This is a genomic window from Planococcus sp. A6 (genome assembly GCF_028823615.1).
Classification (GTDB): Bacteria; Bacillota; Bacilli; order Bacillales_A; family Planococcaceae; genus Planococcus.
In genome coordinates this window covers 1-44,246 of sequence record NZ_JAPEHT010000010.1, presented here as the reverse complement: position 1 = coordinate 44,246, position 44,246 = coordinate 1, and the positions used below count along the sequence as shown (strand labels likewise).

Sequence of the window (44,246 nt, the reverse complement as noted above, 5' to 3'; positions counted from 1 at the left end):
CGCGCAATTCTTCCGCATCGCGGATGACGGTCTTTCCTTGCGCCTGGGTCGCCACAAGTGCAATCAACGGGATTTCGTCGATCAATCGTGGAATGACATCGCCGCCGATGTCCGTGCCCGTCAAGAGAGTGCTGCGGACCGTCAAATCTGCAGCTTCTTCCCCTTCGGATTTATGGCCGCTTGCTTGGATGTCCGCGCCCATGGCTTTGAACACATCAAGCAAGCCTGTACGCGTTGGGTTGACGCCAACGTTTTTCAATTGGATTTCGCTGCCTTCAGCAATGAGCGCCGCACCGATAATAAAAGCAGCGGAGGAGATATCGCCTGGCACTTGGACATGCGCAGCATGCAGCTCCTGTCCGCCAGTCAATGAAATGATGTCGCCGTTGCGGGAGATGTCCGCTCCGAAATGCTTCAGCATAATTTCCGTATGGTCGCGCGACGGAACCGGTTCGTGGATGGTCGTGGTCCCTTGCGCCGACAGACCTGCAAGCAGCACTGCCGATTTCACCTGTGCGCTTGCAACAGGCATCGTATAGTCGATTGCCTGAAGAGCTGTCCCTTGAACGGCGAGCGGCGTGAAATGCCCATTGGCGCGCCCGCGGATATCCGCACCCATCAAACGCAGCGGTTCAACGATGCGTTTCATTGGGCGGCGTGCGATGGATTCGTCCCCTGCCATGACCGAATGGAAATCAGTACCTGCGAGCAAACCGAGCATCAAGCGCGTCGTCGTGCCGGAATTTCCGGTATCCAATACGACATCTGGCTCTTTCCAGGCTTTCCTGCCACCGCTTGTCACTGTCACGTGTTCGCCATCTATTTGGATATCGATTCCCAGAGAACGGAAGCAGCTGATGGTGCTCAGGCAGTCATCTCCCATCAAGAAACCTTCGATGGTCGTCGTTCCCTGTGCCAGTGCGCCGAACATGATGGCCCGGTGTGAGATGGACTTATCGCCGGGCACTTGAACGCTGCCCGTTAGCACAGGTTTTGCGTAACTGATCGTTTTGGACATGATTTTCATTCCTTTCAGGAGATATACGTATCATAAGCGGTTCGTTCGGAAAAGACGCGTTGCGCACTTTCCCGGTCTTCCGCTGTCTGGAAACTAAGGACAAGAATCCCGAAGACATCTTCACGCGTCTCCAAAATCCTCAAATTGACGATGCTGATGCCGGCTTCTGCCAGATAGCCCGTCATTTCTGAGATGATTCCCGGCACATCTGGGATATCGATATACAAATCAAATACCGAATACATGGCACCGTGCCCTGCAACCGGCAGTTCATCACGTGTCTCCTTCGCTTTCGCGAAAAAGCGGTGAATCGGTTCGGGCTCGTTCTTCTGCAAGATCTCGCGCAAATGCGTCATCTGGTCCATCCAGTGGTCCAGCTGTTCGACAATCATCTCATTGTTTTGCGTCGTGATGTCACGCCACATATCCGGGTTCGCCGAAGCGATTCGCGTCGTATCGCGGAATCCACCCGCTGCGAGCTGCCGCGCGAACGGAAATTGCTCTTCACGGTCCAGTTGATGAACCAGAGCAGCAGCGATCAAGTGAGGGAAATGGCTGACGATCGCCGTCATATGATCGTGTTCTTTTGCTTCGAGTACTTTGATCTTCGCTTTGGTGACCGACAATAGCCCCACCAGTTTCTCAACGTCTTTCTCAGCCGTCTCTTTGCCGGGCGTCAAGATATAGAAGGCATTTTCAAAAAGCACTTCTTTGGCGGCTTCGACACCGCTTTTATGGGAACCGGCCATCGGGTGGCCGCCGATAAAGGTATGCTCCAACTTTTCTGCAGCTTCCATAATTTGGACTTTCGTGCTACCAGTGTCTGTCAAAATGACATTTTCTTTTAAATCCCAGTATTTACTTCGTTCCATTAATTTGACAGTTGCTCCGACGGGCGTAGCAAAAACGATGACATCAGCCGCAGCCGCTGCCTGCTCAAGAGAAGGCGGCGAGCTTTGGATGATGCCCATTTTGAAAGCTTTTCTGGCAGTCAATGCGTCCGCATCATAGCCCGATACATGAACATCTTCATTGCGCTGCAATGCTTTTGCTAACGATCCGCCAATCAATCCGAGGCCGATAATGAGGACTTCTGTTTTCACGCTTGGCTCACCTGACTTTTCTGGGATAGATCAGGACGCAGTTTGACAGCATCATTCATGTAGATGTGCTGGATTTTATCCTGTGCAAGTTTTGTATTGACGTGCATCATCACGCGAATGCATAGCGGCATGCTGCCGGGTACATCCATTTCATGCGTACACATGACCGGCACATACGTCCAGCCTTCGATAGTGCGCACGGCTTTTGCAGGAAAAGCTGCAGAAATATCCGTCGTCGTCGATACGATGACCGAAGCCACTTCATCCGGTTCGATGCCGTTTTCTTTGGCCATTTCCAAGACCAGGCGACGCGTTTGCTCCAAAATTTCGGGCGCCTCATCTTTTGTGATGGTGATGGCGCCTCTGACTCCTCGAATCATCAGATCATCTCCTTGATCGTTTTTCTCAGCTTGTCGTAAGCCGCTTGTGCTCGTTGTTCTGGAACCGTTTCAATATATGGCCGGCCCACTGCGCCAAGCAATACGAAGTTCAGTGCAGCAGCGGTCGATTTTTTGTCTTTTTTCATATAAGGCAATAGTTCATCGAATGGCATATTAACCAATAGCTCGAGCGGATAACGGTTCACTTTCGCCCAATTCAAGAAACGCGGCAACTCGGGGCTTTCGGACAATTCAAGTGCATAGGCCATGCCAAGCACTACTGCTTCTCCATGGGTCAGTTTGCCATAACCCAAATGTGCTTCGATGGCATGGGCCAGCGTATGGCCGAAATTGAGGAACTTGCGGACACCGCCTTCAAACTCATCTTCTTCAACAATCGCCGATTTGACGGCGATCCCTTTTTCCAGATGCCCTTCGAGTTCCTTTCCGGACATCATGCTGAAATCTTGATAACCCATCAGTTCATCCAGCCAGCCTTCATTCGAAATGAATGCATGCTTGATTACTTCAGCCATCCCTGAACGAATTTCATTTTCAGGCAATGTCTGGAGAAAGTCGCCGTCGTAGATGACCGCACGCGGCTGATAGAAGGTGCCGATCATGTTCTTGCCGAGCGGATGGTTGATGGCGGTTTTGCCACCCACAGCGCTATCATGGGCCAAGATCGTTGTCGGCACTTGGATAAAAGGCACTCCGCGCATGAAAGTCGATGCGACAAAGCCAGCCAGATCCCCGACTGCGCCTCCCCCAAATGCGAGAATGACCGTATTTCGCGAGCAATTCTCCGAAAGCAAAAAGCTATGGCAATCCATAAAACTTTCGGCTGATTTCGCTCCTTCACCTGCTGGGACGCGGAAAACTTTCGGCTGAAAATCCTCCAGCGCCTCGAGTAGCTGCGGCAAATGCAGTTCAGCCACTTGGCTATCTGCGATTACGACGACTTGGTCAGCTGCAGCGAGCAAATCACGATAGTGCTTTGCCAGCAGCTTGACCGCTCCTTGTCCGATATGCACCGTATATGGATGTTCGGTCTCGACCCGCAACTCCCTCATGGATTAAAACTCCTTTGTATAGGCTTTATAGCTTTCGATGTTCTCTTTCAGCCGCGGCAATTGGTCCGCGTCGAATTGTTCAAGTAATGCATTTGCCGCTTCAAAGGCGACGACGTGTTCTGCCACGATCGACGCTGCCGGAACCGCACAGCTGTCTGAGCGTTCGATGCTTGCCTGGAACGGCTCTTTTGTTTCGATGTCCACGCTCTTCAAAGGTTTATAGAGCGTTGGGATCGGCTTCATGACACCGCGGACGATGATCGGCATGCCCGTCGTCATCCCGCCTTCAAAGCCACCAAGGTTGTTCGTGCTGCGGGTATATCCCGCTTCTTCATCCCAAATGATTTCATCATGGACTTCACTGCCCGGGCGGCGCGCCATTTCGAATCCAAGGCCGAACTCTACGCCCTTGAATGCGTTGATGCTCATGACGGAAGCTGCGATTTTCGCATCCAGTTTACGGTCATAATGCACATAACTGCCAATTCCGGCTGGCATGCCTTCCACGATGACTTCTACAGTACCGCCGATCGAGTCGCCGTTTTCATTTCTTTTGTTTTTGAAGAGTCTGCGCAATAGACGGCATCCTCTTCGACGATCGCCCGGATCTCATCTGCGGATTTTCCTATGTAGCTTGTCGGGTCGACTTTAATGCCGCCAATTTCTGTCACGTGTGACACGATTTTGACGCCGAGTTCTGAGAGTAGCTGCTTGGCTACTGCGCCAACTGCTACGCGCACTGTCGTTTCCCGTGCAGAAGAGCGTTCCAATACATTCCGGAGGTCACGGTGCCCATACTTCATGCCGCCGTTCAGATCAGCATGCCCAGGGCGCGGGCGTGTTAATTGGCGTTTCACTTCATCGGTTTCTTCGATCGGTTCGATCCCCATGACATTCGTCCAATGCTTCCAGTCGTCGTTCTTGACGACAAGTGCGACAGGAGAGCCCAAAGTCTTCCCGTGGCGGACGCCTGAAACGATCTCTACCGTATCTGTCTCGATTTGCATGCGGCGGCCGCGGCCATGGCCTCCCTGACGCCGTTTCAACTCTTTATTGATCATTTCCGCCGTCAAAGGCAATTGCGCTGGCAACCCTTCAATAATGGCGGTCAATTGTGGACCGTGAGATTCTCCTGCTGTTAAGTAACGCATGTACGCTTTCTCCCTTCAACGTGCTAAAGTATTTAAGTAACACTATACCATATGGCATTTGTTCAATTCTATCCTAAATATGAAGAAAACTAAACATTCGAATAGCAATAAACCCCTGCCACCAAAAGTAATCGCTTTCATTTTTCTATTTATTTGTGCACTTTTTGTTTCTCCAATCGCTCCTTAAAATAAAAAAATGCGGCCGATTGCGCGGCCGCATTTTCAATAGTTGGATCAGTTGACCCAGCTGTTCATTGTTTTTTCGTAAGATACCAATTCTTCTTCTTTGAAGAACAAGCCGATTTCGCGCTCAGCGCTTTCAGCTGAATCGGAACCGTGGATCATGTTTTTGCCGACAGTGACTGCGAAGTCGCCGCGGATCGTTCCTGGAGCTGCATCTTTCGGGTTAGTAGCTCCCATCATTTGACGCGCAGTCAAGATGACGTTTTCGCCTTCCCAAACCATTGCGAAGACTGGTCCAGAAGTGATGAAGTCTACAAGTTCGCCGAAGAATGGGCGCTCTTTGTGCTCACCGTAATGCTGTTCAGCAAGCTCAGTCGGGATTTGCATCAATTTAGCGCCTGCCAAATGATAGCCTTTTTTCTCAAAACGGGAAACGATTTCACCGATGACATTGCGTTGGACACCATCAGGTTTTACCATCAAAAATGTTTTTTCCATTATAGAACACTCCTCTGTTAAAAAGCTCGGGCACATTGCCCACCTTAAAAAATACTATCATTGTCCGATCATTTGTCAACTGGAAACTAAAACTTTCGCTTGCCGATGAAGAAGGCGATTTTGCGCATCGTTTTCATCGCGGGGCCTTTCGGCAAATAGTCCAGTTCTTTCAGCGCCTTTTCCAAATAACGTTCACTCATCCGCTTCGCTTCATCGACCGCGCTGCTTGTGCGGATCGTGCGGACGATTTCCAGGCGTTTTTCATCTGAAATGTCCTGGTTCAAATTGTCACGGAGCATCTGATAGATCTGCGGATTCTGGCGCGCATATAAAATCGGCAAAGTAATATTGCCTTGAATAAAATCGCTGCCAGCCGGCTTGCCCAATTCCTGGTCGCTGGCTGTGAAATCGAGGATGTCGTCGATAATTTGGAACGACATGCCGATGAAATAACCAAAACGGCGCAAATGCGCTGCAGTTTTCTCATCGGTTCCTGCCACTAAGGCCCCCAATTCACAGCTGGAAGAAATCAATAATGCGGTTTTGCGTTTAATGCGCCGCAAATAATCCCGCAAGCTTTGGTCAAGCCTATACTTGTCTTCGATCTGAATAATTTCGCCGCGGCACACTTCGATCAATGTCTTCGACAGAATATCATGGATTCTTGGCGATTCGATTTCCGTAATGCGTTCCAGCGCCCTGGCCAAAATGAAATCGCCTGTATACATCGCCACGCTATTATTCCATTCCGACTTAACGGTCGGGCGGCCTCTGCGAATCTCTGAATCATCTATGACATCATCGTGGACCAAAGATGCCATATGTATAAGTTCCAAAGGCACAGCGACCCGCTTCAGCAATTCGATATCATAATCCCCGAATTTTCCGGCAAGCAAAACAAAAACAGGGCGGATCCGTTTTCCTCCGGCCTGCAATAAATGAAGAGAAGCATCATTTAATAGAAGGGATTCGGAATCCACTGCCTGTTCCAGTTCTTTTTCGATTAGTTCTAGCTCCGGTTTCAGGTCGGAATAGAGCAATTTCAACTTCATCTTTTCCACTTAATAACCTTCTCCCGCTTGTTTACTTTTTCAATCCCATGTGGAGGGCAGCAGCCCCTCCTGAGTACGGTTTGTATTTGACTTTGTCGAAGCCGACCTTGCTGAACAGTTTCGCAAGCTCTTTCATGCCTGGGAATGTTTTTGCTGATTCCTGAAGCCACGAATACTCTTTATAGCTTTTCGCAAAAAGCTTGCCGAATACTGGCATGACAAAACGGAAATACATCCGGAAAAACGGCTTGAATACAAAGCTTTCAGGCTGTGAAGTCTCCAAGCAGGCAATCATGCCCCCAGGTTTCAAGACTCTGTGCATTTCTGATAGCACCTGTTCGTAGTCCGGCACATTGCGCAGCCCAAAACCGATGGTCGCAAAATCGAATGAATTGTCTGGGTAAGGCAAAGACATCGCGTTTCCTTGCACCAATTCGACTTGAGGCATATGGGCTGTTTTTTGATGACCGACATTCAGCATGTTCTGGCTGAAGTCCAACCCGACCACACGACCGGTAGGCCCTGCAGCTTCTCCAAGTGCAATCGTCCAGTCTGCCGTGCCGCAGCAAACATCGATGCAAGCCGCGCCTTTCGCTACTTGCATTTTGTGCATCGTGTCGTTGCGCCATTTATTGTGTTGCTGAAAGCTGATGACCGAATTCATCTGGTCATAGTTTTCGGAAATTTTTTCAAACACTTCGTGAACTCGTTGTTCTTTCGTTTTCTGCATCATCGTCATCCTTCTCGCGTCAGCGGTTCAGCGCTATGCCGATGCGGAATAATTTGGTGGAGCAATATATTTTTGAGTTCAAAATCCAGTTCGCAATCATTGATGGACTCCAGTATTTCATTGCCCAAAGCCTCCAGGCGGCCAACGAGCCAGCGCTCGATAAATGTCGAATGAACCAATGATCTGCTGAGCAATTTCAGAAGATAACTGAACTCGCCTTTCTTCAGCGTTTCCAGCTCTTCTGTGTAGCGAATATACAACAAGGATTGTTCCATCAGCTGCTTATAATGGCCAAAGCCATTTTCTTTATAGAACGCATTCAGCAAAGCTGTTTCGATCACTGTCGCCGTTTCTTCCACTTGTTCCGGTTGCTGGATCGCAAGTTCATGGAAAGAGGCTTTCTTTTCGCTCACCTGGATAATTGCCGTAGCAAGCTTTTGAACCATTTCGATATTTTTCCCTTCAGCCAGCAATTGATAGTAGATGCCGCTGTAAAAATCTCCGGCAAGTACTGTCAGCTGCTGTTCTTTGCTAATGGGCATTTCTTCTTTCACCCGGTCGTGTGCGTGCAGCGCAGCGTAGACGATTGCCACTGTCCGGGCGCTTGTCTCCATTTTGTCCGACCATTGCTCTCCGTTAAAAAACGGCAGCAGCAAGAAAAACAGGCGCGCTTCCTTAACAAAAGGCCCTTCCGTCAACTGGTCTAGCGTTCGTTGGCGGACTGCTTTTAGTACGTCGATTTCCATGGAGATGATTTTGGATTGTATTTGTTGTCCGTTCATACTGCCTGCTCCATTCATAGGTTAGCCATAGCTCATATTATAGCATATTGCCCTTATGGCCTTCACCATTAACGCTTATTTTTTCGCGTCGCTCTCAATGATGCCATGTGCGGAATGGATTTCCGCTTTGCCGCGAATTTTCATCGCCGATGTATGTTCGGTGAATTGGGCGATCATCACTTCGCCGCGGTCGAGCTTTTCCGTATGATGGAATTTCGTGTCATTTCCGCGCGTCAGCCCGATGACGTTGACTCCGTCCTCTTGTGCACGGATCACCACATATTCAGTTTGTGCCATTGTCTACACCTGCTTTTCTAGTTTATTAGTCCATATTGATATAAGTAATGACTTCCGAACGTTTGATGTCGTCTGTCTCCAATATCCCTCTTGACACAGCCGTAACGGTCTTCGAACCTGGCTTCTTGATGCCGCGCATCGTCATGCACATATGTTCGGCTTCGACCATGACGTATACGCCGTGGGGGTTCAAGGTTTCCATCATTGAATCGGCAATGGTAGAAGTGATGCGCTCCTGCAACTGAGGGCGTTTTGCGACTGTTTCAACAGCTCTCGCCAATTTACTGAGCCCTGTGACCACTCCGTCACGCGGGATATAGGCGATATGCGCTTTCCCGAAAAATGGCACCAAATGATGCTCACACATCGAATAGAACGGAATATCCTTAACCAATACAAGTTCTTCGTGATTTTCGTGAAACACTGTGCGGAAATATTCTTTCGGGTCTTCCTTTAATCCCGCAAAAACTTCCGCATACATTTTCGCGACGCGCTTCGGGGTATCCTGCAGCCCTTCACGGCCGACATCTTCTCCGACTGCCTCCAAAATCATCCCGACAGCTTGCTCTATTTTATCCAGATCTACGTTATGGCTTTTCATATCTATCACATTGTTTCCTCCTGTAGAAAAATCACTCTATTTGGGGCAGCGGTTGAAAGCAGCCATTGAACATTGCAGTTTCACGCGCCTATTTCTGCTGAGCCGAGAGACAACTCCGCTTTTCTCACCTGAATTGTAGCATTTACGGGGGGTATTGGCAAAAACGTGGCCGAAAAAAAGAATGGCCTTTGCAAGATTAGATCTCGCAAAAGCCATTCTATGTACAGTAGCCGAAGCTTATTTCACTGCGTCTTTAAGTGCTTTACCTGGCTTAAAGGCAGGAACTTTGCTTGCGGCGATCTCGATTTCAGCACCTGTTTGTGGATTGCGTCCTTTACGGGCCGCGCGCTCACGAACTTCAAAGTTACCGAATCCGATCAATTGTACTTTGTCACCTTTAGTTAGAGCATCTTGAATCGCTTCAAATGCAGCGTCAACTGCTTTCGCAGCATCTTTACGAGAAAGTTCAGCCGCTTCTGCAACAGAGTTCACTAATTCTGTTTTGTTCATGCTATTCACCTCCTCTCAAAGGGGATGCTTGCCATCAATCCTGTAAAAAGAGTATCACAACGAAAATCGCATAGCAACAACAAATAGGCCGCATTTCAAAGAAAACCACCAAATACTCCCAATATTTTCAAAAACATGTGGATTTCGGGCAAATCCGTGCTGTATCAGGCTTTTTCATCCGTCAGAAAAATGGGCTCACCATTTTCATCGATGGTATACGGAAGCGAATAAGCTGGCACGACCGGGCTGTTTTCGTAGAGGATAAAACGGATATCCTGCCCTTGCTCGAGTTCGCCCTCATAGTTTTGGATCGCTTCATACAAATCAATGGAATAATCGATATACACATCACCTTGCCCAGTGATGACCATCGGCAGCATCTTGCCGCTATATGGGCTTTGTACCATCGGCTCTTCACTGAAGCCCATTGCTTCGTGATTGAATTTGTAGACATTATCGGCAATGATTTCGGAGATTGGGGCCCTGCCGCCATTCGCGCTCTTTCTGACATTGACAGAACGAATGCCTTCCGCTACCCGCAAGTCGACGAGCTTGACGGTCGGATTTTCCTCAACATCCATCAAGACGTATTGGTAGATTCCGCCGACTTCAAATGCGTTGCTCGGAATCTCCGCTGTAAATTCCGGTACGACTTTCGAAAAGTCGATAGGGTATTTGATGAATTGGTCAACGTCCATATCTCGCGTCTTGATCGGCAATAAGCCACTATTGGCCTCTTGGTAGCGTTCAACCGCTTGTTGCGCAGTGGCTAACTGATCTTCATAGGGAATCTGATTTTCCGCCCGCTCGCTACTGGGATACGCACAAGCCGTTAGCAGGCTTGCCGTCAGCAGGACGAGCAGCAACGCTGTTGTTTTTTTCATTATGTCCATCCCCTCAGGCGCCACCGGTCGGTCCGCTGAATACAGTGAAAACCATAATAAAGAAGCCCAGGATCAGCAGAACGTACGCGATCAGCGCAAATAGAAATTTCAGGATGCCGTTTTGCAATTTGTACCGGCTCAAATAAATCATCCCCATGGAAATGATCAAAAAAGCGATGCCTGCAAACGATACCCACATTTTATCCAAAGAACTCATGAATAAGCCGCCTTTCGTGGAGTTTCAGTCCATAGTATAGCATAAAAAAAGAAGGGGCAGCAGCAAGCAGCCCCTCCGTTTGTGACAATTACAGCAAGTCGATTAAATCTTCCATCTCATTTTTCTTCATACGCCCCATCAGCTCTTCCACGGCATTCTCCGGCTTGACGCCTTCAAACAACACCGCATACAAAGCTTCCGTTATCGGCATGGGCACTTTGTATTCAGCGGCCAATTGATGGGCAGCTTTCGTAGTCCGGATCCCTTCGACGACCATCCCCATTTCAGCCAGCACCTCATCGACGCTCTTGCCTTTGCCGAGCATATTGCCTGCCCGCCAATTGCGTGAATGGACGCTCGTACATGTAACAATCAAGTCACCGACACCTGATAAGCCCGAGAAGGTCAGCGGTGTTGCACCCATCTTGACGCCGAGACGCGCAATTTCAGCAAGGCCGCGCGTCATGATGGCCGCTTTCGCATTATCTCCATAGCCGAGGCCGTCTGTAATCCCGACCGCTAAAGCGATGATATTCTTTAATGCCCCGCCAATTTCCACTCCGATCACATCGGTATTCGTGTAGACGCGGAAATAGGAGTTCATGAACAGATCCTGTACACGGTTTGCCGCTTGCGTATTTTCGCACGCTGCGGTGACCGTTGTCGGATGCTCCTGCACAACTTCTTCTGCATGGCTTGGACCGGACAAAATGACGACTTCCTCGATCAGCTCAGCCGGGATTTCTTCACGGATCATCTCGCTGATCCGTTTGAGTGAATCCGGTTCGATGCCTTTAGAAACATGGACGAACAAGCCTTTTTTCGTCATCCGCCCGCGGATATCCCGCGAAACTTCACGAATGGCTTTTGTGGGTACCGCCAATACGAAAATATCAGCATGTGCCACTGCTTCATCCAGGCTCGCTGTCGCTTTTAAAGACTCCGGTAAAATGGTCTCTTTTAAATAGCGCTTATTTGTATGTTGATTGATCTCATCCGCTTGGTCTTGGCGATGGGTCCATAATAGAAGATCATGGCCATTTTGCGCCAGCACATAACTGAGCGCCGTTCCCCAACTCCCTGCACCAAATACAGTGACTTTTTCCATCTTTATCTCTCCTTTATCCTGCTTTAGCAGAAAACCAAACTCCCACCTCTTCAAGTGGGAGCCATGATATTCCGTAAAGTCCGATTGGATCAATTAACATCAACAGGAAAGTAGAAACACCTGCTGATTGAATTTAGGTACGTGCGCGCGTAATCAACCGCAATGGCGTGCCTTCGAAATCAAAGCTTTCCCGGATGCGGTTCTGCAAGAAGCGTTCGTAGCTAAAGTGCATCAATTCTGGTTCGTTGACGAACACCACGAAAGTCGGCGGCTTGACTGCCACTTGCGTCACATAATAAAGACGCAGACGTCGCCCTTTGTCGGACGGTGCCGGGTTCATCGCTACAGCATCTTCGATCACTTCATTGAGAATGCTCGACTGGATGCGGCGTGAATGATTGTCATTGACGCGGTTGATGATGTCAAGGATGTTGTGCACACGCTGCCCGCTGAGCGCGGAAACGAAAATGATCGGGGCATAATCCAAGAACAAGAAATGCTCACGGATTTGCTGCGTGAATTTGTTCAAAGTCTTGTCGTCTTTTTTCAGGGCATCCCATTTATTGACGACGATGACGATTGCTTTCCCTGCTTCATGGGCATAACCCGCAATTTTCTTGTCTTGTTCCTGGATGCCTTCTTCAGCGTTCAGGACGACCAGGACAACGTCGGAACGTTCAATCGCGCGCAAAGCGCGCAATACGCTGTATTTTTCCGTGCTTTCATATACTTTCCCTTTTTTGCGCATGCCTGCCGTGTCGATGATGACATACGGCTGTTCATCATATTCATACTGCGTATCCACGGCATCACGTGTTGTTCCGGCCACTTCACTGACAATGACACGGTCTTCGCCAAGGAATGCATTGACCAATGAAGATTTCCCGACGTTCGGGCGCCCGATCAATGAAAACTTGATGACATTGTCCGGATATTCTTCTTCGTCCTCTTTCGGGAAGTGCTTCGCTACTTCATCCAACAGATCGCCCAGGCCAAGCCCGTGCGATCCTGAAACCGGGTAAGGTTCGCCGATTCCAAGGGAATAAAAATCATAGATCATGTGGCGCATATCGGGATTGTCAATTTTATTGACAGCCAACACCACAGGTTTTTTCGTGCGGTACAGGATTCTCGCTACTTGTTCGTCCTGTTCCGTCACGCCGTCCCGCCCGTTGACGAGAAAGATGATGACATCCGCTTCATCCATCGCCACTTCTGCCTGGCTGCGGATCTGTTCAAGGAACGGCTCGTCGCTAAGGTCAATCCCTCCTGTATCAATGATATTGAATTCATGCGTCAGCCAATCTGCCGAGCTGTAGATGCGGTCACGCGTAACCCCTGGAATATCTTCCACGATGGAGACGCGTTCTCCTACCACGCGATTAAAAATCGTGGATTTTCCTACATTCGGCCGGCCAACAATTGCTACTACCGGTTTTGACATAATTAATTCATCCTTCCACTTCTGATAAGCCTATTATACACGAAAAAGAGGATGGCATCTGAATAATGTCCATCCCCTTAAATTGTCCAATATTCAGTTTTTCAAAGGAACTGCAAAATGTTCCGTCTCAAAGCCTCTTTGCTGCAAATAGGAAAGCAATTCCCCATTGATAACAGCAGGGGCGGAGCGGATATCTTCAATTGTACGGGCGCCGAGTGCGGTCATCAGCATGCGCAAATCTTCGTGGAGCCCATCGATCTCTTCGATCAAGCCGGATTCCCCGAGACTGACTGCATGCTTCAGGAAACTGCCTGCGATGCCTGCAGCATCTGCACCGAGCCGCAATGCCCGGACGACGTCTCCTGCGTCCTGGAGGCCTCCTGAAGCCAATACCGTGCGGTTGAAGCCTTGTCGGCATTCGACGATTGCGGCAGCCGTCGGGATACCCCAATCTTCGAAATAAGCTAGCTTGCGTTTCCTGCGTTCATTTTCAATGCTCGCAAAATTGGTGCCGCCAAAGCCGCTTGCATCGATGGCCGCCACTTGAGTCTGGTCAAGCGATACAGCAGTTTCTTGTGAAATGCCGAAGCCGGTTTCTTTGACGATGACCGGCACATTCAAAGCTTCAGCAATCATGTCGATGCGCTCGAGCGCCCCGAGGAACTGCCGGTCGCCTTCTGGCATCGTCAATTCCTGGACGACATTCAAGTGAATCTGCAATGCATCCGCTTCAATCATCTCGACCGCTTCGAAAGCCTGCTCAATAGTCGCTTCGCTCCCAAGATTGCCGAAGATGACCCCGTCCGGATTTTCTTTCCGGACGATGCTATAACTTTCGCGCTCTTGCTTGTCTTTCAGCGCGGCCATCTGCGAACCGACCGCCATGGCGATTCCCGTTTCTTTTGCAGCCCGCGCAAGCATCGCGTTCAGCTGCAAAGTCTCGGAACCACCGCCTCCGGTCATGGCATTAATAAAAACAGGTGATTTTAGTTTCAAATCACCTGTTTTGGGTTCCAACGATACATCAGCGACGCCGATGCCCGGCAGCGCCTGATGGACAAAACGGACGCAGTCGAGCCAAGTAGCCCGACATTGCCCGGTGGACAGTGCGTAATTGATATGATCCATCTTTCTTTTTGCCCGTGACATTTATTCGGATTTGAACCCTTTTAATTTATCTCCGATGACATCACTAATCGAGAATCCGGATGCTTCTTCCGGCATATCGTATTGTGAGAAATCCTGTTCTGCTTCTTTTTCCTGAAGTTCTTTGATGCTGAGGGACAAGCGCTTGTCTTCTTTATTGACTTCCAGCACTTTCACTTCAACTTCCTGGCCTTCCTGAAGCACTTCATGAGGCGTCGCGATATGCTTGTGCGCGATTTGCGAGATGTGCACAAGGCCCTCTACTCCCGGAAGCACTTCAACAAACGCTCCGTAGCTGACAAGGCGTTTCACTGTTCCTTGATGGACAGAGCCTTTCGGTGCCTTCTCGTCGATGGCATCCCATGGCCCTGGCAAAGTATCCTTGATCGACAGCGAAATGCGTTCGGAGTCACGGTCAACAGAAAGGACTTTGACTTTCACTTCCTGGCCTTCTGTCACGACGTCCGACACTTTGTCGACATGCTCGTGTGACAATTGGGAAATATGGACAAGACCGTCCACTCCGCCGATATCCACGAAGGCGCCGAATGATGCGATGCGCTGGACTTTGCCATCAAGCACGTCTCCTGCATTGATCGAATCCATCACTTGTTCTTTCTTGGATTCTTTCTCGCCTTCCACGACAGCGCGGTGGGAGAGAATCAAGCGGTTGTTCTCTTTTTCCATTTCGACAATCTTAAAGGTCATGACGCGGCCTTTGTAATCCTCAAAAGATTCGACGAAATAATCTTCCACGAGTGAAGCCGGCACAAAACCGCGCACGCCGAGGTCAATGACCAAGCCGCCTTTAACGACATCCTTCACTTCCGCTTCGATGATTTCACCGGATTCGAATTTCTTCTCGAGATCGTCCCAAGCGGATTCGGCATCGACTTTGCGTTTCGACAACACAAAGTTCTCGTCTTCCACTTTCGTGATGATCAACTCAAGCTCGTCTCCTTCTTGGACCGAGTCTGAAGCTTTTTCGATATGGAGGCTCGATAACTCGCTGATCGGGATGATCCCGTCGAACGGCGCTCCATCAATTGTCACCGTCACCGCTTTTTCCTCGATTTTGGCGACTATTCCTTTTACGCGATCTCCTGTTTGGAAGTCACGGTTTTCCATCAAATTCATATCCTCTGACATAAGTAGCCCTCCTTCACAAACTATCCATCTTCTATTTTATTCGAATTCTCTAATAAAAACAAAAATAATCACTTATTTCCGGTGTTTTCATCCAGAATTTTTTGAATACTGGCCATGATGGCTTCTGTCACTTCTTCTGCGGAAGCTTTTCGTTCGCGATAAGGGTCCATCAAAATCGGGTCGCCGTAAACTACTTTCACTTTGCCGAACGGCTTATACGGCCCGATGATGGCGCATGGCATGACGTCTGCATTGCCGCGAAGGGCAAAGAACCCGGCGCCGCTCAAGCCTTTTTTCAATACGCCGTCAGTCGAACGCGTACCTTCTGGAAACAGCCCGACGACTTCCCCGCCTTTCAGCAATTTCAACGCCGTCCGCAGCGCTTCCCTGTCACTCATCCCGCGTTTCACCGGAAAGGCGTTGACCTTCGGAAGGATCGAGCCGAGCACCGGCGCTTTGAACAATTCTTCTTTCGCCATGAAATGAACGGTTCTCGGAGCGGTCATGCCGACTACCGGCGGGTCGAGTGCATGGATGTGATTACTGCAAAGAAGCACTCCGCCTGTTTTCGGGAACTTTTCAGTTCCGCTGACCTGGAAACGATACATCGGGCTCAGCGCAGTCTTCACGAGCGTTTTTCCTATTGCATACAAATTCACGATGCCATCAGCCTCTCTTCCGCTAATTTCAGGATAGCTTGCGCCGCTTCTGCGATTGTCAAAGGAGTCGTATCTAAGAACACGGCATCATGCGCTTGCTTTAAAGGTGCAACTTCACGCTCGGAATCCATCTTGTCGCGCATGGCGATTTCCTCCTGCAACTCGACAAGCGGCGTCAAGATATCGCGTTTTTTATTTTCCTCGAAGCGGCGTCTTGCGCGTTCTTCGACCGTGGCCGACATAAATACTTTGAGGGCAGCGTTCGGCAAGACATGCGTGCCGATGTCGCGGCCATCCATGACGACGCCGCGATCTTCAGCCAGTTTTTGTTGAAGCTCGACCATACGCTTTCTGACCAATTCGTGGGCAGCCATTTCGGACACAGCCTTCGTCACGTACTGGGAGCGGATCGCTTCCGAGACATCTTCTCCGTCGAGCAGCACTTTCTGTCCCCCTTCTACCGGGATCAAATCGATTTCAGTTGCCTCAAGCAAAGCTCCGGCTTCTTCATTGCTCGCCAGGTTAATGCCTGCGTTCAACGCCTTCAGCGTGATGGCGCGGTACATCGCGCCAGTATCGATATAAATATAGCCCAATTTTTCTGCCACTATTTTAGCGATCGTGCTCTTGCCCGCAGCTGCCGGCCCATCGATCGCGATTTGTATAGCTTTCGTCAAAACAGTCACCTCATCTTATGTAATGATTTCATTTTATCACAATATGCAACAGGTTTTGGGCAAAATCAAAGCGCCCGGCGAATAGTTCAGAAGCCAAAGCAGCACAAAAAGAAAAAGCCCTCCAACGGAAGGCTTTTGATCTAATCAACTAGGGGTGTGCTTATGGTAATGGCTGACCGATAACTGGTGGGCTTGGCGAACTTTGCGCAAACCGAACCACCACAAGAACAGCATGAACGGGACAGCGCCGTACAATAGATTATCGTAGGCGTAAAGAGAAGCATTATAGGCGATGTGCAAAAGTGCCCCCGCAAATAAAGCTGCCACAAGCCACCATTTGCTCTCCCTTTTTTCGGTGAATTTCGCTTTTCCGTAATAAAAGCCCATGACCACACCGAATAAGGCATGGCTCGACACTGGCAGGAATGCCCGCAGGAAAGCTGCGCCTAGCCCGAACTCCAGTAGATATAAAATGTTTTCGACTGTGGCGAATCCGAGCGATAAACTTGCACCGTATAAAATCCCGTCATACGGGTCTTCAAAATCGATATGGCGAAATACTGCTGCAAGCAGGACGATCCACTTGAAGAACTCTTCCAATAAACTCGAAAACAAGACGGATTTCACGAAGGTGTTTTGAAACACATCTTCAGCTTCAAACACATATTGGATAAACAGAATAGGGAATGTCAGAAGAGCGCCGTATAAAAAGCAATGAAAGATCAGTTTCGACGGTTCTCCTGCAAATTGATCACGCAAATAAAAATAACTGAACAATGCGAGCCCGGGCGCAATAGCTACCGTCAACAGCTCTAACATAGACGCCCTCCTCCATTCAGACGGTGCTGTTAAATTTCAAACGCTTCCTTATCGATTTCCTCATTGCCCGACAGCAGGATTGCCAATTTGATACGCGCTTTCTTGCTGTCGTAGTCACTGCCCAAAATGACGCCACGCGTCAGCAAATCGTGAGCGCTTCCGGGATAGCTGTAAGCCGGATAGGCATTGCCTTCTTCGGCGCTCGTCGTCAACACGACGGGAATACCGGATTTCACGGCGCGTTCGACCGCCTCCACCATATGGGGTGATATCTGTCCGCGGCCAGCCGCTTCTAGGACGATGCCTTTCGATCCGCTTTCAGCCAGCATATCGACAATCGATCCTTCTTGGCCTGAATAGCATTTGATGATATCGACGCGCGGCATCCCTCCTGGCACGCGATGCACTTCACGCAGCACCGGCTTCTGGTAGATGCGGACCTTATCGTTATCGATGATGCCCAAATAGCCATGGCCAAATGAATCGAAGCCTTGCAGGTTGCTGGCGTGTACTTTTTTGACATATTTCGCGCTGTAGATCCGCTCATTGAAAACAACGACCGTTCCAACGCCTTTGATTACCGGATCGACAGCCACATAAATCGAGTTGCGCAAATTGGAGTAGACATCCGTTCCGACTGCTTCTGGCGCACGCTGGCTTCCTGTCACTACGACCGTCCGCTCATCGCCGACAGTCAAGTCCAGGAAATAGGCCGTTTCTTCCAAGGTGTCAGTGCCATGCGTGACGACGACACCTTCCACTTCCGGATCTTCCAATTCTTTTAAAATGGCTTCCTTAACGATATTCATTTCATCGAAGCCGATATGCATGCTTGGCAATTGATAGACATCGATCACTTTCACTTCGATTTCAGCCGGCAATTGGCAAAGCTCCGCCAAATCTTTTCCTGAAATGGCACCGGATTTCAGCAAGCCATCGTCTGAAATGGCTTTACTTGCAATGGTTCCTCCTGTCGTAATTAACGATACTTTCTTTTTCATGATGCACCTCTTTTGGATAATCTAGTCTGTTGAATTTTTAAGCGCTTGTTTTTTCGCAATCGCCGCTGCGATTTGCTGGCCATGGAAACGGCCATTCTCAATAAAGATTTCATTGGCGTTGTTACCGGCCGCGATGACGCCAGCGATAAACAAATCCTCGACATTGGTTTCCATCGTTTCTTCATTGAAGGATGGCCTGCCGCTTGCCGCATCGATGTCGATTCCCATCTGACGGAGGAATTGGTGGTCCGGATGATAGCCGATCATGGCGAAGACAAAATCATTCGCAAAGGTTTCTTTCGTATCATTCACGGTCAGTTCCACTTCATCTTCACGAATCTCGTCGACGATGGAATCGAACAGCATGGTAATTTCACCTTGGCGCACGAGCCCGTCGAACTCCGGTAAAATCCACGGCTTGACACTTTTCGAATAGCTCGTGCCGTGATAAGACACCGTCACCCGGCTGCCGGCTTTATGCAGCTCAAGCGCTGCATCTACCGCCGAATTCTTGCCGCCGATCACCAGCACGTCGCGGTCGAAATAAGGATGCCCTTCCTTGAAATAATGCATCACTTTCGGCAAGTCCGCACCTGGCACTGCTAGCTTGTTCGGATGGTCGTAATAGCCTGTTGCCACTACGACATATTTCGCCTTGTAATCATTTTTGGTCGTTTTCACGAGAAAGCCGTCCGATTGTTCAATCGATAAGGCCGTTTCGTACGCCCGCACATCCAACGCGTGCCGCTTCACCACTTCACGGTAATAAACGAGCGCTTGATTGCGCTTCGGCTTGCGGTCTTCGGTAATGAAGGGCACATCCCCGATTGATAATTTTTCGCTGCTGCTGAAAAACGTCTGGTGCGTCGGGTAATGATAGATGGCGTTGACAATATTTCCTTTTTCGAGAATGACGGGGTGCAGGCCCATTCTCTGTATTTCGATGGCGGCCGATAAACCGCACGGCCCGCCTCCTATGATGATGACATCTGCATGTTCCATTTCAACCACTCCTGTAATAATGTCCATATCCATCTTAGCCGATTGAAGAGCTTTGTGCCAAATGCTTCCTGCCTGGTGAAGGGTGAATTTCAAGCACATGGTATTCTGCTTTTGCGCCGAGCCGGAGCGGCAAAGTCGTCGTGCCGAACCCGTTGCTGATGAGTTCGGTAATTCCTCCCGACACAGTCAAAGAGCCCCGGTCGAATATCCCGTATGGTCCCAGCCTAATTTGTCCGCCGTGTGTATGACCGGCAATCAATAGGCTGACTGGATAATGTTGTTTTACGTGCTTAAAAACAAAAGGCGTATGGGAGATGAAAATGACGGAATCGCCTTTCTCGACAGTGCGGAAAGCATCTTCCACACTATGCTCCCGAAAAGCGAAATAATCGATTCCGGTCAATTTAAGCTTAGCATTGCCAAACAATTCAACAGATTCATCATCAAGGATAGTAGCGCCTTGTTCTTCGAGCAAAGCCCTTAATCGCTCTTCGCCGATTTCCCTGTCGTTGTTTCCGAACACATAATATACCGGAGCAAGTTCAGTTAGAATCCGTAAGTTTTCGCGGATGCGTCGTTCCGGAACCCCCCGTTCGACAAAATCCCCACCGATGACAACGAGATCGACTTGATCGTTGAACATATCAGGCCGAAGCTCGCGCCGGTGAACATCGGAAATGAACAGCAGTTTAAAAGGAGAAAACTCAGCGTTTCCCGACAAGCGGATAACCGCGGTCTCTTTATGCTCACTATGGGCGGAGCGGAACATCCATGCCAGTAAAACCAGGCCCGCTAATATAATACGTAAAATCCACTTCATCATGTACATCCTTTCCGAAGCAACAAAAAAACATAAGCTGCGCTTATGTTTTCCTGTTCAAGCCGCTATTCAATCTTCAGTGATATCTAGAATACGGAAGCCGGATTTTTCCAGTTCCTTCGTGAACTTGTCGATATTGTTCTTTTTCTTCACTTTCAAAACGATGCGGCGCACCATTTTGTCGGTTTCATCGAAAGTAACGAGCGAAACGACGGATTCTTTATGTTTTTCAATGATTTCACCTAGCCGGCCAATGCGGCCTTCTGATTCGACCGATGTAACGGTGATGCGAACCCCTGATTGCTTCATGCCGAATGCACTTTGCAATTGGTTAACGACATCAAAGCGGGTGACGATTCCGAGAAACTTCTCTTCGTCGACGACAGCGATGATCGGGAAATCACGTAATTCGACTAAGGCTTTTTCATACACATCGTCGATATTCAAGTACACATCCTGGTTGACCATAATATCTTCCACTTTTGTCGAACGCACAAACTCGTCTTTCTGGGCATCCGAATAGAAGAACGCACGGTATGCATGATACCAGGTAAAGATCCCTTTGAATTGGTCGCCATCGACGACAGGCAATGCATCAATGGAATGCTGCTCCAATAGCTTGAGCCCTTTTTCCATCGTGTCTTCCGGTGTTACCGTAAAACATCTTTCTTTTTTCACTAATGCACTTTTGACAAACATTCGCTCACCTCTTTTTAGATTCTTCCTACCTTTTCCCTAACAGGAGGCATTTAATCCCGCCTTAAGGCAAAATCAATGTTTGTCCGGGGCTGATATCGTTAGATGCCAATCCATTCGCCTGTTTAATCTTCTCAACAGCGGCGGCTGCACCGCTCGCACCGTAATTATTGACGGCAATACGGTAAAGCGTTTCACTCGATTGGACGGTTACCGTCTTGCCGCCGGCAGTCGGTGTTTCTTCCTGCTCTTGTTGCTGCTCTTTTTCTTTTTCTTCAGCTTGCGCACGTTGTTCGGCTTCGGCTTTTGCTTCAGCTTCCTCACGCGCTTTTTGTTCTGCCAGCGCTGCTTCCTGGGCTTTTTTCTCTGCTTGCTGTTCCGCAGCTGCCTGCTCTTTCTCTTTCGCTTTTGCAGCCGCCTTTTCTTCACGTTCACGAGCTTTTTCTTTCAGTTCTTTCTGTTCTTGTGCTTCTTTTGCTTTGGCGTTTTTCTTTTCTTCTTCGTCTTTCTCCTCGTCGTCTGCAGCAGCAAGTACCGTGCTGTCAGAAGGCGGCTGGGAGTTCAGTTCGAAGCTCACTTCATTTTCGTTTGTTTTGGCAGTTAGCGTGTCATCCGGTTCATAGTAAAACGCAACATAGATCAACAAAGTGACCGGAATCAAGATAAAGATAAAAAACAAAGAAGGCAATAATAAGCCCCTGCTTTTCGGCTTGGGCATTTGGCGTGCGCGCCTCGTCAATTCTGCCATGCGTTCCTGTGACAATTCCTGGCGATTCTTTTCCATTGATTCATGATAATTATCGTTTCCCATTTCACGACTACCCCTATCTGTACTAATATATCTATTATGACGAAAAAAGGCTTATTTGTAAATAATAGAAATAGAGATTTTCATATAGGAAGAAGGACCTTCAAACGCTCTTTCCAAGAGCCTTGTGTCGATGCTTTCGGCTCGCTTCGATTACCTTTGAACAAGCTATGGTCAATCCCATGAAAACTACAGCAATTAGCCGGTATGGCGGGGTTTTCTTGATTGAAGCTCATGCTGATGTATTGCCGGATGCAGCCGCTTGAATGAACCAGCCCGCGGACGGAAGCTGCTTGCCGTTGTTTTTCTTTTTTCAATTGCTCGATCTGGTTCAATGTACCTTCAAGGGGTAGACGCTCACGCCAATAGGAAATGATACGATACGCAGTCTCCCTCACCATCCCCTGCTCAATCAATTGCTTCGCTTCTTCCCCGCGCTCATAGATTAGCTCGATTTCATGGCGTTCGGGCAAATCATCCATGATCAAACTCTCCACGAGCCGCTCATCGCCGGCGGCATACAATAACGTCGCAAGTGAAGGCAAAGAATCCCGGCCTGCGCGCCCGACTTCCTGAACATATCCTTCTATTGAAGAAGGCAATTGGAAATGGATGACGTGGCGAATATCGGGAATATGGACCCCCATGCCGAACGCATTGGTCGCACATACCCACTCCAGCTCCTTATTGGCAAATTGCTGCTGCACAAAAATACGGTCCTGCTGTTCCATTCCGCCGTGGTAAAATGCCGCGCGGATGCCGAGTGCGAGAATACACTCCGCCAATTCCTGCGATTTCCGGCGTGTTCCGGCATAGATGATCCCTGGCCCGGCGTATGTTGACACCAAATTCAATAATTCTTCCAATTTGTCGCTGTCATTGTCGAATTTGCGGATATCGTAGCTAATGTTCTTTCGGTCCATTGGATGTGAATAGACGAATGGGTCACTCAATTTTAAGTAACGTTTGATTTCATCTGTAACTTTGTCGGTCGCCGTTGCGGTCAACGCCAAAGTCTGCGGATTGCCAAGCTTTGGTAGAATCTCTGCAATGCGCAAATAATCCGGGCGAAAATCGAAGCCCCATTGAGAAATGCAATGGGCTTCATCCGCGACTAGCAACGAGATGCCGAGTGATTTCAATTTGCCGAGCACATACGGCTGTACAAGCATCTCGGGAGCCACGAAGATGAATTTATAATTACCGAGCGTGTTCCACGCCCTTTCGCGATCTTCCGGTTTCATGAAGGAATTGATGGCAATGACCGATTTTTCCCCCATCTTCTTCAATTGGGTGACTTGGTCTTGCATCAACGATAAAAGCGGCGAAACAATGACAATGGCGCCTGGCAAGACTTTGCCAGGAAGCTGATAACACAGCGATTTCCCCATTCCGGTCGGCAGCAGCGCCAAAACGTCACGCCCCGCCAGCACTTGTTCGATCACTTGTTTTTGACCGGGGCGGAATTCCGTGTAGCCGTAAGCTTCGTATAATAGCTTTTCAAGATTCATGTGACGCCACCTCTCATCGCCAGCGCCAACCGGATCTGAAAATAGCTGGCTTCCGGCAACCGCTCTTTAATATCCCGCAGGCGCATCGTCTTCAACTCCTTGCTGATGTGATGGATCGATTGAAATAACTGCTCGTCCATAAACGGTGCAGAGCTGAACGCTGGGTCGTTCATGGCCATCTCCACGAAATGATCCTCGATCGTACTTGTTTTCAGCTGCCGGAGCTCAGCAATCTGCTTGAGTGAAAATCCACGTTCAGACAGATTTTGCGTCCGCTTCGCCGATTCTGTTAAGGCGGATTGCTGGATGATGCCTTCAAGCATACCCGCTAGCAATGGATATTCCATGCCTTCTAGCACATCCAGCCAAGCATGCATGGCTTCAACAGCCGCAATCTTTACATCTATCGGCAAAACGCCATGCTGCATGGCCAATTGATCCCAGGTGAGCCCGCCGACTCCATAGCCCGACAACCGTTCCACCAGAATATTTTTATGCGTTTCGGTTGTTTTTGCCTTAGCCAAGCTGGTTTCGAGCTGGTTTTTGAAAGCTTCTTGAACAGCGGATGAGCGAAAATCGACGCGTTTCAAATAAGCTTTGGCCCACGCCTGTACCGTTTCATCGGTGACGACTGGATCAAAGCGCTTTTGGCCTTGCATAAAATTGGACATCGTCTGGACCACCAACGATAGGCGCGCAAAGAACCGATTTTCATTGCCTCTGTACTTCCAGCCATTCAAGAGCGTAGGTGGAATTTCCAGATCGAATGCGGAGCGATGGAGCTGGACGCTGTTGTCATCTGGGATCAAATAGCCCTGCGCCTGCAGCCTGTCAATGGACGCTAGATATTCTTGCTTGTCCAGTTTCGGGAGCACTGCAAAATAAGGATGCAACCCGAAATAGCCGATGTCCTGAATCGTTTGCCCTGATTTCTTTCCTTTAATTAAATGATAAGGGGAAGATACGGTCCGTTGACCGTCTACCGCTTTCATAATCGCTAAAACGACTTCATCGAATCGCACTGAATTACCCTCCTGGCGGTTTTGGGTTGAAAAAATCATGAAATATCTATAGAATAAACACGATAGTATAACTGAACTTGTTCGGAGATAAAGGAGAGGAACTGGAATGGCTAAATATACCATTGTTGATAAAGATACGTGTATCGCATGCGGAGCTTGCGGAGCAGCGGCACCAGACATTTACGATTATGATGATGAGGGCATCGCCTTCGTTATTCTTGATGATAACACGGGGACTGAACAAGTGCCAGATGAGCTGATGGAGGATATGGAAGACGCATTTGAAGGATGCCCAACCGATTCCATTAAAGTTGCAGACGAGCCATTTGAAGGGGATCCACTTAAATATGAAGACTGACCAAATTTTGGTCAATAGAAAAAGGGGTTTGAAGGGGATCCACTTAAATATGAAGACTGACCAAATTTTGGTCAATAGAAAAAGCGGCCGGAAGAATCATCTTCCAGCCGCTTCTTTTTATGATAAATAATAGGAACGTTGTTTTTCAATCCAGGTATGCATGCTGCCGAAGATCAATAAGACGACGGTCGTAAGTGCCAAGCCTTTGATCAAGTTGAACGGCAGGATCCCGAGAACAATGGTCGTATACAATGCGTTCCCTGTCTGTTCTGGCATGTTCAGGAAGTACGTGTACATTGGCAAAAAGACGAAATAATTCAGCAAGCTCATGCCGATTGCCATCGAGAATGTTCCGATGACCAAACCGAATGCGATTCCTTTTTTTGTGGAAACTTTACGGTAAATGGCGTAGACCGGCAAAATGAACAATAGGCTCGTCGCGAAATTCGCCATATGCCCTACAGGGACGCCAGTCGGGCTTCCTGAAAAAATCCAGTCCAATACGTTCTTAAAGAATGCTACCAAGACGCCTGCGACAGGCCCCATCGTGATCGCCGCGATTAGTGCAGGCACGTCACTGAAATCCACTTTCAAAAATGCTGGCAATGCCGGCAGCGGAAAATTGAATAGCATCAACACAAATGAGATGCTGCTTAGCATACCGATGACAATCATCGATTGCAATTTCTTGTTCTTCATGTTCCTCTCTCCTTGTCGTGATTCACCAGAAGAAAGGTTCGGATCGCATGCTGCCATAAAAAATCCCTTAAGCAAGTTTCACTTAAGGGAGAGTTAGGCACACTGAAATAAACGGTCCGCCATTAAAAACGGCATGCGTCCGTACCTTCACCTTCTCCCATCCAGACTATACTGTCGGCTTTGGAATCTCACCAAATCCTGCTTTTTACGGCTCGCGGGCTGATGGACCATTATGTCCAATTACCGCCGGTAGGGAATTACACCCTGCCCCGAAGATGAATCGATATTTTTTTATACAAGTCAATCTTATAAAAAAAAGACAGCAATGTAAACCATACTGCTTACATTGCTGTCTTTTTTTATTTTTCTGGCCAGTCGATGCGGTTGGGCGAAACGGGCAGTTCAAGTTCTTTGGAGAAATCGAATCCTGCCCATTCCGCTTGTGCCGTATTGGATACCGTCAACGATGAGCCGTAGGACTGAGCCGTGAGCGCCATGCTTTCAATCATCTGCATCGCTTCCATTCCATCAAGCGCCTCCAAGTCCAAAGGCTCTTCGAATGTCAATATGGCGTTCGCACCGTCCACCTCGATGCGGTAACTGATTCCTTCCAGAATCGGCGATCGGTAATCCTCATTCGGCGATTGCTGAAGTGCCATCAGTGCATCTCCTACATTTTCCGACGACATGCCGTAAGCCGGAGCCAAATGCCACTCACTTGTTGACGAAGCAAGCAAGTAAAAGCTTTGCCCTTGCTCTCCCGGAACGATTGGTTCCACTGTCCCTACATGGGATAATTGCGCTGCCTCCCCGTCTTCATTCAATACACGAATTTCCTGCTGACCCATGAACGTTTCCTCCAAACTGTTCAGATACAGCAAAGTGGAGGCCGAACCTTGATCATAGGAATGGCCGTCCGGCAAGAAATGGCTGATCGTCGAACCGTTTTGCTGGAGCTCGCCTTCATATGGATGATACTCATCAAAACCCAAGCCGGATTCATCGATTTGACCGGCGAATGTTTCATATAGTTCGAGAGCGTTCGGCTCTGCCGTATCGGCTAGCTGTTCAGGAATGACGAAACTTGTGGGCACAACATAGCCATGATAAGCAAGCCCGATGCGCAACACATGAGCACCTTCCAGTTCGCTCTCATAAACTGCGCTCCGCTTCACTTCCGGGCCATCCGTGGCCAAACTCGCTGCCCCTTCGGATTCTTTTGTAGACCCATCCGCTTGTTCTGCTTTTTCTGCTTGTTCCGTCGGTGCCTCATCTGTTGCCATCGTCGACTCCGCTTCACTGCTTTCACTCTCGCTGCTTGAGTCGGTTCCATTCTGCTGCAGCAAAGAGGCGACGAGCACCGAGATGCTCAGGAATGCGACGATGGCAACTAATAGCGGCAGCCAGCGCTTCGGCTGTTTGGGTGCTTGTTCTTTATGGGAAAGCTTTTTATACACTTCGGCTTTGGGCCGCCTGTCTTGTATTTTGGGGAAATCCCGCAACAAATTTTCGATTTCTTCATCGTTCCATTTGTCATTCGGCATATTCTCCTCCCCCTTCTGCTTCTAGTAATTTTTGGCGGAGGGACCGGATCGCCCGGTGCTGTGTCGTCTTGACTTTGCCTTCCGACCACTCCAGGACTTCAGCAGTTTCCGCAATGGAGAGATCTTGGAAATAACGCATGATGATGACAAGCTTCTGGTCGCCAGTACACAAATCGAGCATTTGGTACAAGCGGATCTTGTCTTCATTGAGCAATGAAACTTCTTCAGGTATTCGTTCAGCCGACACCAATTGCTGGGTTTCCCAGTCGAAGAAATCCATCGAATGCTTTTTTCTCACTGCGGTCTTGCGAAAATGATCGATGGCAACATTTTTGGCGATTGAAAAAAGCCAGGTTTTTTCCGAACTCTTTCCTTGGAACCGGTCATAAGCGCGCAGCACCCTCACATAAACTTCATGCATCAGATCTTCTGCCACATGGCGGTCCTTCACTAAATACACCAAAAACTGAAAGACATCCTGATGGTACTGATCGTACAGCCGATGAAACACGGAGTCATTCACGCAACTCCCTCCGTTCCTTGGATTAGTCGTCACGACAACAAAAAAGTTACATCGCCTTCAGCGGCAATGTGAAGATGAACGAAGTGCCTTCGCCGAATTTGCTTTCGGCGCGGATTTCTCCCGAATGCGCTTTGATGATGTTGCTGGCAATCGCGAGACCGAGTCCTGTGCCGCCTTTACCGAGCGTTCTTGCCTTATCGGCTTTATAGAAGCGCTCAAAGACGAACTCCAGATCCTTTTCTGTAATTCCAGCCCCGGTATCGTTGATCGAAACTTTTGCGTGGTCTCCCATGTTTTCGACATGCACGTGCACTTGCCCTCCCTGTGGAGTGTGGCGAAGTGCATTATCGATCAAATTCGTCATGACCTGTTCGATGCGGTCTTCATCAAGTTCGGCTGCTGCCCAGTCGTCAAGTTCTGTCGTGAAGCTCAGTTCGATGCCTTTCTCTTTCGCAGCTTGGCTAAATTTCAAAGTCATCCGCTCGATGGCATTATTGAACTGCACCAACTCTTTGTAGAGGCGCATATGGCCTGATTCCAATCGTGCCAAGTTCAAGAGGTCAGTGACGAGTCGGCCCATGCGCTGGGATTCCTCGTAGATGATTTTGGTCATTTCATTGCGCTCTTCTTCACTTGCACCGACGTCATCGAGCAGGGCTTCACTATAGCCTTGCAGCATGGCGATCGGCGTCCGCAGTTCGTGGGATACATTGGCGATGAAATCTTCGCGCAGCTTCTCAAGCCGGTGTTGTTCTGTCATGTTGTGGAGCACCGCTACCGCGCCGCGCACGCTTTCGCCACTGTAAAGCGGGCTGAAATTGATTGCATAGTACGCACCTTCAATTTCAAGCTCTTCCTCGATTTCCTCCTGGAAGGTCAAGACGTGGTCAAGCATATGCAGCATTTCAGATGGCAACGCATTGGCATCGGTCGTACCGTCTTTGAAGAGCCATTGCTGCAGCAGCTTCTCTGCCGGCGGATTGCTCAACAGGATGGTCTTGTCCTGATTGAACGTGATTACGGCATCCGCCATTGAAGTCAAGATGCTCGATAATTGCTCTTTTTCCTGATTGATCACTTCTAAATGATGCTTTAATTGGCGTCCCATCTGATTAAAGGCAATCGCCAATTGGCCGATTTCGTCTCCAGAAGAGACTTTCACTTTCGTATCGAAATTTCCTTTCGCCAATTCAAATGCCCCTTCGCGCATATTGCGCAGCGGGGAAGTGATGCGGGTCGAGAGGAAAAATGCGAAAAACGTTGTCAATAATAACGCGATAAACGCGGACAGGAAAACGATATTCGTCGTCCTTTCAGCTGTGCGGTCCATAACTTCCAATGACTGGTAAATAAAAACTGTTCCGTGAAGCTCATCGCTTGTTTGAAGAGGCGAAGCCATGACAATATATGATTCCATCCGGTCTGCTTCCGACAAAGATGGCAGCAGCATTTCTTTCGTTACAGTTTCGTCGCTTTCGAATACTTTTTGAAATTCGTTTTCGCTGACGATTTTTTCCCTGATTTCCTCGCCATTCAAGCCGTCATGCAGATAATAGGAGATTTCCCCCGGTTCTTCTGCGATGACCGCATTGGTTTCAGGACCCAACACTTCGTCGACAATAGACAAATTGCCTTCATTGCCATGATCATTGAAAATCCTCGCGATCATATTGGCTTCATTATGAAGTGCTTCTTCCACCGTTTCGCTATGAAAGTTTCCGAGAAACTCCAACAGCAGCACCGTCACGATAAACAGGACAAAGGAAACGAGAAGCAAAATGGTTACCCACAGCTTCCCGACGATGCTATTCCATATTCTATTCATTGCCAACCTCAAATTTGTACCCGACACCCCAAACCGTGACAATCATCTTAGCGGCGGATTCCGATACGCGGTTCAATTTTTCACGCAAGCGTTTGACGTGTGTATCCACGGTACGCAAATCGCCGAAAAAGTCATAATGCCACACTTCTTTGAGCAAATGCTCCCGGTCGAACACTTTATCTGGGGATTTTGCCAAGAAGTATAAAAGTTCATATTCTTTAGGTGTTAAATTCACTTCGACGCCGTCTGCTGTTACACGATGGGCATCGTGGTCGATCGTCAAATGTGGAAAGACGACCAAGTCTTTTGAAACGGTCGAACTCGTAGAAGGCGAATAAGCCGACGACCGGCGTAAAATTGCTTTAACACGCAGCACGACTTCCCGCGGGCTGAACGGCTTGACGATATAATCATCCGCTCCAGATTCAAATCCTTCCACGCGGTTTGCTTCTTCGCCTTTAGCCGTCAGCATGATGATCGGCGTCATTTTCGTCTCCCGAAGTTCGGTAGCCACTTCGATGCCGTCTTTTTCCGGCATCATCAGATCAAGCAAGATGCAATGATAATCCGTCTCCATCGCTTTTTCCAATGCTTCCACGCCATTTTCCGCTTCTTCCACCATATATCCTTCACGCTCGAGATACATTTTCAACAGGCGGCGGATCCTCTCTTCATCATCCACTACAAGAATTGTAATTTCTTCAGACATCCTAATCCCTCCAACTTTCATCTCTATACCTTTCATTGTACCGATAAGGGTTCCAAAAATAAACGAAAAGCCTTTTCCACTGGAAGGAAAAGGCTTTTGTCGTCAAGCGTATGAATGCAGTCCGGCAATAATCAAGTTGACTGCCACCAAGTTGAACATGATGATGACAAAACCGATGACCGCGAGCCAAGCAGACTTTTCGCCTGCCCAGCCTCTACCAAGCCGCAAGTGCAAATACGCTGCGTAAAACAAGAAGGTAACGAGTGCCCACACTTCTTTCGGGTCCCAACCCCAGAAGCGCGACCAGGCGATTTGCGCCCAGATCATGGCGAAGATCAATGCCCCGAGCGAAAAGATCGGGAATCCGATGATAATAGAACGGTAATTGATCTCATCCATCAGCTGCAGATTGACGTTTTTCGTAAACGGCTGCAGCATTTCGGAAATACGTTTGCGGAAAATCAGCCGGATCAATGCGTATAGCACCGTCCCGACTGCGACCGACCAAAGTACAGTCGTCAATTTCCCAGCATGGACAATCGGCGGCATTTCCAATAGCGGCGTAAATGCCCCGTCTGTCATTGGCTCGAATTCATTCATTCCGAAGATTGCCGGCATGTTGTAAGTGATTTCCGACGGCTGGCCGTCTTTATTGACATAAGCAAAATCCGCTTCGTAATTCGTCAAGGTAAAGAATGTGCTCGTCACGACAAAGCCAAGAACCAAGACGAGCGAATACATGATGGCCTCAAGCCAAAAGCGCTGCTTCGACTTTTTCTTTTGGTCGACGACTTTGAGCAAATAAATCAAGCCAGCCGCCGCACTGATCGCAAGAATTCCTTCCGCGATGACGACGGTGATGACGTGGATCGCCAGCCAATTTGTCTGAAGGGCCGGAATCAAGGGGCTCACTTCACTTGGGAACATGCTTGCGTAAGCGATGATCAATAAGGCAATCGGCAAAACGATCATCCCGAGCACCGCTGTTTTATATAACGCATAAAGAATGATGAATCCGCCAACAAGCGTCATTCCGAATGCCGTGGTGAATTCGAACATATTACTGATGGGTGCATGGCCAGTGACCATCCACCGCGTAATGAAATACCCTAATTGCGCAAGGAAGCCGATGACCGTAATGGTGATGGCGACTTTACCCCAGCGCTCTTCAGATCTGTAAGTGCCTTTTTTATTGCCTTTTACAGCGCCCCCGAATACGAATGTCGCAATCAGGTAGGCGATGAAGGCTACGTATAATAAATTGGAACTGATATCGGCTAATGTCATGTCAATTGTTCACCTTCCCTTTTCTCCTGTGCTTCCATGTCTTCCTGTTGGTCGCGATATGCTGGAAGAGAAGCGTGTTCAGTCACCTGGTCCAGATCTTTTTTCAACCCAAACCAGTTTTTATTCGTGTGGCCAGCAAGCAAAATGCTGCCATCCGCCTGCTGCTGAATCCAGAAGCGGCGGTGGTTGAAGTACATCCCTTGCGCCACGCCGATCATGAAGATCAAGCCGCCGAGCCCGAGAATCGGCAAAGTGCGGTCTTTACGCACCGTCAAGCCAGATGCATCCCGTGTCTCGACACCTTGGAAGGCAAGTTTATAGTCGTTATCGCCCAGTGGTTCAACTGTGTTCTGGATAGTGATGAAACTCGTCTCGCCGTCCGGTGTATCGGGAGTCGTCATTTTCACGAGGAAGCCCGGGTTTTTCGGCAGCGGTGTCGCTGTTTGCGGTTCGCCGTTTTCAAAACCGGAGAAGTCAGGATAATAGCCGAGCAACTCGACAACGGATCCGTCTTCAAGCTCGTAATTGGTTTCCGGATTTACCAAATCGATTGTCAAATCTCCGCGGCTTTCACCTGTTTCCTTGTTCTGCAACGCAAAGCTCATCGTTTTTAGCTCATCTTGTTGGAAATCCATCTGATACAAGGCGTAGCCATCGAATTTAAATGGCTGGTTGACGCGGATGGCGTGTTCTTCCACCATTTCCATATCGGCAGTATCGCCTGGCAATGCGCCTTCCGGAATTTTGTAAAGAACGACATCCGTTTGGTAGTTTTTCGCTACTGTTCCGACGCGGTCGATTGCTTCACCGAATTTCTCTTCTTCGCCTTCACCTGTGTAAGTTTCCAACGTAAAGCCTTTACTCTCTAACACATAGCCAGGTGCATCCGGGATCGCACGCGTTTCGCCTTCACGGATCCACAGCGTTTCGTCTACATAGAAACCGGGCATCATGCGCAGCATGACGCCGAACAAGAAAATGATCAATCCAATGTGATTAACATAAGGGCCCCACCGCGAAAAACGGCCTTTTTCAGCAAGCAAGCCATTTTTATCGGTCGACACCTTATATTTCAAATCGGTTAATTTCTCTTCGGCTTTTTTGAGCGTTTCCGCGTCTCCTGGCCCTTCAGCTAAGATACGCTGCTTGTGCATAAAGCTGGAATGGCGCAACACGCGCTGGTTTTTCAATGATTTATAAAGCGGCACAAAACGGTCGAGGCTTGCAATGATCAACGAGATCGCAAGCATCCCGACTAGCCCAATAAACCAGAAGGAATTGTATAAATCATGGAAGCCGAGCGCATGGTACACAGTCCCGACACTTCCATAGATATCGGTGTAATAAGCTTCGATATCCGCTTCTGTTGTTGCCGGAACGTATTGTTTCTGTGGCAAGATTGTGCCAAGAGCGGCAGCGATTAGTAATACGATGATGATACCGACGCCGACTTTAACACTGGAAAAGAAATTCCAAATTTTGTCGATAATCGACTTATTATACGTTTGGGAACGTCTTGCCGTTCCTTCATAGCGCATATCCGCCAATTGTTTGTTTTGTTCCTGTTCGTTAAGCGGCCGGCCGCACGATTCACAAAGAACCGTTCCTGGCGGGTTTTCATGGCCACATTTGCAAATCAATTTGTCCATCCCAAAAATCTCCTTATTCAGGTTTGATTTCTTCCATAAAACCTGCGATATCCTGCTCTGTCATTTCACCGGTCACGATTCGCTGGATTTCACCTTGCGGATTCACCAGCATGGTCGTTGGAAGCGGGCGGATATTATATGCAGTCATGACGCTTTTATCACGGTCGATGACAATCGGAAAATTGAGTCCGTATTGACGGGCGAACGTCTCTACTTCAAAATTCGATTGCGCAATATTCACCGCAAGGATTTGGACGCCTTGATCTTCATATACTTCGTACTGGCTGGCCATTGCAGGCATCTCCTTGATGCACGGTTCACACCACGTGCCCCAGAAATTCAAGAACACGCCCTGCCCTTTATAATCGGACAGCTTATGGGTTTCACCGTCGAGATCCGTCAGCGTAAAATCCGGCGCCGGATCTCCCACTTTCAGTACTTCCACTTCATCTGCTGTCACGCTATTGTAGATCGTGTAACCAATGGCCGCGACCAATAGCAGCAAAATGACGGAGCGCATGATTGTCCGGTTTTTCTTTTTGTTTCGTTTTTTCTCCGTACTCATAAAGATCCTCCTTCGAAGGATTGGATGCACATCAATTATAGCAAAGATTCATAGGGCCCCTGACCACAGTTTTGAAGGGTTTGTGAACGTTAGCGGCGTTTGCCGGTATCCGCAAGCACGCGTAATTGCTTCACTTCATGGGGGCTAAGCTCTCTCGATTCCCCAGCATTCAGACTGTGCAATGTCAAAAAGGCGAATTGTTCGCGGCTTAGCTTCTGTACCGGGAAGCCGATCGCTTCGAACATGCGGCGGACTTGGCGGTTGCGGCCTTCATGGATAGTAATTTGGACAATCGCTTTTGCCGCTTTCGTGTCGGCTGACAATAATTTCACTTTTGCCGGCGCTGTCATGCCGTCTTCCAGCTTGATGCCTCGTTCGAGTTTCTGGAGGTCTTCTTTGGTCGGGATTCCTTTTAAGCGCGCGACGTAGGTCTTATCGATCTCAAATTTCGGATGTGTCAGGCTATTGGCGAATTCGCCGTCGTTCGTCAACAACAACAATCCTGATGTGTCGTAATCGAGACGTCCGACAGGATAGATACGTTCTTCGACATTAGGGAAGAAATCCGTCACGACTTTGCGGTTCTTATCATCGGACACTGCCGAAATGACGCCGCGCGGCTTGTATAGTAAAAAGTAAACTTTTCGTTCTTTTTCCATTTGGACGCCTTCCACTTCGATCTTATCGGACGGTGTCACTTTGACGCCCAGTTCCTTAATAGTTTTCCCATTGACCTTCACTTTGCCATCTAAAATCATTTGTTCTGCTTTGCGCCTTGATGCAATTCCTGCATGCGCCATTACTTTTTGCAATCTTTCCATTTCCAGTTCACCCCATCTAATTAAATATCGGCTGCATAGGCGGCCGATTCACGTTCTTCGCGGTCTTTCTAACCGGAATTATGGCATAATTCCAGCTAAAGAGAAAGCGCATCGCTCAAAAGAAAAGAAGACTGTTAATGCGTCCCAGTCTTCCCAGTAAGCTCCTATGCATTTACTTCTTCTTTGAATGCTTCTTGAAATTTTGTCATGAAGAGATCGGTGTCTTCTTCCGGCTCTTGTGCCATCTCTTCAGGCAGAGGAGGTAATTCCTCCAAGTTTTTCAAGCCGAAATAATTAAGGAATTCGTCAGTCGTGCCGTACAGAATGGCACGGCCTGTCCCTTCAGCACGGCCGCATTCCTGGATCAATCCTTTGGCTGCGAGAGTCGCCAGCGCTTTTTCGCTTTTCACGCCACGCAAATCCTCAAGTTCCACCCGGGTGATTGGCTGTTTGTACGCCACGATCGCGAGAACTTCGAGTGAAGCCTGCGACAGCGATTGAGGAGTCGGGTTCTCAACCAGCTTTTGGATGGTTTCCGCCATTTCCGGCTTGGTCACCAATTGATAAACGCCTGCCAGTTCTTTCAGCGTCACCCCGAAAGCTTCCCCATCGTAACGGCTCTTCAGCTCCGCGAGCGCTTGCTCCACTTGTTCTGCACCCGCTTCTGTCAAAAATTGCAATTGGCTGAAACTCAAGCCATCGTCTCCTGTGACAAAAAGCAATGCTTCAATTTGGCCCAAAAGGTTCTTCTTCATCTTGCCACGTTTCCTTTCTCAGTTCCACCGACAATTCGGTGAAATTCTTTTGCTGTTCGACCGCAATCACTTGCCGCTTCATCAATTCAAGCAAGGACAAAAACGAAACGACGAGCACTGCCTGGTCATCAGACGGGAAAAGTTCGGAAAAATTAGCCCGTCCTTTGAATGACTTCAGCCGCTCGACCATCGAGCCCATCTGTTCTTTAATAGATACTTCCTGGCGTGCGACGCGTGTCGAAAGCGGCGCCCTCAGTTGCTTTCGGCGCAGCATCTTCTGGAATGCCCCGAGCATGTCGTACGCATTGGCATCATAATCCATAGTGTCTGGCTGCTGGAGTTCCGATAAATCAGCAGGCGCTTTTGAATATAGCACCGCCCGGTCATTCTCCAGTTTTTTCAGTTCGCTGGCCGCTTCTTTGTATTTTTTATACTCGATCAGCCGTGACACCAGTTCGTCGCGAGGGTCTTCTTCATCGAATTCATAATCGACTTCATCGATTTCCCCTTCATGCACCGGCAGCAGCGTCTTGCTCTTGATCGCCAGCAAAGTCGCCGCCATCACTAAGTACTCGCTCGCTTCATTAAGCTCGAGCACTTGCATTGCTCGGATATGCTCCATATACTGTGTAGTGATTTGGGAAACGGGTATATCGTAAATATCGATTTCCAAACGATGAATTAAATGCAATAATAAATCAAGCGGGCCTTCAAAGGCGTCCACTTTCACTTCATAAGACATGTGACTACCACCTGACTGTTCATATTCCTACTATACTTGATTATAAAAGAAAGGAGATTGAAATGCATCCGCTTAACCATCCCTTATTCCTTCAGTACATCATCCACTTCAATGATGAAAAAGATTATTTCGAATGCCACGAAGTCGGCGAAGAGTACTGGAAACAAATAGCACCGAAAGACAAGACCCATCCACTGACCGGGTGGATCCAATTGGCAGTCGGCATGTACCATTGGCGCCGCAGCAATTATCCCGGCGCCCTCCGTTCGCTCATACGGGCCAAACCGAAACTCGCTGAAGCAGGCATTTGGACCGAAGGCTTCGACCAGCAGCAATTGATTCGGCTCCTTACCGAATCGATACAAGGAGTCACCGACCGCGCACCGTTCGAACACCGCGACCTGCCACTTGTGCCAGGCGAACTCGTTCAAGCGATCGAAGAACGGAAGCAGCAATACCTGGCCCCGGCGCACGATGAATATTATTTAATGCACAAGCACCGGTTGCGCGACCGAACGGAAATCATTGCGCTCCGGCAACAGAAAAAAAGGCGGAACCTTTAAGAATTAAAGGCCGCCTTTTTTTACTGGGCATTTATTCAGGAAAGCTTCGGTTTCGTCTGTAGCCCGCATTTCCCGGTGCTGCATCATGTCTTGAATCTTATCGATCATCTGATGGCCGATCCCGTCGCCCCGATGGGATGGATTCACCGACACATGATGGATGGTGTAATGATCATCTGCGACTTCCACACCTAACAACCCGACAAAATCGTCCTCTTTTTTCCATAGGAACAATTGCCATTCCGGGTTTTCTTCATAGATGTGCATCGTCTGCTGCAGCTTTTTCAGTTCGCGCTCTTTGGGCATGAAAGACAACAAACCCATGGCGATCTTTTCAAATGATTTTTTGTATCTGTATAACATAATTGATCCCTCATTTTCATCTTAAAAGCAGCTTTACCCATACTACTATAAACTCCCCAATAACTCAAGTTTACGCAGGATCAGCCGCCTGTGACATTGTCTGCAAAGAACAGCCAGTAGGCGATGCCCCAGGCGAATGCCATCAACAGGACGAACAGGAACAGCATAATGTTCTGCTTTCTCAACGCTTAGCCTCCTCTTGCATATAACCCACTTCATTCTTGATCAAATCTTCAAAGCTTTCGCGATGGATGACGAGCTGATGCTTGCCGCCTTCCGCAAAAACGACTGCCGGCCGGGTGATCCTGTTGTAATTGCTCGCCATGGAATAGCCATATGCACCGGTACAGAAAACAGCTAGGATGTCGCCGGCAAAAACTTCCGGCAGACGGGCTTCTTCAATGAGCTTGTCGCCGGATTCACAGCATTTCCCTGCGATTGTATAAACTTGCCCTGCCTCTTCCTGAGCGCGGTTGGCGAGCAAAGAACTGTATTTCGCACCGTACAGCGCAGGGCGGATATTGTCGGACATTCCGCCGTCGACCGCTGCATAGCGGCGAGTGTCGGGCACATCTTTTGTCGATCCGATCGTATAGAGCGTCGTGCCAGCATCACCGATCAATGAACGGCCCGGCTCAATCCAAATTTCCGGCACCGGGAACCCGGCCCCTTCGGACGCGGTTTTGACCGTGCGGATCATGTCTTTCACATACACGGCAGGCTCAAGTGGAGCATCTTCTTCCGTATAGCGGATGCCGAATCCGCCTCCTAAATTCAACACGCTGCATGTGTAGGAATGGTCTTGTTTCCACCCCGCCATTTTCAATAGCAGTTTTTCAGAAGCCATCTGGAATGCTGCAGTTTCGAAAATCTGGGACCCGATATGGCAATGAAGGCCGATCAACTCGAGATGTCCGTGAGCATAGGTTTCCTCAAAAGCACGGTCTGCCTGGCCGTTGTTTAAATCAAAACCGAATTTCGAGTCTTCCTGTCCGGTTGTGATGTAGTCATGGGTATGGGCTTCAATCCCTGGCGTGACGCGCAGCAAGATGTTCATCTTCTGCTGGCGCTGTTCCGCTGTTTTTTTCAGCAGTTCGATTTCGTGGAAATTATCGACGACGATGCAGCCGATTTCTTCATCAAAAGCCATGTCGATTTCCGCTTGGCTCTTATTATTGCCATGGAAATGGATTTTCTCTTTCGGGAATCCGCTTTGGATCGCCGTGTAGAGCTCCCCGCCAGACACGACATCGAGCGACAGCCCTTCTTGTGCTGCGACTTGATAGATGGCGATGCCGGAGAACGCTTTGCTGGCATAAGCGACTTGATAACCGACTTGTTCGTTTTGGAAGGTTTTTTGGAACGCTTGAGCGCGTTCGCGGAATAGCGCGATGTCATAGACGAAAAGCGGTGAGCCGTATTGTGCTGCAAGGTCTATGGTGTCTACTCCCCCAATCGTCAAATGGCCTTTTTCGTTAATTGATTGTGTCCCGTATAGATGCATGTCGACTCCTCCTGAATGGGCTATGTATAGTAAAAATCTTGCTGAGCCTAGACCCAGCAAGATTCGTTTAATCGGTGATCAAAGCAGAGACGAGTTGAATCGCTTCAACCGGCTCGTTCGAATACTCGATACTATTGTATAACATTTCCTGGCATTCCGCGAGGTCCTGTGTATTGGAATAAATCGTCGCCAAAGCTTCGCCTTTTTTGACGAAATCGCCGACCTTCTTGTGCAGCACTAAACCGACCGATAGATCGATGACCGAATCCTTCGTCGCGCGGCCTGCGCCGAGCACCATGGCCGCTGTCCCGATTTCATCCGCTTCCATAAAGGAAATATAGCCGTCCTGCTTGGCTGGCAGTTCGGTAACGAATTTCGCTTGCGGCAATAGGCTGAGATCGTCCACTACAGCCGGGTTGCCGCCCTGGTCTTCGATCAATTGGCGGAACGCTTCGAGTGCTGAACCGTCTTTAATGACGCTTTCTAGCATTGCACGCGCCTCTTCTAAAGTTTCTGCCTTGCCGCCGACGACGACCATTTGGCTGCCGAGTACGAGGCATAGTTCCGTCAGATCTTCCGGGCCTTTCCCTTGTAGCGTTTCAATCGCTTCTTTTACTTCCAACGCATTGCCGATCGCAAATCCGAGCGGCTGGCTCATATCTGAAATGATGGCCATCGTTTTGCGCCCTGTCGCATTGCCGATGCCGACCATGGCGTGCGCCAGTTTTTTGGCATCTTCTTCGGTTTTCATGAATGCGCCCTCGCCTGTTTTCACGTCAAGCACGATGGCATCGGCGCCGGCTGCGATTTTCTTGCTCATGATCGAACTTGCGATCAGCGGAATGCTGTTGACGGTCGCCGTTACATCGCGCAAGGAATACATTTTCTTATCGGCAGGCGTCAAATTGCCGCTTTGCCCGATCACAGCCAATTTGTGTTCGTTCACTTGGCGGATAAAGTCTTCTGTTGACAGCTCGACGTGGAAACCGTCGATCGCTTCAAGTTTATCGATTGTCCCACCGGTGTGTCCAAGTCCGCGCCCGCTCATTTTGGCAACTGGAACGCCGCACGCTGCTACAAGCGGCCCGAGGACTAGCGTCGTCGTATCGCCGACGCCTCCTGTTGAATGCTTATCCACTTTAATGCCTTCAATGGCCGACAAATCGATCTGGTCTCCAGACTCCGCCATCGCCATCGTCAAATCTGCCCGTTCACGCTCACTCATATCCTGGAAAAACACAGCCATCAAGAATGAGCTCATTTGATAATCGGCAATTTCGCCTTTTGTATAGCCAGAGACGATAAAACGGATTTCTTCTGTGGACAGCTCATGGCCGTCCCTTTTCTTTTCGATCAAGTCTACCATTCTCATTGGTCATTACCGCCTTTTCAGTTTAGTTTCGATAGGAAGCTTGTGCCGAATTTCGGCAATTCGCAAGCGAAATTCTCCGCAATGGTCGCACCGATATCCGCAAATGTCGATCCTGTTCCAAGGTCAGACCCGCCGTTGAAACGAGGAGAGAATGCTAGAAGCGGAACATATTCGCGCGTATGGTCGGTTCCCGGGAAAGTCGGATCGTTTCCATGGTCTGCTGTAATGAGCAGCAAATCGTCTTCTTTTAAGCCTTCCAGCACTTCCGGCAGGCGCACATCGAATGCTTCGAGCGCTTTTGCGTAACCTTCAGGGTCTCTGCGATGCCCGAAGAGCGCATCAAAATCTACGAGGTTCAAAAAGCTCAAGCCGTTGAAGTCCTTGCCGACCACTTGAACGAGCTTATCCATGCCGTCTGCGTTATCCGTTGTTCTCAAAGCTTCTGTCACTCCCGCGCCATTATAGATATCATTGATCTTGCCGATGGCGATGACATCTTTCCCGCCATCTTGCAGTTCATTCATGACAGTGCGGTCAAAAGGCGTCAAGGCATAATCATGGCGGTTGGATGTGCGTTTAAATGCACCAGGTTCACCTAGGAATGGGCGAGCGATGACACGCCCGACCAAAAATTCCGGGTCCAAGGTCAATTCACGTGCTGTTTCACAAATCCGGTACAGCTCATCCAATGGAATTACTTCTTCGTGTGCAGCAATTTGCAGAACCGGGTCAGCAGACGTATAGACAATCAACGCGCCCGTTTCCATGTGTTCTTGGCCGAGTTCGTCAAGGATTTCAGTGCCGCTTGCCGGTTTATTGCCGATGACTTTGCGGCCCGTCGCCTGTTCAAGTTTGTCGATTAATTCTTTCGGAAATCCTTCTGGATAGACTTTAAACGGTGTATCGATGTTGAGCCCCATAATTTCCCAGTGACCTGTCATCGTATCTTTTCCGACAGAAGCCTCCTCGAGACGCCCGAAATGGGCAGCTGGTGCATTTTGTGCTTCCAGTCCTTTAACGGGAACGATATTGGCTAGTCCCAACTTCTCCATATTCGGCATCGAGAGTCCGCCGACAGATTGCGCGATGTGGCCTAGCGTATCCGCTCCTTTATCCCCAAATGCTTCAGCATCCGGCGCTTCGCCGATGCCGACCGAATCCAGTACGATTAAATGTATGCGAGTAAACGGTTTCATTGTCATGTAATTTCCTCCTTATTTGCCCTTTTATTCTATCATATGATTGGCCCATGTCGGAAGTCAGACCTCTGTTAGGCACGCGGATGAAATTGCGAGTACACGTCTTTCAAACGCGTCTTGCTGACATGGGTATAGATTTGGGTCGTTGAAATATCTGCGTGCCCAAGCATTTCCTGTACGGCCCGCAGATCTGCCCCATTTTCGATTAAATGAGTAGCGAATGAGTGACGCAATGTATGCGGAGTCAACTCTTTTTGGATGCCCGCTTTCTGGGCGTGCTGCTTGAGCAATTTCCAGAACCCTTGCCGCGTCAAGCGTTTCCCTCTTTGGTTGATGAATAGGGCATCGGTTTTTTCAGAAGGATTTCGCAACATGAGACGCCCCGATTCGATGTATTGGCGGTTCGCCTCAAGTGCTGCCCTGCCAAGCGGGATGATCCGTTCCTTGCCGCCTTTTCCTGTGCAGCGCACGAACCCCATCGTCAAATGAACATCTTCCATATCCAAGTTGATGCATTCACTGACACGCATGCCGCTCGCATAAAGCAATTCCAGCATGGCCCGGTCGCGCAGCCCGCTGGCTTTTGACGTATCCGGGGAATTCAATAAAGCATCGATTTCTTCTATAGATAGGATGTTCGGAAGCTTCTTATCCATTTGAGGCATTTCCAAGTGAACGGTTGGGTCCGAATCGCTGCGCTTTTCCCGGATCAAGAATTGGTGGAAACTGCGGATCGAAGAAATATGCCTTGCCACTGTACGCGAAGTTTTCGCCATTTCCTGCAGATGGCGCAGGTGATTCAAAATATGGACACGCTCAATTTTCCCAAGCCGCTCCAATTGTTCGACTTCACTCATATATTGGATGTAGCCTTTCAAATCGCGTTCATATGAAGTCAGCGTGTTATCAGCCAGCTGTCTTTCCACTCGGAGAAAATGCAAATAATCATCCAATGCATCTTTCGCATCGTTCATCGGGATTCCTCCTTTTTGCGCTGTTTTAATGAAGATGAAAAAAAGACGGCCTACGACAGGCCGCCTTTTAAGCGTCTTTTTCCGGCTTATCAGCACCCGAATCATGGCAGCGCCAACAAATGCCATGAAAAGTCAGACGGTGGTCTTTGATCTGGAAGTTCCAGCGCTTTTCCACGACTGCTTCGACATCTTCAAGCAAATCTTCCTGTATTTCATCCACTGCCCCACACTCTAAGCAGACCAGGTGATGGTGGAAGTGTGCTGCGCCTTCCTGACGCAAATCATAACGGGAAACGCCATCCCCAAAATTTATTTTATCGACAATTTTCAATTCGGTCAGAAGTTCCAATGTACGGTATACCGTAGCTAAGCCGATTTCCGGTGCGATGTCCTTGACCAAAAGATAGACATCCTCAGCACTTAGATGGTCTTCTTCATGATCCAATAAAATTCGTACCGTTGCTTCACGCTGTGGCGTCAGCTTATAACTCGCAGCGTGTAATTGCTTTTTTATCCGATCTATCCTTGTTTCCATGCGACGCCCTCCCTCAAACTGTATTCATTATATCAAAAGGGCGTTCTCGATTACAACAATCGATGCCGTTTATTATTTAGAATCATTCTTAACTGGTAATTGGATTAATTCTTATCTGATAAGTAGTTTTTAACCCATTGCACAGCGTAAGCGGTTTTCGCGTCGTAAATCCGTTCGTTCTCAATCAAACCTTGCGCTTCCTCTACCGTCACTTCTAGCAATTCCACGAATTCGTCCTCATCCGTCACTGCGCCATTCTCTGCACGGTGCAAGCCGCTCGCAAAGAAAACGTGCACCACTTCATCAGCAAATCCGGGAGACGTCGAAAAGCTGATCACTTTTTCGAGCTTATCCGCTGAATAGCCTGTCTCTTCTTCCAGTTCACGCATAGCCGTGTACTCCGGTGCCTCGCCGGGTTCCAGTTTTCCGGCCGGAATTTCGACTAGTGAGCGTTCGAGCGCTTTGCGGTATTGTTCAACCATGATGATTTTCTTGTCACCCGTCAATGCGATGACCGCTACCGCTCCCGGGTGTTCGATCAATTCGCGCTTCGACTGTTTGCCATTTGGCAGTGTCACGTCGTCGACTTTCAAATTAATGACCTTGCCCTCATACAAACGTTCACTATGAATTGTTTTTTCTTCAAATTTCTTCATACTGGCCCTCATTTCATTTGTAGTTTCAATACCGCAAAGTATACCATAGAGGAAACAAATTTTTACAATGAGGTGAAATGATGAAATACAATACACTGGGAACCAGCGGATTTGAAGTCAGTGAAATTGCACTCGGCTGCATGTCATTTCCGGAAGACCCGAAACAAGCAGGAGCCATTATCGACGAAGCGATGGACAATGGCGTCACTTATTTTGACACAGCCGATTTCTACGGCAAAGGAAAGAACGAGGAAATCGTCGGCGGTGCACTTGGCAACCGGCGCAAAGACATCATCCTTGCCAGCAAAGTAGGGAATGAATGGTCGGAAGACTCGGATGAAGTGAAATGGAATCCGACGAAAGCTTATATCAAAGAACAAATCCACAACTCGCTGCGCCGCCTAAAAACGGATTACTTGGATTTGTATCAGCTTCACGGCGGAATGATCTCCGATAACTCAGAAGAAACGATCGAAGCGTTCGAGGAATTGAAAAAAGAAGGCTTGATCCGCGCTTACGGGATCTCGTCCATCCGGCCGAATGTCATCCGGCGCTTTTTGAACAATAGTGAGATTGCTTCTATCATGATGCAGTACAGTCTCCTTGACCGGCGCCCTGAAGAATTCTTGCCGGAGATCGGTCAAACCGGCCGTTCTGTCGTTGCACGCGGCAGTTTGGCAAAAGGCTTGCTGACGGCTGAAGGTTTCACACGCGCTGAGAAGATGGGCGACTATCTGCAGTATGGACCGGATCAGCTGACGGCTACGTTGAAAAAGCTTTCCGCCATCCATGACAATGTCCATGCACTCGCCCTGCATTCGGTGCTGTCAGACAGCACCGTAGCTGCAGCGGTAACTGGCGCAAGCAGCCCTGGGCAATTACGCGAAACTCTGCAAGCTTATCAACAGCCTGTCACTGCACAGCAGGTTGAAGATGCCAAGAAAGCGACGCGGCTGGACCGCTACGAACAACATCGCGATTAACCAGTTGCTTTAAAAAGAATGGCGTCCCGCCTTGAACTGAGCCCCATTTAGTGGACGATTTAATAAAAGCACCCGGCAGCTAGACTGCGATTAGATGACTTCGGTATTGTGCCGGAGTCATCTTTTTTAGGTTCCATTGCTTGCGCGTTTCGTTGTAATGCTCCATGTATTCATCCACCAGCCCCTTTAATTCGGCTAGGCTGGTCGCTTGTTTAAACTCGACTTCATCTTTAAAGTGACCAAAAAACGATTCGATGGGGGCGTTGTCGAGACAGTTGC

Annotated in this window: 49 protein-coding genes, 1 pseudogene and 1 riboswitch; of the genes and pseudogenes, 3 read left to right on the top strand and 47 right to left on the bottom strand. The window is 48.9% G+C overall.

The window, feature by feature from the left end:
• The 28 genes and pseudogenes from aroA to ON064_RS02790 all read right to left on the bottom strand — a co-directional run.
• Positions 1-1,018 (bottom strand): 3-phosphoshikimate 1-carboxyvinyltransferase (gene aroA, locus ON064_RS02925; protein ID WP_274623538.1); only part of this gene is annotated, 1,018 nt, incomplete at its 3' end.
• A gap of 14 nt (positions 1,019-1,032) precedes the next feature.
• A complete protein-coding gene (locus tag ON064_RS02920; protein ID WP_274623537.1) occupies positions 1,033-2,121 on the bottom strand; it encodes a prephenate dehydrogenase in 1,089 nt (362 codons plus the stop codon).
• Positions 2,118-2,501: a chorismate mutase gene (gene aroH, locus ON064_RS02915; RefSeq protein WP_068869297.1), complete on the bottom strand. Its 384-nt coding sequence runs from the start codon at positions 2,499-2,501 to the stop codon at positions 2,118-2,120. The genes ON064_RS02920 and aroH overlap by 4 nt, the downstream gene beginning before the upstream one ends.
• Positions 2,501-3,574: a 3-dehydroquinate synthase gene (gene aroB, locus ON064_RS02910; RefSeq protein WP_274623536.1), complete on the bottom strand. Its 1,074-nt coding sequence runs from the start codon at positions 3,572-3,574 to the stop codon at positions 2,501-2,503. The genes aroH and aroB overlap by 1 nt, the downstream gene beginning before the upstream one ends.
• A gap of 3 nt (positions 3,575-3,577) precedes the next feature.
• A pseudogene (gene aroC / locus ON064_RS02905) lies at positions 3,578-4,725 on the bottom strand (chorismate synthase).
• A 234-nt stretch (positions 4,726-4,959) separates the two neighbouring features.
• Complete coding sequence (gene ndk, locus ON064_RS02900) at positions 4,960-5,406, bottom strand: nucleoside-diphosphate kinase (protein ID WP_058380561.1); 447 nt, start codon at positions 5,404-5,406, stop codon at positions 4,960-4,962.
• An 86-nt stretch (positions 5,407-5,492) separates the two neighbouring features.
• Complete coding sequence (hepT, locus tag ON064_RS02895) at positions 5,493-6,467, bottom strand: heptaprenyl diphosphate synthase component II (RefSeq protein ID WP_121297580.1); 975 nt, start codon at positions 6,465-6,467, stop codon at positions 5,493-5,495.
• Between the two features lie 22 nt (positions 6,468-6,489).
• Positions 6,490-7,188, bottom strand: coding sequence for a demethylmenaquinone methyltransferase (locus ON064_RS02890; protein WP_274623539.1), 699 nt, complete (start codon positions 7,186-7,188; stop codon positions 6,490-6,492).
• 5 nt (positions 7,189-7,193) lie between these two features.
• Positions 7,194-7,970 carry a heptaprenyl diphosphate synthase component 1 gene (locus ON064_RS02885; RefSeq protein ID WP_274623535.1) on the bottom strand — a complete coding sequence of 259 codons (777 nt, stop codon included), beginning with the start codon at positions 7,968-7,970 and terminating at the stop codon, positions 7,194-7,196.
• Positions 7,971-8,045: 75 nt separating this feature from the next.
• Positions 8,046-8,267: a trp RNA-binding attenuation protein MtrB gene (gene mtrB, locus ON064_RS02880; RefSeq protein ID WP_058380559.1), complete on the bottom strand. Its 222-nt coding sequence runs from the start codon at positions 8,265-8,267 to the stop codon at positions 8,046-8,048.
• Between the two features lie 25 nt (positions 8,268-8,292).
• Positions 8,293-8,868: a GTP cyclohydrolase I FolE gene (gene folE, locus ON064_RS02875; RefSeq protein WP_167456523.1), complete on the bottom strand. Its 576-nt coding sequence runs from the start codon at positions 8,866-8,868 to the stop codon at positions 8,293-8,295.
• A gap of 237 nt (positions 8,869-9,105) precedes the next feature.
• Entirely contained in the window at positions 9,106-9,378 is a 273-nt protein-coding gene (locus ON064_RS02870; RefSeq protein WP_052651392.1) for an HU family DNA-binding protein, read from the bottom strand.
• Between the two features lie 164 nt (positions 9,379-9,542).
• Positions 9,543-10,262 carry a hypothetical protein gene (locus ON064_RS02865; RefSeq protein ID WP_121297583.1) on the bottom strand — a complete coding sequence of 240 codons (720 nt, stop codon included), beginning with the start codon at positions 10,260-10,262 and terminating at the stop codon, positions 9,543-9,545.
• 13 nt (positions 10,263-10,275) lie between these two features.
• Positions 10,276-10,479: a DUF2768 domain-containing protein gene (locus ON064_RS02860; protein WP_058380557.1), complete on the bottom strand. Its 204-nt coding sequence runs from the start codon at positions 10,477-10,479 to the stop codon at positions 10,276-10,278.
• Between the two features lie 88 nt (positions 10,480-10,567).
• A complete protein-coding gene (locus ON064_RS02855) occupies positions 10,568-11,587 on the bottom strand; it encodes an NAD(P)H-dependent glycerol-3-phosphate dehydrogenase (protein ID WP_274623534.1) in 1,020 nt (339 codons plus the stop codon).
• A gap of 133 nt (positions 11,588-11,720) precedes the next feature.
• Complete coding sequence (der, locus tag ON064_RS02850; protein WP_274623533.1) at positions 11,721-13,031, bottom strand: ribosome biogenesis GTPase Der; 1,311 nt, start codon at positions 13,029-13,031, stop codon at positions 11,721-11,723.
• A gap of 93 nt (positions 13,032-13,124) precedes the next feature.
• Positions 13,125-14,180, bottom strand: a complete 1,056-nt coding sequence (fni, locus tag ON064_RS02845) for a type 2 isopentenyl-diphosphate Delta-isomerase (RefSeq protein WP_274623532.1) — start codon at positions 14,178-14,180, stop codon at positions 13,125-13,127.
• Positions 14,181-15,326, bottom strand: a complete 1,146-nt coding sequence (gene rpsA / locus ON064_RS02840) for a 30S ribosomal protein S1 (RefSeq protein WP_058380553.1) — start codon at positions 15,324-15,326, stop codon at positions 14,181-14,183.
• Between the two features lie 68 nt (positions 15,327-15,394).
• Positions 15,395-15,985 carry a lysophospholipid acyltransferase family protein gene (locus tag ON064_RS02835; protein WP_274623531.1) on the bottom strand — a complete coding sequence of 197 codons (591 nt, stop codon included), beginning with the start codon at positions 15,983-15,985 and terminating at the stop codon, positions 15,395-15,397.
• Positions 15,982-16,662 carry a (d)CMP kinase gene (gene cmk / locus ON064_RS02830; RefSeq protein WP_274623530.1) on the bottom strand — a complete coding sequence of 227 codons (681 nt, stop codon included), beginning with the start codon at positions 16,660-16,662 and terminating at the stop codon, positions 15,982-15,984. The genes ON064_RS02835 and cmk overlap by 4 nt, the downstream gene beginning before the upstream one ends.
• 144 nt (positions 16,663-16,806) lie before the next feature.
• A complete protein-coding gene (gene prsW, locus ON064_RS02825) occupies positions 16,807-17,481 on the bottom strand; it encodes a glutamic-type intramembrane protease PrsW (protein ID WP_274623529.1) in 675 nt (224 codons plus the stop codon).
• A gap of 29 nt (positions 17,482-17,510) precedes the next feature.
• Entirely contained in the window at positions 17,511-18,482 is a 972-nt protein-coding gene (locus ON064_RS02820) for an asparaginase (RefSeq protein ID WP_274623528.1), read from the bottom strand.
• 21 nt (positions 18,483-18,503) lie between these two features.
• Entirely contained in the window at positions 18,504-19,484 is a 981-nt protein-coding gene (locus ON064_RS02815) for a YpdA family putative bacillithiol disulfide reductase (protein ID WP_274623527.1), read from the bottom strand.
• Between the two features lie 34 nt (positions 19,485-19,518).
• Complete coding sequence (locus ON064_RS02810) at positions 19,519-20,304, bottom strand: metallophosphoesterase (RefSeq protein ID WP_274623526.1); 786 nt, start codon at positions 20,302-20,304, stop codon at positions 19,519-19,521.
• Positions 20,305-20,373: 69 nt separating this feature from the next.
• Positions 20,374-21,003 carry a CBS domain-containing protein gene (locus tag ON064_RS02805; protein ID WP_274623525.1) on the bottom strand — a complete coding sequence of 210 codons (630 nt, stop codon included), beginning with the start codon at positions 21,001-21,003 and terminating at the stop codon, positions 20,374-20,376.
• Positions 21,004-21,064: 61 nt separating this feature from the next.
• On the bottom strand, positions 21,065-21,811 hold the full coding sequence (locus ON064_RS02800) for a LysM peptidoglycan-binding domain-containing protein (RefSeq protein ID WP_274623524.1): 747 nt from the start codon (positions 21,809-21,811) through the stop codon (positions 21,065-21,067).
• Positions 21,812-21,891: 80 nt separating this feature from the next.
• Positions 21,892-23,319 (bottom strand): RecQ family ATP-dependent DNA helicase, encoded by a 1,428-nt coding sequence (locus ON064_RS02795; RefSeq protein WP_274623523.1) that lies wholly within the window; start codon positions 23,317-23,319, stop codon positions 21,892-21,894.
• Positions 23,316-24,341, bottom strand: coding sequence for a YpbB family protein (locus ON064_RS02790; RefSeq protein WP_274623522.1), 1,026 nt, complete (start codon positions 24,339-24,341; stop codon positions 23,316-23,318). The genes ON064_RS02795 and ON064_RS02790 overlap by 4 nt, the downstream gene beginning before the upstream one ends.
• Before the next feature lie 106 nt (positions 24,342-24,447).
• Between ON064_RS02790 and ON064_RS02785 the strand changes: the two genes are divergently transcribed.
• On the top strand, positions 24,448-24,699 hold the full coding sequence (locus ON064_RS02785; protein WP_068869317.1) for a ferredoxin: 252 nt from the start codon (positions 24,448-24,450) through the stop codon (positions 24,697-24,699).
• A 117-nt stretch (positions 24,700-24,816) separates the two neighbouring features.
• Here ON064_RS02785 and ON064_RS02780 read toward each other — a convergent pair whose 3' ends face one another.
• From ON064_RS02780 to ON064_RS02730, 11 genes are all read right to left on the bottom strand, one after another.
• Positions 24,817-25,398 (bottom strand): ECF transporter S component, encoded by a 582-nt coding sequence (locus ON064_RS02780; protein WP_121297596.1) that lies wholly within the window; start codon positions 25,396-25,398, stop codon positions 24,817-24,819.
• 145 nt (positions 25,399-25,543) lie between these two features.
• Positions 25,544-25,679, bottom strand: a riboswitch (FMN riboswitch).
• 78 nt (positions 25,680-25,757) lie between these two features.
• Positions 25,758-26,942, bottom strand: coding sequence for a hypothetical protein (locus ON064_RS02775; RefSeq protein WP_274623521.1), 1,185 nt, complete (start codon positions 26,940-26,942; stop codon positions 25,758-25,760).
• Positions 26,932-27,465, bottom strand: coding sequence for an RNA polymerase sigma factor SigX (gene sigX, locus ON064_RS02770; protein ID WP_241663036.1), 534 nt, complete (start codon positions 27,463-27,465; stop codon positions 26,932-26,934). Before sigX ends, ON064_RS02775 begins: the two co-directional genes overlap by 11 nt.
• A 46-nt stretch (positions 27,466-27,511) precedes the next feature.
• Positions 27,512-29,290, bottom strand: a complete 1,779-nt coding sequence (locus ON064_RS02765) for an ATP-binding protein (RefSeq protein ID WP_274623520.1) — start codon at positions 29,288-29,290, stop codon at positions 27,512-27,514.
• Positions 29,283-29,999: a response regulator transcription factor gene (locus ON064_RS02760; RefSeq protein WP_068485838.1), complete on the bottom strand. Its 717-nt coding sequence runs from the start codon at positions 29,997-29,999 to the stop codon at positions 29,283-29,285. The genes ON064_RS02765 and ON064_RS02760 overlap by 8 nt, the downstream gene beginning before the upstream one ends.
• A gap of 102 nt (positions 30,000-30,101) precedes the next feature.
• A complete protein-coding gene (gene ccsB / locus ON064_RS02755; RefSeq protein WP_274623519.1) occupies positions 30,102-31,286 on the bottom strand; it encodes a c-type cytochrome biogenesis protein CcsB in 1,185 nt (394 codons plus the stop codon).
• Positions 31,283-32,935 carry a cytochrome c biogenesis ResB family protein gene (locus ON064_RS02750; protein ID WP_274623518.1) on the bottom strand — a complete coding sequence of 551 codons (1,653 nt, stop codon included), beginning with the start codon at positions 32,933-32,935 and terminating at the stop codon, positions 31,283-31,285. Before ON064_RS02750 ends, ccsB begins: the two co-directional genes overlap by 4 nt.
• Positions 32,936-32,948: 13 nt before the next feature.
• Entirely contained in the window at positions 32,949-33,500 is a 552-nt protein-coding gene (gene resA / locus ON064_RS02745; protein ID WP_274623517.1) for a thiol-disulfide oxidoreductase ResA, read from the bottom strand.
• Positions 33,501-33,589: 89 nt separating this feature from the next.
• Positions 33,590-34,321 (bottom strand): pseudouridine synthase, encoded by a 732-nt coding sequence (locus tag ON064_RS02740; RefSeq protein ID WP_274623516.1) that lies wholly within the window; start codon positions 34,319-34,321, stop codon positions 33,590-33,592.
• A 164-nt stretch (positions 34,322-34,485) separates the two neighbouring features.
• On the bottom strand, positions 34,486-35,076 hold the full coding sequence (scpB, locus tag ON064_RS02735; protein ID WP_274623515.1) for an SMC-Scp complex subunit ScpB: 591 nt from the start codon (positions 35,074-35,076) through the stop codon (positions 34,486-34,488).
• Complete coding sequence (locus ON064_RS02730) at positions 35,048-35,818, bottom strand: segregation/condensation protein A (RefSeq protein WP_274623514.1); 771 nt, start codon at positions 35,816-35,818, stop codon at positions 35,048-35,050. Before ON064_RS02730 ends, scpB begins: the two co-directional genes overlap by 29 nt.
• Before the next feature lie 62 nt (positions 35,819-35,880).
• Between ON064_RS02730 and ON064_RS02725 the strand changes: the two genes are divergently transcribed.
• Positions 35,881-36,381, top strand: coding sequence for a DUF309 domain-containing protein (locus ON064_RS02725; protein WP_274623513.1), 501 nt, complete (start codon positions 35,881-35,883; stop codon positions 36,379-36,381).
• 3 nt (positions 36,382-36,384) lie between these two features.
• On the opposite strand, the gene ON064_RS02720 is transcribed toward ON064_RS02725, so the two are convergent.
• The 7 genes from ON064_RS02720 to ON064_RS02690 all read right to left on the bottom strand — a co-directional run bounded on the left by ON064_RS02720 (position 36,385) and on the right by ON064_RS02690 (position 42,984).
• A complete protein-coding gene (locus tag ON064_RS02720; protein ID WP_058380529.1) occupies positions 36,385-36,744 on the bottom strand; it encodes a GNAT family N-acetyltransferase in 360 nt (119 codons plus the stop codon).
• 181 nt (positions 36,745-36,925) lie between these two features.
• Positions 36,926-38,248, bottom strand: coding sequence for a diaminopimelate decarboxylase (gene lysA, locus ON064_RS02715; protein WP_274623512.1), 1,323 nt, complete (start codon positions 38,246-38,248; stop codon positions 36,926-36,928).
• A 67-nt stretch (positions 38,249-38,315) separates the two neighbouring features.
• Positions 38,316-39,620, bottom strand: coding sequence for a pyrimidine-nucleoside phosphorylase (locus ON064_RS02710; protein ID WP_274623511.1), 1,305 nt, complete (start codon positions 39,618-39,620; stop codon positions 38,316-38,318).
• A gap of 17 nt (positions 39,621-39,637) precedes the next feature.
• The gene (gene deoB / locus ON064_RS02705) at positions 39,638-40,822 is read right to left on the bottom strand and encodes a phosphopentomutase (RefSeq protein WP_274623510.1); all 1,185 of its coding nucleotides are present in this window, start codon (positions 40,820-40,822) and stop codon (positions 39,638-39,640) included.
• A gap of 68 nt (positions 40,823-40,890) precedes the next feature.
• Positions 40,891-41,793, bottom strand: a complete 903-nt coding sequence (gene xerD / locus ON064_RS02700) for a site-specific tyrosine recombinase XerD (protein WP_274623509.1) — start codon at positions 41,791-41,793, stop codon at positions 40,891-40,893.
• A 67-nt stretch (positions 41,794-41,860) separates the two neighbouring features.
• The gene (gene fur, locus ON064_RS02695) at positions 41,861-42,328 is read right to left on the bottom strand and encodes a ferric iron uptake transcriptional regulator (RefSeq protein WP_101805095.1); all 468 of its coding nucleotides are present in this window, start codon (positions 42,326-42,328) and stop codon (positions 41,861-41,863) included.
• Between the two features lie 104 nt (positions 42,329-42,432).
• Positions 42,433-42,984, bottom strand: a complete 552-nt coding sequence (locus tag ON064_RS02690) for an NUDIX hydrolase (RefSeq protein WP_274623508.1) — start codon at positions 42,982-42,984, stop codon at positions 42,433-42,435.
• 80 nt (positions 42,985-43,064) lie between these two features.
• Here ON064_RS02690 and ON064_RS02685 point away from each other — a divergent pair, with 80 nt between their 5' ends.
• Positions 43,065-43,967, top strand: coding sequence for an aldo/keto reductase (locus tag ON064_RS02685; protein WP_274623507.1), 903 nt, complete (start codon positions 43,065-43,067; stop codon positions 43,965-43,967).
• Positions 43,968-44,046: 79 nt separating this feature from the next.
• Here ON064_RS02685 and ON064_RS02680 read toward each other — a convergent pair.
• Positions 44,047-44,246, bottom strand: a 200-nt coding sequence (locus tag ON064_RS02680; RefSeq protein WP_274623506.1) for an IS3 family transposase, incomplete at its 5' end; no start/stop codon positions are given.

What these genes read in the sequence shown, in the direction of transcription:
- aroH (WP_068869297.1), bottom strand. Translation starts at nt 2,501, where the DNA reads ATGATTCGAGGAGTCAGAGGCGCCATCACCATCACAAAAGATGAGGCG.
- aroB (WP_274623536.1), bottom strand. Translation starts at nt 3,574, where the DNA reads ATGAGGGAGTTGCGGGTCGAGACCGAACATCCATATACGGTGCATATC.
- ndk (WP_058380561.1), bottom strand. Translation starts at nt 5,406, where the DNA reads ATGGAAAAAACATTTTTGATGGTAAAACCTGATGGTGTCCAACGCAAT.
- ON064_RS02890 (WP_274623539.1), bottom strand. Translation starts at nt 7,188, where the DNA reads ATGCAGAAAACGAAAGAACAACGAGTTCACGAAGTGTTTGAAAAAATT.
- ON064_RS02885 (WP_274623535.1), bottom strand. Translation starts at nt 7,970, where the DNA reads ATGAACGGACAACAAATACAATCCAAAATCATCTCCATGGAAATCGAC.
- mtrB (WP_058380559.1), bottom strand. Translation starts at nt 8,267, where the DNA reads ATGGCACAAACTGAATATGTGGTGATCCGTGCACAAGAGGACGGAGTC.
- folE (WP_167456523.1), bottom strand. Translation starts at nt 8,868, where the DNA reads ATGAAAAGCCATAACGTAGATCTGGATAAAATAGAGCAAGCTGTCGGG.
- ON064_RS02870 (WP_052651392.1), bottom strand. Translation starts at nt 9,378, where the DNA reads ATGAACAAAACAGAATTAGTGAACTCTGTTGCAGAAGCGGCTGAACTT.
- ON064_RS02865 (WP_121297583.1), bottom strand. Translation starts at nt 10,262, where the DNA reads ATGAAAAAAACAACAGCGTTGCTGCTCGTCCTGCTGACGGCAAGCCTG.
- ON064_RS02860 (WP_058380557.1), bottom strand. Translation starts at nt 10,479, where the DNA reads ATGAGTTCTTTGGATAAAATGTGGGTATCGTTTGCAGGCATCGCTTTT.
- ON064_RS02855 (WP_274623534.1), bottom strand. Translation starts at nt 11,587, where the DNA reads ATGGAAAAAGTCACTGTATTTGGTGCAGGGAGTTGGGGAACGGCGCTC.
- der (WP_274623533.1), bottom strand. Translation starts at nt 13,031, where the DNA reads ATGTCAAAACCGGTAGTAGCAATTGTTGGCCGGCCGAATGTAGGAAAA.
- fni (WP_274623532.1), bottom strand. Translation starts at nt 14,180, where the DNA reads ATGTCACGGGCAAAAAGAAAGATGGATCATATCAATTACGCACTGTCC.
- rpsA (WP_058380553.1), bottom strand. Translation starts at nt 15,326, where the DNA reads ATGTCAGAGGATATGAATTTGATGGAAAACCGTGACTTCCAAACAGGA.
- prsW (WP_274623529.1), bottom strand. Translation starts at nt 17,481, where the DNA reads ATGTTAGAGCTGTTGACGGTAGCTATTGCGCCCGGGCTCGCATTGTTC.
- ON064_RS02820 (WP_274623528.1), bottom strand. Translation starts at nt 18,482, where the DNA reads ATGAAAAAGAAAGTATCGTTAATTACGACAGGAGGAACCATTGCAAGT.
- ON064_RS02815 (WP_274623527.1), bottom strand. Translation starts at nt 19,484, where the DNA reads ATGGAACATGCAGATGTCATCATCATAGGAGGCGGGCCGTGCGGTTTA.
- ON064_RS02810 (WP_274623526.1), bottom strand. Translation starts at nt 20,304, where the DNA reads ATGAAGTGGATTTTACGTATTATATTAGCGGGCCTGGTTTTACTGGCA.
- ON064_RS02805 (WP_274623525.1), bottom strand. Translation starts at nt 21,003, where the DNA reads ATGTTTGTCAAAAGTGCATTAGTGAAAAAAGAAAGATGTTTTACGGTA.
- ON064_RS02800 (WP_274623524.1), bottom strand. Translation starts at nt 21,811, where the DNA reads ATGGGAAACGATAATTATCATGAATCAATGGAAAAGAATCGCCAGGAA.
- ON064_RS02795 (WP_274623523.1), bottom strand. Translation starts at nt 23,319, where the DNA reads ATGAATCTTGAAAAGCTATTATACGAAGCTTACGGCTACACGGAATTC.
- ON064_RS02785 (WP_068869317.1), top strand. Translation starts at nt 24,448, where the DNA reads ATGGCTAAATATACCATTGTTGATAAAGATACGTGTATCGCATGCGGA.
- ON064_RS02780 (WP_121297596.1), bottom strand. Translation starts at nt 25,398, where the DNA reads ATGAAGAACAAGAAATTGCAATCGATGATTGTCATCGGTATGCTAAGC.
- ON064_RS02775 (WP_274623521.1), bottom strand. Translation starts at nt 26,942, where the DNA reads ATGCCGAATGACAAATGGAACGATGAAGAAATCGAAAATTTGTTGCGG.
- ON064_RS02765 (WP_274623520.1), bottom strand. Translation starts at nt 29,290, where the DNA reads ATGAATAGAATATGGAATAGCATCGTCGGGAAGCTGTGGGTAACCATT.
- ON064_RS02760 (WP_068485838.1), bottom strand. Translation starts at nt 29,999, where the DNA reads ATGTCTGAAGAAATTACAATTCTTGTAGTGGATGATGAAGAGAGGATC.
- ccsB (WP_274623519.1), bottom strand. Translation starts at nt 31,286, where the DNA reads ATGACATTAGCCGATATCAGTTCCAATTTATTATACGTAGCCTTCATC.
- ON064_RS02750 (WP_274623518.1), bottom strand. Translation starts at nt 32,935, where the DNA reads ATGGACAAATTGATTTGCAAATGTGGCCATGAAAACCCGCCAGGAACG.
- resA (WP_274623517.1), bottom strand. Translation starts at nt 33,500, where the DNA reads ATGAGTACGGAGAAAAAACGAAACAAAAAGAAAAACCGGACAATCATG.
- ON064_RS02740 (WP_274623516.1), bottom strand. Translation starts at nt 34,321, where the DNA reads ATGGAAAGATTGCAAAAAGTAATGGCGCATGCAGGAATTGCATCAAGG.
- scpB (WP_274623515.1), bottom strand. Translation starts at nt 35,076, where the DNA reads ATGAAGAAGAACCTTTTGGGCCAAATTGAAGCATTGCTTTTTGTCACA.
- ON064_RS02730 (WP_274623514.1), bottom strand. Translation starts at nt 35,818, where the DNA reads ATGTCTTATGAAGTGAAAGTGGACGCCTTTGAAGGCCCGCTTGATTTA.
- ON064_RS02725 (WP_274623513.1), top strand. Translation starts at nt 35,881, where the DNA reads ATGCATCCGCTTAACCATCCCTTATTCCTTCAGTACATCATCCACTTC.
- ON064_RS02720 (WP_058380529.1), bottom strand. Translation starts at nt 36,744, where the DNA reads ATGTTATACAGATACAAAAAATCATTTGAAAAGATCGCCATGGGTTTG.
- lysA (WP_274623512.1), bottom strand. Translation starts at nt 38,248, where the DNA reads ATGCATCTATACGGGACACAATCAATTAACGAAAAAGGCCATTTGACG.
- ON064_RS02710 (WP_274623511.1), bottom strand. Translation starts at nt 39,620, where the DNA reads ATGAGAATGGTAGACTTGATCGAAAAGAAAAGGGACGGCCATGAGCTG.
- deoB (WP_274623510.1), bottom strand. Translation starts at nt 40,822, where the DNA reads ATGACAATGAAACCGTTTACTCGCATACATTTAATCGTACTGGATTCG.
- xerD (WP_274623509.1), bottom strand. Translation starts at nt 41,793, where the DNA reads ATGAACGATGCGAAAGATGCATTGGATGATTATTTGCATTTTCTCCGA.
- fur (WP_101805095.1), bottom strand. Translation starts at nt 42,328, where the DNA reads ATGGAAACAAGGATAGATCGGATAAAAAAGCAATTACACGCTGCGAGT.
- ON064_RS02690 (WP_274623508.1), bottom strand. Translation starts at nt 42,984, where the DNA reads ATGAAGAAATTTGAAGAAAAAACAATTCATAGTGAACGTTTGTATGAG.
- ON064_RS02685 (WP_274623507.1), top strand. Translation starts at nt 43,065, where the DNA reads ATGAAATACAATACACTGGGAACCAGCGGATTTGAAGTCAGTGAAATT.